The following is a 57,671-nucleotide window of genomic DNA, read 5'->3' as shown; positions in this document are numbered from 1 at the left end:
TTTTCCACCACCACGACACGAGGCGTCGCATAGTTCTGGCTCCAACGGCATTTGGAGGCATGGAGTCGCTCCAGGTCCGCTACATCGAACAAGCCATCGTCATGCTGGGTCAGGGAAAAGTTCACCCCGGAGAAGGCCGAAGTCGAAGCGGATTCATAGAAGTTGATGTGGTAGGACGCATCCAGGAAGATCTCGTCGCCCGGCCGCGTCATGGCCTTGATCGCCAATTGATTGCTCAACGTGCCACCGGTGGTAAACAGCGCGGCTTCCTTCTGGAAGTAGTCCGCACAATATCTTTCCAGCGCGCTGACACTGGGGTCTTCACCAAAGCAATCATCACCGACCTCGGCCTCGTAGATTGCCTTGCGCATACCCTCTGTGGGCTTTGTTACAGTATCGCTTCTGAGGTCAATGAACATGTCTACTCCCTGATATTGTCATGTAAAAGGCATGCCTTTTAGTTCACACGGAGCACCGTGTGAAACTTTCACATTTATTGTCAAAACATTGCCGCGCAAGCGCGAAGCAACGAAGGGGAACCAACGTTAGCTGAAACTTAGGCAGGTCAACGGATATATAAACCGCTGGGCAGTTTAGTAATCGGCGCCAAATACAACGCGGGAAGGGTCGCTAAAATCGGCCAGCGCCCCCAGGATCTCGATTGGCGACTCCGCCAGGCGGTGCAAGAAGTGCAGGTACCAACTACCGCCGTACACCGCATAGATACGGCAAGGCACTCCGGTCTCCCTGGCCCGGCGTAGCACTGCCGGTTGCACACCATGCAGCATCTCCAGTTCCAGGTTCGCGGCATGCCGTGGCTCAGCCAGAATCCGCGGAATCAGCGCCGGATCCTGAGTGGCGCAACTGACGGGCACGCCCGCGTCCAGCACCCTGCGCAGCAGGTGCAGGTAGCGTTCATCCAGCGCGTCGCCACGTGGCAGTGCCACTTCCAATGGTTCGTTGTAAACGCCCTTGACCAACCTGATCTTGCGCCCGTAACCAAGGACCTTCGGCAGGTCGTCGAGGGTGCGGTGCAAGTAGGCCTGCAGGGTCACGCCAACGTTTGCGTGGGCAGGCGCCAATTCGCCATACACCTCAAGGATGCTGTCCACCGCCGAGGCGTGTTCCATGCTGATCATGACCGGCAGATCATGTTCCGCCGCAGCGGCAATGATGGTGGAGGCATTCTTGTAGGCCATCTCCTGGGAGACCGCCAGGCCAACGGCACTGAGGTCGAAGCTCAGTTGGGGCTTGAGCCCCGCTTCGGCAAATGGCTGGATCGATGCAAGGTATTCATCGACGAAACGCTGTACCACCGCCGGGTCGGCATTCTCCTCGCCCACGTACTCGACGCTCAGCGCATAGCCCTTGCCGTTGAGCAGTTGCAATTTGGGCAGCAGGGCTTCCCGGTTCGCCGCAAGAAAATAGCGTTGCGCGGCAGGCTCGAACAACTTGAAGAACAAGGCGTCCTCACTGAACGCCTCCCTGCACGCTTTGTTCATGGCCAGTTTCTTCAGGGCGGCGGCAGCCAGGGTAGACGTTTCCTGGGAAACCATCAGTCTCTCTCCTTGAGCAGGGCAACGGCGTACGTCTCTTGTACGGCCACTCGACAATAGGCAACAACAGCTGAATCGATCAGCTGCAAAATCCTAAGCAGGCACTGTTTACATTGTCCAGCATCGACGCCGGGTGCAGTCGCCAGGTAGACCGTACAAACAGATGTTTACCGTTTTGCTACGGCGCACTGACCGACTATCAAATAACGACGTCACCCTGTGGCCAACTGAATGTGGATAAGCGCGAGCGTTCTGGAAAAGGCCATCACATCGCCATCTACTAAAAATAAATAAAAAACTCAACAGATCAGTTAGTTGAACAAAAACTTGCGTGCGGTAGCAGCGCTACTACTTCGTTCGGCAGGGGGCACCACAACGATAAATTTATCGAATGGAGGGTCGTTTTATAAGGGGTATTGATAACACCCAGTTGATGAGGGTGATGGATAACCATTCAAATGAGGGGTAGTTAACTGCTGGGTTTTGTCCAGAACGCCTTGTATTTTATCGCGAGTGGCGATAAGACATCAAAGCAAAAAAGACCACTTAGAAAAACTGAATCCAGTGTTATCAGGTTAATCGAGCTGTTTGGTCCAATTGTAAAGGCCATGACGCAGCGCTTTTTGCTTCAGGTCACAAGGATTCTATTCAATAAAAAGCCCCTGCACATTAACGTCGCAGGGGCTGAGCAGCGTTGAACAGAGCATTTAACCTGTCGCACAAGGGTTCAGCGTTTCGCGCTATGCAGTCTCTCCCAGGGTAAACGGGGCGTCAGAACGCCCAATCCAGGGTCAGGCCGACCCCGTGGCTCTTGTCGCGACTACCCAGCAGTCCGTTGTAGTCCAGGTTGACCCGGGCCTCGCGGCTCAGGGCAATCCCCACCCGTGCACCGACCACCGCCGCCTCACGGTCCAGTGACAGCGCCTGAACCTTGTAGGTATCGCCCTGGCCCGCGAACGCCAGGTGCTGGTCGGCCCCGGTGGAGCTCAGGTTGTGCTGCCAGCCCAGAGTGGCAGCAAGCTCAACCGCCTGGCCGCTGGACAACTGCAATTGCTTGCCGGCCCGCATGCCCAAGGTCGAGAGCCAGGCATCGCGGTTATCCTGCCCACCCTTCAGCGCGGCAGCGCCGCCATGCTCCCTGAAGCTGTCGCTGGCGATATGCACGTAGGCCAGATTGGCGAACGGCTCCAGCGCCACGCTCGGCAGTTCGACCTTCCAGGCCGCCTCGCCGAACACCTGGGTGCTCTGGGCATCACGCTTGCTCTTCTGGCGATCGCTGACCTCGTTGTACTGCAGTTCGCGCTTGGTCTCGATACGGTGCCAGCTGTGGCTGGCGCCCACGCTCAGGTGCAGTTGCTCCAGTTCCTTGCCGGCATAGGCACCCAGGTGATAGCTGTCAACGCTGGCCGAGGAATGACGGCCATCACCCATGCTCAGCGAGCTGTCGCTGTAGCCGGTGAAGACGCCGACACGGGTGTCCTCGCTCATCTGCCCGTCGATCCCCAGCAGCATGCCGCCAATCGAACTGCTATAGCGCGCATGTCCGGAATCACCGTCGGCCTTGCCCCAGGCGCCCAGGGCCTTGACCCACAGGCCGTTGTCCTGGCCTTCCACACCCTGTAGCCGGGTACGCTCGCCCACGGCGTCGCGCAACTGGCGGCTGTCGTTGAGCAACAGGTTACCCACCGCCGGGTGGATTTCCCCGGACAGTTGATCGAAAGCCTGCTGGGCACTGCCGGCATCGCCCGACAACAGCAGGCTCTCGTAGACCGGGTTGCCCGCGCCGAGCCGATCGGCCGCCGCGGCCACCGAACGCTGGTTGGCGGTCAGGCCGACACTGGCGAACGACGTGGCATTACGCTCTACCGCCAGCCGCACCCCAGTGCCGGTATACGCCAAGCCCCCACCGAGGAACAACGCGTTGGACTGCACCTGGGCGAAACTGCCTTGCACGCCGCCTGCGGCATCGAGGATGTCGAACTGCCGCCCCACCAGGCTGGTGGCCTGCTGGGACTGCAGCGAAACGCCTGGGTTCTGCAGGTCCAGGGCCAGGTTCGCGCCACCCACAGCTATCTGGCCATCGCTGGCCAGGCGGTCGCTGCCGGTGCTGTCCACCTCCACCGCATAGGTCGAGCCCGGCTGGAAGGTCACGTCGGAAGCCACGCGCAAGGTGCCGATGGAGTTACCGGGCGCCACCACGCCGCCGCGGTTGACCACCAGCGCACCGATCCTGCCATTGCCGCCCAGCACGCCGCCGTCGTTGACCGTCACGGTCGACTGCAGCGAACCATTGACCGCCAGCCGTCCCTGGTTGACCAGCGTCGGCCCGGCGTAGGTGTTGTTACCGCTGAGCACCAGGGTGCCGATGCCCTGCTTGGTCAGGCCGCCATGCCCGGAGATGTCGTTGCTCCACAGGTCCAGCACGCAACTCAGGTCGGTGCAGCGCCTTTCAGTAGGCCTGCCGGCATCCACCAGGGCGCCGACACCCGGCAAGTCAGCGACGAACTGGGTTGGGCCGTAGCCGCCAGCGATACGCAACTCCTCGGGAATGTCCTGCTCGGTAACCAGCATGCCGGGGCCGCGGATCCCCTTGTCCAGGTTGATCATGCCCCAGCCATACAAGGAATCGATACCGGGCGCGCCCATGTCGGTTGCGGTGGTGCGCAGCACGCTGGCGATCTGCGCGCCGCTCATATAGGGGAAACGCTCCATCAGTACCGCCGCTGCGCCAGCGGCATGAGGCGCGGCCATGGAGGTACCGTTCTTGTTGGCGTAACCCTGGGTCAGGTCGTCCAGGCTGGTACCGCCAATCACCGCGCTGTAGATCCGGGTGCCGGGGGCCGATACGCAGAAGCTTGCGGTATAGCCGCAGCGCGAAGAGAACGTGCTGATCACGTATGGGTTGGCGCTGCTGGTGTCGGGGTTCTGCTGCAACGCCGCCACGGTCATCCAGTTGGGGGCGATCTCCGGTACGAAATAGCCCAGCCCGGCAATCGCATCGGGGTTGTTCAGGTTGTAGTCGTTGCCGGCGGCAAAGATCGTCAGGACCCCGCTACGGGCGGCGGCGATGGCGCCATCATAGGCGCCGCCAGGCAAGGTGCCCAGAAGCGGCTGGATCTGCGCGAACTGCGCCCGGGCATCATCCACCGTGAAATGCGGGAAGTCCGGATTACGCCCGCCCTTGGCGAAGCGATCGGTGATGCCGATGCCCCAGCTGTTGTTGATGATCCGCGCGCCGCTGGCCACCAGGCTGTCCCAGCCGGCCTTGTACACCGCGCCATCGTTGCCCAGGACAATGCCATCCTCGGGGCCGGGGTCGCCGTTGTCGGCGCTGATGATCTGCGCATTGAAGGCCACGCCATGCATCTCCACGCCATCACGGTTGCCGGCGGCGATCCCGCCGACGTGGGTGCCATGGGAGCCGAGCTTGCCATCCGAACCTACCGACGGGCTGCCGTCGTAGCGGAAGGCATCACCGGCCTTTACCGGGATGTAGGGGTCGGTGTACTGGCGGATGCCGCTGGTGACCAGGGTCACGATCTTGTCCTTGCCGGCGAACTCGGGGTGCGGGGCATACACCGGCTGGTCGAAGATTCCCAGCTTCACCCCCTTGCCGCTGTAGCCGGCGGCATAGGCGCTGTCGGCATGGATCGCCCCCAGCCCCCAGTCGGCCTTGAATTCGCTGCTGCGCCAGCTGCTGGCGTCGCCCAGCCGGCCACTCTCCACATAGGGCGCGGCCTGGGCCGTGCCCATCAATGCCGCCCAGCCCACCAATACCCGCCCCAGTGGTGCCAGGGCCCAGCCCTGCCCAAGTGCGCTGTCATCCTGTCTGACTCGCTTCACTACGACCTTCCTTAGTTGTATGGATTGAATACCGCGTTGGTCGAACTCCGTATTGCAACAACTGGCGCCACGACGCCTCAGAAACGCCATTGCAGGTTGAGCCCCGCGCCATGCTGTTGTTCACGACTGGCCAGGCGCCCCTGGTAGTCCAGGCTCAGGTCCAAGTCGCGGGTCAGTCCCACCCGTGCCTGGAGCCCGATCAGCGCGGCATCGCGCAAGGCCGGCGACGTCTCCACCCGGAACGGCAGGTCACTGCCGGCAAAGGCCAGGTGCTCGCGGTCCTGGGTTCCACTCAGCCGGTGCTGCCAGCCCAGGCTCGCCGCCAGCTGCAGGTCCTGCTGCGGGCCCACTTGCCATTGCTGGCGCCCACGCAGGCCCAAGGTGCTTAACCAGGCATCACGCTGCTCGTCGCCCGCCTGCAACGCTGCGGCATCGCCTTTCTCATGGAAGCCATCACGGTCCAGGTGCTGGTAGGTCAGGTTGGCGAACGGCTCCAGCTGCACCGCCGGCATCGCCAGGCGATAGGCCGCCTCGGCAAACAGCTGCTGGCTGCGGGCATCGATCCGCGCGCGCTGGCGGCCGGACACCTCGGCATAGGCCAGGTCGCGGCGAACCTCGGCACGGTGCCAGCTGTAGCTACCGCCCAGGCTCAAGCGCAGCTGGTCGACGTCGTGGCGGACATAGGCGCCCAAGTGGTAGCTGTCGACCGTGGCCCGGGAGTGGCTGCCGCCCATGCCCAGGGAGCTGTCGCTGTAGCCGGCGGCCAGCCCGGCGCGGGTCTGCTCGTCGAAGTCCCGGTCCAGGCCCAGCAGCATGCCGCCCAGGGAGCTGGTATAGGACTCGCTGCCCTGCACGCCCTCGATGCGCCCCCAACTGCCCAGGCCTTTGAGCCAGAGCTGGGTCGAGCCTGTCTCGCGCGCCGTCGTGCCAGGCGCATTGGCAGGCGGTGCGGCGCCTTGCACACGCTCGCCCAAGGCGTCACGCAACACCGAGCCCTGGCTGAGCAGCATCGAGTCCAGCGCCGGGTAGATCTCTCCGGCGAGCTGGCGCAGGCCGTCCCGGGCCTGGTCCGCCGAGGTCGAGAACAGCAGGCTTTCATACACCGGATGGCCCGGCCCCAGGCGCTCCACGGCGGCGCCGCTGGCGAGCTGGTTGGGCGTGGCAGCGACGCTGTCGAACGTCGCGGCGCTGCGCGTCACGTCCAACTGCACGCCGTTGGCGGAATAGTCGAGCACGGTCCCAAGGAACAGGTAGCCGGGCTGGACCTGGGCAAAGCGCCCATCGACGCCGCCTGCTGCCTGCAGGATGTCGAACTGGCGCCCTACCAGGCTGGTGACCGGGCCACCGGCCAGCAGGTTCGGCCGAGCCTGGGGCACCAGACTGAGATTGGCGCCACCGACGCTGGCCTGACCATCCACCACGAGTCGATCACTGGCCGTGGGCGACAGCTCCACCTGATAGGTCGAACCCGGCTGCAAGTCCAGGTTGCCGGCGACATTCAAGGTACCTATGGAGTTACCCGGGGCCACCACGCCCCCAGCGTTGGCAATCAGGGCAGCGACCCGGCCATTGCCGCCCACTGTACCGCCAGCATTGACCGTCACCGCTGACTGCAGGCTGCCGTTAACCGCCAGCAACCCGCCATCGACGCGGGTCGGGCCGCGGTAGCTGCTGTCACCCGTGAGCACCAACCAGCCGGCCCCGGACTTGACCAGGCTGCCTTGGTAAACCCGCTGCGCAGCCGCTGCGTCACGGGCCATGCCCAGGGCATAGTCACTGCGGTCCTGCTGGCTGGCGCCCGCTGCCAGGCCATGCTCCCATCCACGATCCTTGAGGGTCTGCTGCCAGGCCTGGCGTTCCGCGACATCCTCGGCCTGCCGCTGCACCAGCGCCTGGTCGGAGATGCCATTGCTCCAGCTATCGCCCTGCCCACGCTCCAGGTTGACATTGAACTCCCCCAACAACTGCCCTGGGCCGTGCAAGGCCCGGCCCAGGTCCGGGACGCCCCAGCCAACCCGCTCGCTGGGCGCCTGGGTCGGCGAGCCATCGAGCTGGCGCGAAGTGGTCAGCAGCACTTGCAGGGCCTGCTGGTTGTTCAGATAGGGATAACGCTCCATGACCACAGCCAAAGCCCCGGTAGCATGGGGCGCGGCCATCGAAGTACCGTTGTAGGTGGCATAGCCGCCACCGGGCACGGTACTGCTGATTGCCGCCCCCGGAGTCGCCAGGCACCAGTACTTCGCGATGCCGCACTGGTTGTATTTCTGCTGGTTGTTCTTGTCCAGGCCCGATACCGCCAGCCAGTGGCCTTCCAGTTCCGGCTGGAAGTACGGCAGCGCCGAGCGCACGCTGGCATTGGCATAGCCGCTGTTGCCGGCGCTGAACACATTGATCACACCCCGACGCGCCACATCGCCAGCGGCATCGAGCCAGGTGGCCTGCTGGAAATGCTGGGCGTAGGCCGCGCGCAGGTCGCCGAGGGTCTGGTAGCTGACATCCTTGGGCTGGCTGCCCCAGCTGTTGTTGATGGCCCGAGCCCCGGCATCCACCAGGGCGTCGTAGACCGCCTTGAAATACCGCGGATCGGGATCGGTGCCGAACAGGAACTTGTCATTCTTGTTGGTGTTGCCCACGTATACCTGGGCATTGAAGGCCACGCCGTGCATGCCCACGCCATCACGGGCCGCGCCCATGGTGCCGGTGACATGGGTACCATGGCTGTCGTTGGCGCCATTGAGCACCCCGGACACACTGAACGGGGTACCGTCCAGGTACTGGCCGGTGGCGGTGACCGCGTGGAAACGCCCGGGGCTGGCTTCGGGATGGGCGGGATCGAATCCCGAGTCCAGGGCGCCGATGCTGACCCCGGCACCGGTGAACCCGGCGGCATAGGCCTGGCTCGCCTGCATGCGCTCCAGGCCCCAGTCCTGCAGATATTCGACCGAGCGCCAGCTGGCGGGGTCGCCCAAGCGGCCAGTGTCCTGATAGGCCGCCGCAGCCGACAGCGGCAGGCCGGTGGCAAATGCCAGGCACAGCGTGCCCGTCAGCGTCTTGAGCTGATCACATCTCACATCCATGTCGATGACTTCTCTTGTTCTTGTTGTCGGATCGCCCATCCTGGGTCGACCAGTGTGTCGCTGCATCGCTAGGCCGCAAGGCACGGCTTCATCGAGCAGCAGAAGGATATGACGTTTCTCGATTACGCGATGCGCCAGCGCTGCATATCGAATATGCGTTTTTACCTGCTCGAACAGGTTGCGAGGGAGACTTTGAGAGGAAGGAAGACAGCATAAAGGGAGGGCGCCTGTGTGGCGCCCTCCCTTTGCAACAGCAGTAGCGTTACTCCACCGTCACTGACTTGGCCAGGTTGCGCGGCTGGTCTACGTCGGTGCCCTTGAGCACGGCGACGTAGTACGACAACAGTTGCAGCGGGATGGTGTAGAGGATCGGCGCCAGCGCATCGTTGATGTGCGGCACGTTGATCACGTGGGTGCCTTCGCCATTGCTCATGCCAGCATTCTCGTCGGCGAACACCACCAGCTCGCCACCACGGGCGCGGACTTCCTGCAGGTTCGACTTGAGCTTTTCCAGCAGCTCGTTGTTAGGAGCCACGGTCACCACGGGCATATCGTTGTCCACCAACGCCAGAGGACCATGCTTGAGCTCACCAGCCGGATAGGCTTCGGCGTGGATATAGGAGATTTCCTTGAGCTTGAGCGCACCTTCCATGGCCACCGGGTACTGGGCACCGCGGCCAAGGAACAGGGTGTGGTGCTTGTCGGCGAACAGCTCGGCGATCTTCTCGACCACGCCATCCATCGCCAGCGCTTCGCTCAGGCGCGCCGGCAGGCGGCGCAGCTCGTCCACCAACTCGGCTTCGACACCGGCCTCGAGGGTACCGCGCACCTGGCCGAGGGCCAGGGTCAGCAGCATCAGCGAGACCAGCTGGGTGGTGAAGGCCTTGGTCGAGGCAACGCCGATCTCCGGCCCGGCCAGGGTCAGCAGGGTCAGGTCGGATTCACGCACCAGCGAGCTGATGCCCTTGTTGCAGATGGCCAGGCTGCCGAGGAAACCCAGCTCCTTGGCATAGCGCAAGGCAGCCAAAGTGTCGGCGGTCTCGCCGGATTGCGAGATGGAGACAAACAGCGTGTCCGGCTGCACCACCACCTTGCGATAGCGGAACTCACTGGCAACTTCCACCTGGCAAGGGATGCCGGCCAGGCTTTCGAGCCAGTAACGGGCGACCATGCCGGCGTGGTAGCTGGTACCGCAGGCGACGATCTGCACATTGCGCACTTTGCCGAACAGCTCGGCGGCCTGTGGACCGAAGGCCTGCACCATCACATGGTCATTGCCCAGGCGACCTTCCAGCGTGCGCTGCACCACGCCGGGTTGCTCGTGAATCTCCTTGAGCATGAAATGGCGATAGTTGCCCTTCTCGGCGGCTTCCGCGCCTTCGTGGTACTGCACCGTCTCACGCTGGACCGGCTGACCGGCCAGATCCCAGATCTGCACCTGATTGCGGCGAATCTCGGCGATATCGCCCTCTTCCAGGTACATGAAGCGGTCGGTGACCTGGCGCAGGGCCAGTTGATCCGAGGCCAGGAAGTTTTCACCGAGGCCCAGGCCGATCACCAGGGGGCTGCCGCTGCGGGCAGCCACCAGACGGTCTGGCTGGCTGGCGCTGATCACAGCCAGGCCATAGGCGCCATGCAGACGCTTGACCGCTGCCTTGAGCGCCTCGGTGAGGTCGGGGATGGTCTTGAGCAGGTGGTGGATGAGGTGCACGATCACCTCGGTGTCGGTCTGCGAAACAAAGGCGTAGCCCAGGCCCTTGAGCTCTTCACGCAGTTCCTCGTGATTTTCGATGATGCCGTTGTGCACCACCGCCACTTCATGGCCAGAGAAGTGCGGGTGGGCATTGTGCTCGGTCGGCGCGCCATGTGTGGCCCAACGGGTATGGGCGATGCCCAGCTGGCCGGCCAGCGGGTCGGCGGCAACCGCGCCTTCCAGTTCGCTGACCTTGCCGATGCGGCGGCGACGCTCGAGCGCGCCTTGCTGGGTCAGGACGGCCAGGCCGGCGCTGTCGTAACCACGGTACTCAAGACGCTTGAGGCCTTCGATGAGGATGGCTGTGATATTGCGCTCAGCAACGGCACCGACGATTCCACACATAAGATGTTGCTCCTAGCTGATAGCGGCGCAGATAAGGGTGATGCCGCGGGCTTGAATCCGGTCGCGTGCCTCGGTGGGCAGGCGATCATCAGTAATCAGGGTGTTCACGCTGCCCCAGGGCAGCTCGAGGTTGGGGATCTTGCGACCGACCTTATCCGACTCGACCATGACGATGACCTCGCGGGCCACTTCGGCCATGACCCGGCTCAATCCCAGCAGTTCGTTGAAGGTGGTTGTGCCACGTTCCAGGTCGATGCCGTCGGCACCGATGAACAGCTGGTCGAAGTCGTATGAGCGTAGTACCTGCTCGGCCACCTGGCCCTGGAAGGACTCCGAGTGCGGGTCCCAGGTACCACCAGTCATCAGCAGCACAGGTTCATGCTCTTGTTCGCTGATAGCCCGGGCCACATTGAGCGAGTTGGTCATCACCACCAGGCCTGGCTGGCGCCCGAGCTGCGGGATCATCGCCGCCGTGGTACTGCCGCTGTCGATGATGATGCGCGCATGTTCACGGATGCGTTCCACCGCCGCACGAGCGATGGCCTGCTTGTAGAGGGACACCGGCTGAACCGTGTCGCCCAGCAGCTCCTGAGGCATCGTCACCGCGCCGCCATAGCGGCGCAGCAGCAGGCCGTTGGCCTCCAAGGCGTGCAGATCCTTGCGGATGGTCACTTCGGAGGTTTCGAAACGCTTGGCCAAAGCGTCGACACTGACCTCGCCCTGCTCGTTGAGCAAGGCCAGGATGTTGTGGCGACGTTGGGGAGTATTTCGTTTCGACATTTCGGTTAAGTTTCGATTCGAAAGATAAGTGTTGCAATCAAAACCTAAGTCAAACGATTCGTCAAGTCAGCAGGAACCGGAAAATAAAAAGGCCGACTTATTCACATAAGTCGGCCTGTGCAAAACGCGCTGTGGATAACTCAGCTCTTCTTGATTTTCTCCGGCCGCTTCCAGCCTTCGATATTGCGCTGGCGTGCACGTGCCACGCCCAACTGTCCGGCTTCAACCGTCTGGGTGATGGTCGAGCCCGCTGCGGTAGTGGCCCCGGCCTGGATTTCCACAGGGGCCACCAGCGAGTTGTTGGAGCCGATGAACACGTCCTCACCCATCACCGTGCGGAACTTGTTGGCACCGTCATAGTTGCAGGTGATGGTGCCAGCGCCGATGTTGGTGCGGGCGCCGATCTCGGCGTCGCCAAGGTAGGTCAGGTGGCCGGCCTTGGCGCCCTCGCCCAGGTGCGCATTCTTCAGCTCGACGAAGTTACCCACATGTGCCTTGGCCTCCAGCACGCTGCCTGGGCGCAAGCGGGCGAACGGGCCGGCATCGCTGCCCTCGCCCATCACCGCGCCTTCGATATGACTGTTGGCCTTGATGATCACGCCTTTGCGCAGTGTGCTGTCCTTGATCACGCAGTTCGGGCCGATCTGCACGTCGTCCTCGATGACTACCTTGCCTTCGAGAATGACGTTGATATCGATAAGTACATCCCGGCCGACGGTCACCTCACCGCGCACATCGAAGCGCGCCGGATCGCGCAGGGTGACGCCCTGGGCCATCAGGCGACGGCCTTCGCGCAGCTGGTAGTGACGCTCGAGTTCCGAAAGCTGGCGGCGGTCGTTGGCGCCTTGCACTTCCATCGGGTCGTGGGGCTGCTCGGTGGCGACCACCAAGCCATCGTCCACGGCCATGGCAATCACGTCGGTGAGGTAGTACTCGCCCTGGGCATTGTTGTTGGACAGGCGTCCCATCCAGTCGGCCAAGCGTGCGGCCGGCATGGCGAGGATACCGGTGTTGCCTTCCTTGATCGCCTTCTGCGCTTCGCTGGCGTCCTTGTGCTCGACGATCGCCGCCACCTTGCCCGCGGCGTCACGCACAATGCGGCCATAGCCGGTCGGGTCCTGCAGGGTTACCGTGAGCAGCCCGAGCTGTTGCTCGCTGACTGTGGCCAGCAGGCGCTGCAAGGTTTCCACCTCGATCAGCGGCACATCGCCGTAGAGCACCAGCACGGTGTCGGCAGTGATCGCCGGCAGCGCCTGGGCCACCGCATGGCCGGTGCCCAATTGCTTGTCCTGCAGGACGAAATTCAGATCGTCCGCTGCAAGGCGTTCGCGCACCAACTCCGCGCCATGGCCGATAACCACGTGAATACCCTTGGGCTGCAACTGGCGTGCGCTGTGGATAACGTGGCCGAGCATGGAGTTGCCGGCGACCGGGTGCAGTACCTTGGGCAGCGCGGAGCGCATGCGGGTGCCTTGGCCTGCGGCGAGAATGACGATATCGAGGGACATTGACTGGCTACCAATCCTGGGCGGTCAGGGACGTGACCAAAGGGGAAATTCAGAAAAGAAAAAGGGTAGCCGAGGCTACCCTTTAACTCAATCGCATTGGAAGTGACCGGCCAAGGCCAGGTTACTTGCCCTTGCGCAATTGCTGGACAGTACGCAGCTGAGCTGCAGCTTCGGCCAGACGTGCGGCAGCAGCACCGTAGTCGAAGTCCGAGCTTTTCGCGTTCAGCGCGTTCTCAGCAGCCTTGAGGGCTTCCTGAGCCTGAGCTTCGTCCAGGTCGGCAGCGCGCTGCACGGTGTCGGCAAGAACCTTGACCATGTTCGGCTGCACTTCGAGGAAGCCACCGGAGATGTAGAACACCTCACGATCGCCACCTTGCTTGGTCAGCGTGATCGGACCAGGCTTGAGATTGGTGATCAGCGGCGCGTGGCCTGGAGCGATACCCAGATCGCCCAGGTTGCCGTGCGCTACTACCATCTCGACCAGGCCGGAGAAGATCTCTCCTTCCGCGCTGACGATATCGCAATGGACTGTCATAGCCATCTGCTTGCCTCAACCTAATTAGCGCCCCTTGCGGGGCGCCGGGATTACAGTTTCTTGGCTTTCTCGATCGCTTCGTCGATGCTGCCGACCATGTAGAACGCTTGTTCTGGCAGGTGGTCGTAGTCACCTTTGAGGATGCCGCTGAAGCCAGCGATGGTGTCCTTGAGCGAAACGTACTTGCCTGGCGAGCCGGTGAAGACTTCAGCCACGAAGAACGGCTGCGACAGGAAGCGCTGGATCTTACGAGCGCGGGCAACCAGTTGCTTGTCGGCTTCGGACAGTTCGTCCATACCCAGGATCGCGATGATGTCCTTCAGCTCTTTGTAGCGCTGCAGAACATACTGAACGCCACGAGCGGTGTCGTAGTGCTCGGTGCCGATCACGTTCGGGTCCAGCTGGCGCGAAGTCGAGTCCAGTGGGTCGACCGCTGGGTAGATACCCAGGGAAGCGATGTCACGGGACAGAACGACGGTGGCGTCCAAGTGGGCGAAGGTGGTCGCTGGCGACGGGTCGGTCAGGTCGTCCGCAGGTACGTATACGGCCTGGACGGAGGTGATCGAACCTTCCTTGGTCGAAGTGATACGCTCTTGCAGAACGCCCATCTCTTCGGCCAGGGTCGGCTGGTAACCTACTGCCGAAGGCATACGGCCCAGCAGTGCGGATACTTCGGTACCGGCCAGGGTGTAACGATAGATGTTGTCGACGAACAGCAGAACGTCGTTACCTTCGTCACGGAACTTCTCAGCCATGGTCAGGCCGGTCAGCGCTACGCGCAGACGGTTTCCTGGTGGCTCGTTCATCTGACCGTAGACCAGCGCTACCTTGTCGAGAACGTTGGAGTCCTTCATCTCGTGGTAGAAGTCGTTACCCTCACGAGTACGCTCACCCACACCAGCGAACACGGAGTAACCGCTGTGTTCCATGGCGATGTTACGGATCAGTTCCATCATGTTCACGGTCTTGCCGACGCCGGCACCACCGAACAGACCAACCTTACCACCCTTGGCGAACGGGCAGACCAGGTCGATAACCTTGATGCCGGTTTCCAGCAGGTCGTTGCCGCCTGCCTGGTCAGCGAACGAAGGCGCTGGCTGGTGGATACCGCGACGCTCTTCTTCGCCGATCGGGCCGGCTTCGTCGATCGGGTTGCCCAGGACGTCCATGATACGGCCCAGGGTTGCCTTGCCGACGGGTACCGAGATGGCAGCCTTGGTGTCGACGACATCCAGACCGCGCTTCAGACCTTCGGTCGAGCCCATCGCAATGGTACGAACCACGCCGTCGCCCAGCTGCTGCTGAACTTCCAGGGTGGTTTCCGCGCCTTGTACTTTCAGCGCGTTGTAAACACTCGGCACGGCATCACGTGGGAATTCCACGTCGATGACGGCGCCGATGATTTGCACGATACGTCCGCTACTCATAGCTGGATCCTCTGAATTTTTGAACCGTTAAACCGCGGCAGCGCCGCCGACGATTTCCGAGATCTCCTGGGTGATCGCAGCCTGACGCGCCTTGTTGTAGATCAACTGAAGCTCTTTGATCAAATCACCGGCGTTATCTGTGGCGTTCTTCATGGCGATCATCCGGGCCGCTTGTTCAGCAGCGTTGTTCTCGACCACCGCCTGGTACACCTGCGACTCCACGTAACGCACCATCAAGCCGTCCAGCAGCTCTTTTGCGTCGGGTTCGTACAGGTAGTCCCAGTGGTGCTTGAGTTCCTGATCCGGGGTTGCCACCAACGGTACCAACTGCTCGACCGTCGGTTTTTGGGTCATGGTGTTGATGAACTTGTTCGAAACCACCGAGAGGCGATCGATACGGCCGTCGAGGTAGGCGTCCAGCATCACTTTGACGGAGCCGATCAGATCGTTGATCGATGGCTCTTCGCCCAGGTGGCTGATCGCGGCTACGACGTTGCCGCCAAAGATGCGGAAGAAAGTCGCACCCTTGCTGCCGATCACGCACAGGTCGATTTCAACGCCCTGTTCGCGGTTTTCGCTCATGTCCTTGACCAGGGCCTTGAACAGGTTGGTGTTCAAGCCACCGCACAGACCACGGTCACTGCTCACCACGATATAACCAGCGCGCTTTACAGGGCGCTCGATCATGAACGGGTGGCGGTATTCCGGGTTGGCGTTGGCCAGATGACCGATCACCTGGCGGATACGCTCCGCGTAAGGACGGCTAGCAGCCATGCGCATTTGTGCCTTGCGCATCTTGCTGACCGCCACTTTCTCCATGGCGCTGGTAATTTTTTGCGTGCTTTTGATGCTCGCAATCTTACTGCGAATCTCTTTTGCGCCTGCCATGTATCACCTATCAGGTTAGCAAGCGGGGGCCGGAGCCCCCGCTGCGGCTTACCAGGTCTGGGTGGCCTTGAACTTCTCGATACCGGCTTTCATGCCAGCGTCGATTTCGTCGTTGAAGTCACCCTTCACGTTGATCTTGGCCATCAGTTCGGCGTGATCACGGTTGAAGTAGGCAATCAGAGCTTGCTCGAAGCTGCCAACCTTGGAGACTTCTACGTCGGTCAGGAAACCACGCTCAGCGGCGTACAGCGACAGGGCCATGTCGGCGATCGACATTGGCGCGTACTGCTTCTGCTTCATCAGCTCGGTAACGCGCTGACCATGCTCCAGCTGCTTGCGGGTAGCCTCGTCCAGGTCCGAAGCGAACTGGGCGAAGGCCGCCAGTTCACGGTACTGGGCCAGGGCGGTACGGATACCACCGGACAGCTTCTTGATGATCTTGGTCTGGGCGGCACCACCAACACGGGATACCGACACACCGGCGTTAACGGCAGGACGGATGCCTGCGTTGAACATGGCCGATTCCAGGAAGATCTGACCGTCGGTGATCGAGATCACGTTGGTCGGAACGAACGCGGAAACGTCGCCAGCCTGTGTTTCGATGATCGGCAGAGCGGTCAGCGAGCCAGTCTTGCCAGTGACGGCACCGTTGGTGAACTTCTCGACGTACTCTTCGGAAACGCGCGATGCACGCTCCAGCAGACGGGAGTGGAGATAGAACACGTCGCCTGGGTACGCTTCACGTCCTGGTGGACGGCGCAGCAGCAGGGAGATCTGACGGTAGGCAACGGCCTGCTTGGACAGGTCATCGTAAACGATCAGGGCGTCTTCACCGCGGTCACGGAAGAACTCGCCCATGGTGCAGCCGGCATAAGGCGCCAGGAACTGCAGTGCGGCGGATTCCGAAGCACTGGCAACGACCACGATGGTGTTGGCCAGGGCGCCGGCTTCTTCCAGCTTGCGAACGATGTTGGCAACGGTGGAACGCTTCTGGCCGACTGCAACATAAACGCAGAAAATACCGGAGTCTTTCTGGTTGATGATGGCGTCGATGGCCATGGCGGTCTTGCCGATCTGACGGTCACCGATGATCAGCTCACGCTGGCCACGGCCAACAGGGATCATGGCGTCGACGGACTTATAGCCAGTCTGTACAGGCTGGTCTACCGACTTACGCCAGATCACGCCTGGAGCTACTTTCTCGACCGCGTCGGTCTGGGTGTTGCCCAGAGGACCTTTGCCGTCGATCGGGTTACCCAGTGCGTCGACGACGCGACCCAGCAGTTCCTTACCAACCGGAACTTCCAGGATGCGGCCGGTGCACTTGGCGCTCATGCCTTCGGCGAGGGTGTCATAGGCACCCAGGATCACTGCACCTACGGAGTCTTGCTCCAGGTTCAGGGCCATGCCGAATACGCTGCCAGGGAACTCGATCATTTCGCCGTACATGACGTCGGCCAGACCGTGGATCCGCACGATGCCGTCGGAAACCGAAACGACGGTACCTTCGTTACGGGCTTGGGAGCCGACATCGAGGTTGTCGATGCGGCCCTTGATGATTTCACTAATTTCGGAAGGATTGAGTTGCTGCATTGCTCTGCTGCCCCTTCAAACTCAAGATTTCAAGGCTTCGGCCAGTTTCGCGATTTTCCCGCGAACCGAACCGTCGATTACCAGGTCGCCAGCGCGGATGACGACGCCGCCGATCAGGCTGGCATCCTCCGACGCGTGCAGGCGCACTTCCTGGCCTAACCGTGCACTGAGAACCTTGGCGAGTTTGTCTTGCTGTTCTTGGTTCAACGCAAAAGCACTGGTGACTTCCACGTCCACGGATTTCTCTTGCTCGGCCTTGTACAGGTCGAACAGAGTCGAAATCTCCGGCAGAAGCAGGAGACGTTCGTTTTCCGCGGCAACATGAATGAAATTCTGTGCCTTGGCGTCAAACTTGTCACCGCACACTTCAATGAATGCGGCGGCCTTTTCTGCGCTAGTCAGTTGCGGGGCCTTGAGCAGGCGCTGCATGGTGTCGTCTTGCGACACCGCAGCAGCCAGGCCGAGCATGGCTGACCAATTGGCCAGTTGCTGATGGGCCTGGGCATGCTCGAAGGCAGCCTTAGCGTAAGGTCGGGCCAACGTGGTCAGTTCTGCCATGATCGCCCTCGCTTAAATTTCAGCGGCCAGTTTGTTAACCAGCTCCGCATGCGCGTTTTGATCGATTGTGGCGCCAAGGATCTTTTCAGCACCGCCAACAGCCAGGGCACCCACTTGGGCACGCAGGGCGTCTTTGACGCTGTTCAGTTCCTGTTCGATCTCGGCTTGAGCCTGAGCCTTCACACGGTCAGCTTCGACGCGGGCCTGTTCACGGGCTTCCTCGACAAGCTGAGCAGCGCGTTTCTTGCTTTGCTCAATGATTTCGGCTGCCTGTGCCTTCGCTTCACGCAGTTGCTGACCCACTTTCTCTTGGGCCAGCTCCAGGTCGCGAGCAGCGCGATTGGCAGCGTCCAGGCCGTCAGCAATCTTCTTCTGGCGCTCTTGCAGAGCAGTGATGACCGGAGGCCATACGTACTTCATGCAGAAGAGCACAAAAATCAGGAAAGCAACGGATTGGCCAATCAGGGTTGCATTAATGTTCACGCCAACACCTCGCTCGGTCTTTGTTCATCACAGCCTTTCACTCGTTGGAAACGAGTGATTAGCCGGCGATCTGACCAACGAAGGGGTTTGCGAAGGTGAAGAACAGAGCGATACCAACACCGATCATGGTGACGGCGTCGAGCAGACCGGCAACGATGAACATCTTGACCTGCAGCATTGGAACCATTTCTGGCTGGCGAGCAGCGCCTTCCAGGAACTTGCCGCCCAGCAGGCCGAAACCAATGGCGGTACCCAGAGCACCCAGGCCGATCAGCAGAGCAACAGCGATAGCGGTCAGACCAACTACAGTTTCCATCTTTCCTCCCGACTTTTACGTCGTATTGGTTAGGTTTTTAGTTTGAAGCGGTAAAACAAATCGTTTGATACAGCATGCCCTTGCGGACTTTTTAAGCCCTCCCCCCAGACGGGCGGGGAAGGCTATCAGACACGCCAGGCGGTCTTAATGGTTATCTTCGTGAGCCATCGACAGGTAGACGATCGTCAGCATCATGAAGATGAAAGCTTGCAGGGTGATGATCAGGATGTGGAACACAGCCCACGCCCACTGCAGCACCACACCCAGGCCGCTGAGCCAGAGGATGCCGGCGCCGAACATCACCGCGATCAGGATGAACACCAGCTCGCCGGCGTACATGTTGCCGAACAGACGCAGTGCCAACGAAATCGGCTTGGCGATCAGGGTGACGAACTCGAGCAGGAAGTTCACCGGGATCAGCAGGATCTGCACGAAGATGTTCTTGCTACCGAACGGGTGCAGGGTGAGCTCGCCGATGAAGCCGCCGATGCCCTTGACCTTGATGCTGTAGAAGATGATCAGCGCGAACACGCTCAGGGCCATGCCCAGGGTGGCGTTCGGGTCGGTGGTCGACACCGCGCGGAACGGAATGTGCGGATCACCGGAGATCAGGATGGCCAGCTGAGGAATCCAGTCGACCGGTACCAGGTCGATGGCGTTCATCAGGAATACCCAGACGAAGATGGTCAGCGCCAGCGGGGCGATCACCGGGCTGCGGCCGTGGAAGGAATCCTTCACGCTGCCGTGGACGAAGTCCACCAGCACTTCGACGAAGTTCTGCAGGGCGCCGGGCTGGCCGGAAGTGGCCTTTTTAGCCGCCATGCGGAAGATGAACAGGAAGATCAGACCCAGCGCAACGGACCAACCCAGGGTGTCCAGGTGGAACGCCCAGAAGCCCATTGCCTTGGCTTCTGCAGCCGAATGGGCCAAGCCCCAGCTGCCGTCTGGTAGTTGACCGTAGGTCAGGTTCTGCAAGTGGTGCTGGATATAGCCCGAAGCGGTTTCTGCTGCCATGGTTGCCTCAAACGCCCTAAGGTCTCGAAAGTCTTTTATTCATCAGCAGGGGCGCGAACCAGCTGACCAAAAGGGTCAGCACGAAGACGCCGAATACTGCCAACGGCGCCAATGGCTTCACTCCTGCAAAGGTCAGTGCAAACAGCACTGCCGTCAAAATCATCTTGCCTGCCTCGCCCGCGTAAAACGACTTGACGATGGCCTGCGCCGCCCGGGCTCCGCTGAAGCGAAAAGCCTTCCAGGCGAAATACACATTGGGCAACCAGGCAATCAAACCTCCGCAAAGGCCTGAATATCCACTGACTCCCCCTTTCCACTGCCACAACACCAGCGTTGCCAGCAGCAGTACGACAAATTGAGCCAGCAGTACCGGAAAAACCGCCCAGCGATGGAAAGGCAGGCGGTTTGGCGTGCGGATTTCCATCACAACTGCTCCTCGAATGTCGACCGCCTCGTCAACAATGACTTGGCATAATTTGTGCCGACAAAATGCGCGCAGAGTATAGGGGTGGATTAACCCCTATTCAACTCTTGGGTAGTGATTTCCGACTGCGCGCTACAACAGGAATTGTTTCAGCGGATGTGAGCAAGCACGCCTTGCAACTCGTCAAGGGAGTTGTAGCGAATAACCAACTGGCCTTTGCCCTTGTTGCCATGGCGAATTTGTACCGCCGAGCCCAGGCGCTCTGCCAGACGCTGTTCAAGACGCGTGATATCCGGATCAGGTTTGCTCGCCTCGACCGGCTCAGGTTTGCCACTGAGCCACTGACGCACCAGTGCCTCGGTCTGGCGCACGGTGAGGCCGCGTGCGACAACATGACGCGCCCCTTCTTCCTGCCGATTTTCCTCGAGGCCGAGCAAGGCGCGGGCGTGGCCCATCTCCAGGTCACCATGGGCGAGCATGGTCTTGATCGCCTCGGGCAGCGAGATCAGGCGCAACAGGTTGGCCACGGTGACCCGCGACTTGCCGACGGCATCGGCCACCTGCTGCTGGGTCAGTTCGAACTCCTGCTGCAGACGCTGCAGGGCGAGCGCCTCTTCCAGCGGGTTGAGGTCCTCGCGCTGGATGTTCTCGATCAGCGCCATGGCAATGGCGGCTTCGTCGGGTACCTCGCGGACCATGGCCGGAACGGTATCCAGGCCAGCCTGCTGGGTGGCGCGCCAGCGGCGCTCACCAGCGATGATCTCGTAGCGGTTGTCACCGATCGGGCGAACCACGATCGGTTGCATGACGCCATGGGTGCGGATCGAGTGCGCCAGTTCTTCCAGCGCCTCGGGATCCATGTCGCGACGCGGCTGGTACTTGCCGCGCTGGATCAGCTCGACCGGCAGGTGTTGCAGTTCCTTCTGGTCGATCTTGACAGCCTGCGCTTCGAGCGCGCTGACGGAAGGACCACTGAGCAGTGCATCCAACCCACGTCCGAGACCGCGTTTCTTGATGGCCATGCGGATTCCTTAAGTTGTTTGTGCAATGCGTGAGGGACGACGCTGCCGACGGACCAGTTCCCCGGCCAGCGCCAGATAGGCGAGCGCGCCGCGGGATTGCTTGTCGTAGGCCAGTGCCGGCATGCCGAAGCTCGGCGCCTCCGCCAGGCGGATGTTGCGCGGGATCACCGTATCGTACAGCTGCTCGCCAAAATGCTCCTTGAGCTGCGCCGAAACATCGTTGTTCAGGCTCAGACGCGGGTCGTACATGGTCCGCAGCAGGCCTTCGATCTTCAGCTCCGGGTTCAACCGGGCGGCGATGCGCTTGATGTTATCCACAAGGTCGCTCAACCCTTCCAGCGCGTAGTACTCGCACTGCATGGGGATGATCACGCCATCGGAGGCGACCAGCGCATTGAGCGTCAGCATCGACAGCGACGGCGGGCAGTCGATGAGGATGTAGTCGTAGTTCTCGCGGATCGGCGCCAACGCGTTGCGCAGACGGCTCTCCTTCATCTGCATTTCCAGCAGCACCACTTCGGCGGCGGTCAGGTCGCGGTTGGCCGGCAACAGCTGGTAACCACCGTGTTCGGAGTAGTGCATGGCCTGGGCCAGGTCGCATTCCCCGATCAGCAGGTCGTACACCGAATGCTCGAGCTCGTGCTTATCCACACCGCTGCCCATGGTGGCGTTGCCCTGTGGATCGAGGTCGATCAGCAGCACGCGACGCTTGGTCGCGGCCAGCGATGCGGCGAGATTGATGCAGGTGGTGGTCTTGCCCACACCACCCTTCTGGTTCGCGATTGCGAATACCTTAGCCATTGTTGCTCGTGTTCCCAGTCATGCCTTGCGGCGCAGTATCAGCAGATGGCGCTGGCCCTGGCAACCTGGAACGGTCAGGGCCTGCTCGCTTTCCACTGTGAAGTCTGCGGGCAATGCTACCAGTTCATCGGCAGGATGCAGCCCCTTCATTGCAAGCCATTGCGTGCGGCTGTCACCCAGGTGGCGGGTCCAGTTGGTGAAATTCTCCATGCTGCTGAAGGCCCGGGAGACGATCCCGCAGAACGGCTGCTCGGGCTGGACCTCTTCCACCCGGCTGTGGATAACCGTGAGGTTGTCCAGTTTCAGCTCCATCTTCACCTGGGTGAGGAAGCGCGTCTTCTTGCCGTTGCTGTCGAGCACCGTCACCTGCTTGTGCGGATGCAGGATGGCCAGCGGTATGCCCGGCATGCCGCCGCCGCTGCCGACATCCAGCCAACGCTGGGTGTCGTTGTGGATAAACGGCATGACGCTGAGGCTGTCGAGCAAGTGACGCGAGACCATCTCGTCGGGGTCGCGCACGGCCGTCAGGTTGTAGGCCTTGTTCCATTTGATCAACAGGGCCAGGTAGCCCAGCAGCAGTTCGTGCTGCTGCGCGGTCAGCTCGACACCAAGCTGACGCGCACCTGTGGACAACTCTTCGGCATGTTGCGGGGTGACCGGGGAACTCAAGCGCTTTGCTCCAATTCGCGGCCTGCGCCGCGTTTTTTCAAGTGAATCAACAACAGGGAAATCGCCGCCGGGGTGACGCCGGGAATACGCGAAGCCTGGCCCAGGGTCTCTGGCCGGGTGTCGCCGAGCTTGCCCTGGATCTCCTTGGACAGCCCGGAGATGGTCGTGTAGTCGATATCCAAAGGCAGACGCGTGTCCTCACTGGCGCGCAGGCGGGCAATCTCTTCCTGCTGACGGTCGATGTAGCCGGCGTACTTGGTCCTGATCTCGACCTGCTCGGCGACCTGTGGATCGATGTTCTCGCCGCCGGTTGCCTCGATCAGGCCAGCGTAGTCGATTTCAGGGCGGGCAAGCAGGTTGAGCAGGCTGTACTCATGCGCCAATGGCGTGCCGAACTTATCCACAATGGCCTGGCCTTGCGGCGTGTTCGGGCGCACCCAGGTACTTTTCAGGCGTTGTTCTTCTCGCTCGATGCCTTCGCGTTTGGCGCTGAAGGCCGCCCAGCGCTCATCGTCGATCAAGCCGAGTTCACGGCCCTTCTCGGTCAGGCGCAGGTCGGCGTTGTCTTCGCGCAGGATCAGCCGGTATTCGGCTCGCGAAGTGAACATGCGGTACGGCTCTTGGGTGCCGAGGGTGATCAGGTCGTCGACCAGCACGCCGATGTACGCCTCGTCGCGACGCGGGCACCAGCTTTCACGGCCCTGGGCGCGCAGCGCGGCGTTGGTCCCGGCCAGCAGGCCTTGGGCACCGGCTTCTTCGTAGCCGGTGGTGCCGTTGATCTGGCCTGCGAAGAACAGGCCGCCGATGACCTTGGTCTCGAGGCTGTACTTCAGGTCGCGTGGATCGAAGTAGTCGTACTCGATGGCGTAGCCCGGGCGCACGATGTGGGCGTTCTCCATGCCGCGGATCGAGCGGACGATCTCGAGCTGCACGTCGAACGGCAACGACGTGGAAATACCGTTGGGGTACAGCTCATGGGTGGTCAGGCCTTCCGGCTCGATGAACACCTGGTGGCTTTCCTTGTCGGCGAAGCGATGGATCTTGTCCTCGATCGACGGGCAATAACGCGGGCCGATACCTTCGATCACCCCCGAGTACATCGGCGAACGGTCGAGGTTCGAGGCAATGATCTCGTGGGTGCGGGCGTTGGTGTGGGTAATCCAGCAGCTCACCTGACGCGGATGCATGTCGGCGTTGCCCATGAACGACATTACCGGGATCGGCGTATCGCCCGGTTGCTCGGTCATCACCGAGAAGTCCACCGAACGGCCATCGATGCGCGGCGGGGTTCCGGTTTTCAGCCGGCCAACACGCAGCGGCAATTCACGCATGCGGTTGGCCAGGGCATTGGCGGGCGGATCGCCTGCTCGGCCACCGGAATAGTTCTGCAAACCAATGTGGATAAGTCCACCGAGGAAAGTCCCGCTGGTCAGTACCACGGAGTCGGCGAAGAACCGCAGGCCCATTTGCGTGACCACGCCCTTGACCTGGTCCTGCTCGACGATCAGGTCATCGCACGACTGCTGGAATATCCACAGGTTCGGCTGGTTTTCCAGGATTTCACGTACCACGGCCTTGTAGATGGCGCGGTCCGCCTGTGCGCGGGTGGCGCGTACCGCCGGGCCCTTGCGGTTGTTCAGAACGCGGAACTGGATGCCGCTCTTGTCGGTGGCCAGCGCCATCGCGCCGCCGAGCGCATCGATTTCCTTGACCAGGTGGCTCTTGCCAATGCCACCGATGGCCGGGTTGCAGCTCATGTGACCGAGGGTTTCCACGTTATGGGTCAGCAGCAGGGTTTTCACACCCATGCGTGCGGACGCAAGCGCAGCCTCGGTACCGGCATGGCCGCCGCCGATGACGATCACTTCAAAACGGGAAGGGAAATCCACCACGCACCTCGTGCCTGTTTTTGCGAATAGAGAAGGTAAGCCGACAAGTATAGGGACTTCCCGCCCTTCAAAGAAACCTTCTGAGCAAAATTTGACCAGGCTGTGGATGAGTGGCAGGTAAAAGAAAACAAAGAGGAAAAATTTAAAAAAGCTTTGTTTTTATGTTTATGTTTAGGCACCAACCTATCTGTGCATAAGTCTCTGCAGCCCATACATATCAATGTGTACAGAGAATCAAAACCCTGTGTCGAAGTGGCCCTGGGGGCTCTGGATACCGCTGTTTAACCTGTGGATGAATCATGCTGTTACCCACAGGCAGGTTTGTCCTCAGAAAAAAAGCCTGGTTATCAACGGAGCTGAGGTCGAGTTTTCCACAGAGCTTATCCAGGTGTGCGGGGCGCTGTTGATGAAATTTTTTCCGCGGCGCGTGTCGTCCTTGGTTGCTGGTCTGCTTGCAATGACCGGTACCAACACGAATCGCGGGCAAAAAAAAGCCGCTCCAGAGAGCGGCTTTGTTGCGAATCGAACCCTATGGGATCACTTGCCAATGCAGAAGCTGGAGAAAATCCGGCCCAGCAGGTCATCCGAGCTGAATGCTCCGGTAATTTCACCCAGCACTTGCTGTGCCTGGCGCAGATCCTCTGCCAGCAGCTCACCGGCACCGGCGAGGGTCAGCTGCGCACGGCCATGCTCGAGGTGGGCACTGGCCTGGCGTAGCGCCTCCAGATGCCGGCGACGAGCGCTGAAGCTGCTTTCGGCGGTTTGTTCATAGCCCATGCAAGCCTTGAGATGCTCACGCAGCAGATCCAGGCCCATGTCGCTGTCCCGGGCGCTGAGGGTGATGGTGACGTGCCCATCGTCGCTTTGCTCCAGGCCCACGACCTCACCACTGAGATCCGCCTTGTTGCGAATGAGGGTGACCTTGGCCACGTCGGGGCGCTGATCGAGAAACTCTGGCCACAAGGCAAACGGATCACTGGCTTCCGGTGCCGTCGAATCGACCACCAGGAGCACACGGTCGGCCTCGGCGATGGCCTTGAGCGCCCGTTCCACACCGATCTTTTCCACATGGTCATCGGTGTCGCGCAAGCCTGCGGTGTCGACCACATGCAGCGGCATGCCGTCGATGTGGATATGTTCGCGAAGAATATCCCGAGTGGTGCCAGCGATATCGGTGACAATTGCCGCTTCACGCCCGGCCAACTGGTTGAGCAGGCTCGACTTGCCGGCGTTCGGCCGGCCTGCGATCACTACGGTCATGCCGTCGCGAAGCAATGCGCCTTGCCCCGCTTCGCGCTGAACTGTGGATAACGTGTCACGTACCTCATCGAGCATGCGCAGCACATGGCCATCGGCAAGAAAGTCGATCTCTTCCTCTGGGAAGTCGATGGCGGCTTCGACATAGATGCGCAGGGCGATCAGAGCTTCGGTGAGGCCATGCACACGCTTGGAGAATGCCCCCTGCAGGGAACGCAAGGCATTGCGCGCAGCCTGCGTGGAGCTGGCTTCGATCAGGTCGGCGATTGCCTCGGCCTGGGCCAGGTCGAGCTTGTCGTTGAGGAACGCTCGCTCGCTGAATTCGCCTGGACGTGCCAGTCGGCAACCGAGCTGCAGGCAACGTTGCAGCAGCATGTCCATGACTACCGGGCCGCCGTGGCCCTGCAGCTCCAGCACATCTTCGCCGGTGAACGAGTTCGGCCCTGGGAAGAACAGTGCGATCCCTTCATCCAGCACCAGGCCATCGTCATCGCGGAACGGGCCGTAATGGGCATGCCGCGGGGTCAGCGTATTGCGCCCGGTGATGATTTGCCCGGCCTGGCGGGCCAGCGGGCCGGACAATCTGACGATGCCTACCCCGCCACGGCCCTGGGCGGTGGCGATGGCGGCAATGGTTTCACGCACTGTGTTCATGCTCGAACCTCTACAACGAATACGACAGATAGCAAAAACGCCCCAGGGGGGCGTTTTTGTTCACAGGCTAGCGTAGCAGCCCGTCAAGCGGCTGCGTTCTTGGTCGCAGCCTCGATACGACGAGTGATGTACCACTGCTGTCCGATCGACAGGCAGTTGTTCACAACCCAGTACAGCACCAGACCAGCCGGGAACCACAGGAAGAAGAAGGTGAAGATGATCGGCATCATTTTCATTACCTTCGCCTGCATAGGATCGGGCGGGGTCGGGTTCAGGCGCTGCTGGATGAACATGGTGGCACCCATGATGATCGGCAGGATGAAGAACGGATCCTTGATCGACAGGTCGGTGATCCACAGCATCCACGGGGCTTGGCGCATCTCGACGCTTTCCAGCAGCACCCAGTACAGGGCCAGGAACACCGGCATCTGCACCAGGATCGGCAGGCAGCCGCCCAGCGGGTTGATCTTCTCTTTCTTGTACAGCTCCATCATCGCCTGGGACATCTTCTGGCGATCATCACCGAAGCGTTCCTTGAGCTGGGCCAGTTTTGGCGCCACGGCACGCATGCGCGCCATCGAGCGGTAGCTGGCGGCCGACAGCGGGAAGAACAGGCCCTTGATCAACATGGTCAGGACGATGATCGACCAGCCCCAGTTGCCCAGCAGGCTGTGGATATGTTGCAGCAGCCAGAAGATCGGCTGTGCGATGAACCACAGGAAGCCGTAGTCGACGGTCAGTTCCAGGCCTGGGGACAACTCCTTGAGCTTGGACTGGATCTTCGGGCCGGCATACAGCATGGCGCTGGTTTCGACCTTTCCGCCGGCAGGGACGTTAAGCGCCGGGCCGGTATAGCCGATGATGTAGTTGCCCTGGCTGTCCTTGCGGGTCTGGACGGCGTTGTTGTCCGAGTGGGTCGGGATCCAGGCTGTCACGAAGTAGTGCTGCAGCCAGGCTACCCAGCCGCCAGTCACATTTTCTTTCAAACTACCCTTGTCGATGTCTTTCATCGACACTTTCTTGTACGGCTCGGAAGCTGTCCACAGGGCCGCGCCGAGGTAGGTGGCGGTACCGGTGGCGGTGCTCGACGACGGATCGGAGCTGGCGTCACGCTTGAGCTGGGCAAACATGTTGCCGGTCCAGGCCTGAGCACTCTGGTTGTCGATCAGGTAGCTGACGGTCAGGTCATACTCACCGCGCTTGAAGCTGAAGCGCTTGATGTAGTTGACGCCGTTCTCGCTGAACTTCAGGTCGACCGACAGTTGGTCCTGGCCGTCGGCCAGCTGGAAGCTCTTCTGCTCTGCGGCGTACAGCGGGCGACCAGTGGCGCGGGCGTCCGGACCGTTGGCGCCGGTCAGGCCACTCTGGGCCAGATACACACGTTCGCCACCGTTGTCGAACAGCTGGAACGGAATATCCGGATGATCCTGGCGACGTGGGTACTTAGGCAGGGTCAGTTGGACGATGTCACCACCGACCGGGTCGATAGCCAGGTCCAGGACGTCGGTCTTGATCCGGATCAGGTCCTTGCTGAGCGCCACTGGCGCCAGTTCGGCTGGGCTGGATTCAGCATTGGCGCTCGGCACATCGGCGCTTGCACCGGAGTTGCCGGCCGGCACGGTGTCCGGCAGGGCCGGGGCAGCATTGCTGGCAGCAGCATTCTGAGTCGGCAGGGCAGCCTGGCCGTAGTCCTGGTTCCACTTGAGGACCATGACATAGGACACGATTGCCAGGGCGACGATCAGGATCGTGCGTTTAATATCCATGATTACTCGGCTATCGAAGAAGTTCGGGAGGAAGGAGCTGGTGGAACGGGATCGAAACCGCCGTCGTTCCACGGATGACAACGCCCCAGGCGACGAACGGCCAGCCACCCACCACGCAAGAGGCCATGGTTTTCAATGGCTTCATAGGCGTAACAGGAACAGCTGGGATAGAAACGACAGTGACTGGCCATCAGTGGACTGATGGCGTAACGGTAAAACTGGATCGGAACGAGGGCCAGTTTACGCATCGTGACTGTCTACCCCTGCGGAATTGGCGACCGCTGGAGAGGGCCGACTGCGGACCAGTCGCTTCCAGAGCTTGCCAAAGTGTTGGTGCAATTCTGGGTTTTCCACTTCGCCCAACCCCTTGCGCGCGACGATCACGATGTCCAGGCCAGCCAACAGCTGCTGGTTCAGGCGAAACGAATCGCGCATCAGGCGTTTCAGGCGATTGCGTTGAACGGCGAGCTTGACGCTCTTCTTGCCGATCACCAGGCCTAGGCGCGGATGATCGAGGCCGTTCTCGCGGGCAAGGATAAGCAGGTTTTTCCCTGGAACCTTGCCGGTTGGGGAGTCGAAGACCGCTTTGAAATGCCGGGGTGTAAGCAGTCGCTTTTCCCGACTGAAGTCCTGACTCACCACCTGTGCCGAAAAATCAAATTGCCAGACGCTTACGGCCTTTGGCACGGCGACGCGACAGAACGGCACGGCCGTTCTTGGTAGCCATACGGGCACGGAAACCGTGGGTGCGGGCGCGCTTGATGGTGCTTGGTTGGAAAGTACGTTTCATGGCGTGTTACCTGGGTTGGTCGACAACGGGCCGGAAGGGCCCCCTTTTTAAGAGATCGGCGATTCTAGAGAAAGCAAGGCAATAGGTCAATTTCCAACCAGCCATTCCTTATGGAAGGTCGAATCAGGGTAGATCGAATCTCCCTCGAACGATGGCCGTTTGCCCGCGTGGACAAAACGCAGGCAAACAGAAAAAACAAAGAGGCATATAAAAAGCTTTCTTGAAGAACTTATAGATCTTAGCTGGGCAACCTTCTGTGGATAAGTGCCTCAAGGTCACGTTTTACGAGCTGTACAGAGATCCACAACCTTGTCGGTAAAGGGTGCTCTGGCTGTGCGGGCCATGAGGACAACCTGTGGAGTGAATGGCTGTTTATCCACAGAGGTTTTATCCACAGACCTCAACCCTGGGTTGTGCATAGCCCACAGGTGCGCTTATCCACAGGGCTTATCAACACTGCTTGCGTGATGTAAGCGTCAGTTTTTGGCGGTTTTACCGTTATCGCGATCGCCACCACGTGTGGATAACTGGTCGCCTGCCCGGTACAATGGCGGTTTGTTTTGCCTCATCCGGCTTTCAACTCAGGGGATATCCGTGTCAGTGGAACTTTGGCAGCAGTGCGTGGAGCTTCTGCGCGATGAACTGCCTGCCCAGCAATTCAACACCTGGATCCGTCCGCTACAGGTCGAAGCCGAAGGCGACGAGTTGCGCGTCTATGCGCCCAACCGCTTCGTGCTTGATTGGGTCAACGAGAAGTACCTTGGCCGCCTGCTCGAACTGCTGGGTGAACAGGGCAGCGGCATTGCTCCCGCGCTTTCCTTGTTGATAGGCAGCCGTCGCAGTTCCGCAGCGCGTGCTGCCCCCAACGCACCTGTCAGCGCCGCCGTAGCCGCAACCCTTGCGCAGCAGACGCAGGTGCAGCCTTCGGTGGCTGCGGTTCAGCATGCGAACACTCCAGCGGTCGAGCCAACTCAGGCCGCCGAGGTCGAAGAGCCCTTGAGCCGCGACAGCTTCGACAGCATGAGCGACACCAGCACGGCCCCGAAGGCCAACGGGCGTACCGAGCAGCGCACGGTGCAGGTCGAAGGTGCCTTGAAGCACACCAGCTACCTGAACCGTACCTTCACCTTCGAGACCTTCGTCGAGGGTAAATCCAACCAGCTGGCCCGCGCCGCGGCCTGGCAGGTCGCCGACAACCCCAAGCATGGTTACAACCCGCTCTTCCTTTATGGGGGCGTGGGCCTGGGTAAGACCCACTTGATGCACGCTGTGGGTAACCACCTGCTCAAAAAGAATCCGAATGCCAAGGTGGTCTACCTGCATTCCGAGCGCTTCGTGGCCGACATGGTCAAGGCGCTGCAACTGAACGCGATCAATGAGTTCAAGCGTTTCTACCGCTCGGTCGATGCGCTGTTGATCGATGACATTCAGTTCTTCGCCCGCAAGGAGCGCTCGCAGGAAGAGTTTTTCCACACCTTCAACGCCCTGCTCGAAGGTGGCCAGCAGGTGATCCTCACCAGTGACCGCTACCCGAAGGAAATCGAAGGCCTGGAAGAGCGCCTGAAGTCGCGTTTCGGCTGGGGGCTGACGGTCGCCGTCGAGCCACCGGAGCTGGAAACCCGTGTGGCCATCCTTATGAAGAAGGCCGACCAAGCCAAGGTCGAGTTGCCGCACGATGCCGCCTTCTTCATCGCCCAGCGTATCCGCTCCAATGTGCGTGAACTGGAAGGCGCCCTGAAACGGGTGATTGCCCACTCGCACTTCATGGGCCGCGACATCACCATCGAGCTGATCCGCGAGTCGCTCAAGGACTTGTTGGCGCTGCAGGACAAGCTGGTCAGTGTGGATAACATCCAGCGCACGGTGGCCGAGTACTACAAGATCAAGATCTCCGATCTGTTGTCCAAGCGTCGCTCGCGCTCGGTGGCGCGGCCACGGCAGGTAGCGATGGCGTTGTCGAAAGAGTTGACCAACCACAGTCTGCCGGAGATCGGCGACATGTTCGGCGGTCGTGACCACACCACCGTGTTGCACGCTTGCCGCAAGATCAATGAATTGAAGGAATCCGACGCGGACATCCGCGAGGACTACAAGAACCTGCTGCGTACGCTGACGACCTGATGACCGTCTGCGCAGCTATTTGAAGGCAAGGGACTAGACCATGCATTTCACCATTCAACGCGAAGCCCTGTTGAAACCCCTGCAACTGGTCGCAGGCGTCGTCGAGCGCCGCCAGACCTTGCCGGTTCTGTCCAACGTCCTGCTGGTCGTGCAAGGCCAGCAGCTGTCGTTGACCGGTACCGACCTGGAAGTCGAACTGGTTGGCCGCGTACAGCTGGAAGAACCGGCTGAACCGGGCGAGATCACCGTCCCGGCGCGCAAGCTGATGGACATCTGCAAGAGCCTGCCCAGTGATGTGCTGATCGACATCAAGGTCGACGAGCAGAAGTTGCTGGTCAAGGCCGGTCGCAGCCGTTTCACCCTTTCCACTTTGCCGGCCAATGACTTCCCGACCGTGGAAGAAGGTCCAGGCTCGCTGACCTGCCAGCTTGAGCAGAGCAAACTGCGCCGCCTGATCGAACGCACCAGCTTCGCCATGGCCCAGCAGGACGTGCGCTACTACCTCAACGGCATGCTGCTGGAAGTATCCCCCGGCACCTTGCGTGCCGTGGCCACCGATGGCCATCGCCTGGCGCTGTGCGCCATGCAGGCACCGATCGATCAAGCTGATCGTCATCAGGTCATCGTGCCGCGCAAAGGTATCCTGGAGCTGGCGCGCCTGCTGACAGACCCGGAAGGCATGGTCAGCATCGTTCTGGGCCAGCATCACATTCGTGCCACCACCGGTGAATTCACTTTCACCTCCAAGCTGGTGGACGGCAAGTTCCCGGACTACGAGCGCGTTCTGCCTAAAGGTGGCGACAAGCTGGTGATCGGCGACCGTCAGGCACTGCGCGAAGCGTTCAGCCGCACCGCGATCCTGTCCAACGAGAAGTACCGCGGCATTCGCCTGCAACTGGCCGCTGGCCAACTGAAAATCCAGGCCAACAACCCGGAACAGGAAGAAGCGGAAGAAGAGATCAGCGTCGACTACAACGGCAGCTCGTTGGAGATCGGTTTCAACGTCAGCTACCTGCTGGACGTGCTGGGTGTGATGACTACAGAGCAGGTGCGCCTGATTCTGTCGGACTCCAACAGCAGCGCCTTGTTGCAGGAAGCCGGCAATGACGACTCGTCCTACGTTGTCATGCCGATGCGTCTGTAACCCGTAGCAGGCGACATGTCCCTTCGACGTCTCTCGGTCACCGCGGTGCGCAACCTGCACCCGGTGACCCTCTCACCCTCCCCTCGCATCAACATCCTTTACGGCGCCAACGGCAGCGGCAAGACCAGCGTGCTCGAAGCTGTGCACCTGCTCGGTCTTGCGCGCTCGTTCCGCAGCACCCGGTTAAACCCGGTGATCCAGTACGATCAGCCGACCTGCACGGTGTTCGGCCAGGTCGAATTGGCTGAGGGCGGTATGAGCAACCTTGGTGTGTCGCGGGAGCGCCAGGGGGATTTCACCATTCGCATCGATGGACAGAACGCGCGCAGCGCCGCGCAACTGGCAGAGATGCTGCCATTACAGTTGATCAACCCGGACAGTTTCCGGCTGCTCGAAGGTGCGCCCAAAGTGCGCCGGCAGTTCCTCGATTGGGGCGTGTTCCACGTGGAACCCCGCTTCATGGCTACCTGGCAGCGCCTGCAGAAGGCCCTGCGGCAGCGGAACTCATGGCTCCGGCATGGTACACTGGACGCCGTTTCGCAAGCCGCCTGGGATCGAGAGTTATGTCTCGCCAGTGCGGAGATAGATGAATACCGTCGCAACTATATCAAGGCCTTGAAGCCTGTCTTCGAGCAGACCCTGAGCGAACTGGTCGAACTGGACGGGCTGACCCTGAGCTACTACCGAGGCTGGGACAAGGACCGGGAACTCAATGAAGTTCTCGCGGCCTCCCTGCTTCGCGATCAGCAGATGGGCCACACCCAGGCCGGGCCACAGCGTGCTGATCTGCGCCTTCGATTGGGCGCGAACAATGCGGCCGACATTCTTTCGCGTGGGCAGCAGAAGTTGGTGGTCTGCGCCCTGCGCATTGCACAGGGGCACCTGGTCAGCCAGGTTCGTCGCGGTCAGTGTATTTATCTGGTGGATGACTTGCCGTCCGAGCTGGACGAGCAGCACCGCCGCGCCCTGTGCCGCTTGCTTGAAGAATTGAACTGCCAGGTGTTCATCACCTGTGTAGACCACGAATTTCTGAGGGAAGGCTGGCAGACGGAAACGCCAGTTGCCTTGTTCCACGTGGAACAAGGCCGTATCACCCAGACCCACGACCATCGGGAGTGAAGGCATGAGCGAAAATCAAACGTACGACTCCTCCAGCATTAAAGTGCTGAAAGGGCTGGATGCCGTACGCAAACGTCCCGGCATGTACATTGGCGACACCGATGACGGCAGCGGCCTGCACCACATGGTGTTCGAGGTGGTCGACAACTCGATCGACGAAGCCCTGGCCGGGCATTGCGATGACATTACCGTCATCATTCATCCGGACGAATCCATCAGCGTTCGTGACAACGGCCGTGGTATTCCGGTCGATGTGCATAAAGAAGAAGGCGTTTCGGCAGCAGAGGTCATCATGACCGTGCTGCACGCCGGCGGTAAGTTCGATGATAACTCCTACAAGGTGTCCGGCGGTCTGCACGGTGTAGGTGTCTCGGTAGTGAATGCTTTGTCGGAGCAGCTGGTGCTCACCGTTCGTCGTAGCGGTAAGATCTGGGAACAGACCTACGTCCATGGCGTGCCCCAAGCGCCTATGGCGGTGGTGGGTGACAGCGAAACCACCGGTACCCACATTCACTTCAAACCTTCGGCTGAAACTTTCAAGAACATCCACTTCAGCTGGGACATCCTCGCCAAGCGTATCCGCGAGCTGTCGTTCCTGAACTCCGGCGTCGGTATCCTGTTGAAGGATGAGCGCAGCGGCAAGGAAGAGTTCTTCAAGTACGAGGGTGGGCTGCGTGCTTTCGTTGAGTACCTGAATACCAACAAGACTCCGGTCAACTCCCAGGTCTTCCACTTCAACGTCCAGCGTGAAGATGGCGTGGGTGTTGAAATTGCCCTGCAGTGGAACGACAGCTTCAACGAAAACCTGCTGTGCTTCACCAACAACATTCCCCAGCGCGATGGTGGTACCCACCTGGTCGGCTTCCGCTCCTCGCTTACCCGTAGCCTGAACAGCTATATCGAGCAAGAAGGCCTGGCGAAAAAGAACAAGGTTGCCACCACCGGTGACGACGCTCGCGAAGGCTTGACCGCGATCATTTCGGTCAAGGTGCCGGATCCGAAGTTCAGCTCGCAGACCAAGGACAAGCTGGTTTCCTCGGAGGTGAAGACCGCCGTGGAACAGGAGATGAACAAGTACTTCGCCGACTTCCTGTTGGAAAACCCCAACGAGGCCAAGGCCGTGGTCGGCAAGATGATCGATGCCGCACGTGCCCGTGAAGCGGCGCGTAAAGCACGCGAGATGACTCGTCGTAAAGGTGCCTTGGATATCGCTGGTCTGCCGGGCAAACTGGCCGACTGCCAGGAGAAAGACCCTGCCCTTTCCGAACTGTACCTGGTGGAGGGTGACTCCGCGGGTGGTTCGGCCAAGCAAGGCCGCAACCGTCGCACCCAAGCGATCCTGCCGCTGAAGGGTAAGATCCTCAACGTCGAGAAGGCACGCTTCGACAAGATGATCTCCTCGCAGGAGGTTGGCACGCTGATCACCGCACTGGGCTGTGGTATCGGCCGCGAAGAGTACAACATCGACAAGCTGCGCTATCACAACATCATCATCATGACCGATGCTGACGTTGACGGTTCGCACATCCGTACCCTGCTGCTGACCTTCTTCTTCCGTCAACTGCCGGAGCTGGTCGAGCGTGGCTACATCTACATCGCTCAGCCACCGCTGTACAAGGTGAAGAAAGGCAAGCAGGAGCAGTACATCAAGGACGATGAGGCCATGGAAGAATACATGACCCAATCGGCCCTGGAAGATGCCAGCCTGCACCTGGATGAAGCAGCGCCAGCGGTCTCTGGTGTTCAGCTACAAGCACTGGTCAACGAGTTCCGCGGTGTGATGAAAACGCTGAAGCGCCTGTCGCGCCTGTATCCGGAAGAGCTGACCGAGAACTTCATCTACCTGCCAAAAGTTACCGTCGAGCAATTGGCTGACAAGGCGCAGATGGATGATTGGCTCAAGGCGTTCCAGCAGCGCCTGGACAACAGCCAGCGTTCTGGTTTGGCCTACAAGGCTGACTTGCACGAGGACAAGGAACGTAATATCTGGCTGCCGGTAGTTGAAACCACCTCTCACGGCTTGGCCAGCTACGTCACTTTCAACCGTGATTTCTTCGGCAGCAATGACTACCGCAGCGTCGTCGCCCTCGGCGAAAAACTCGGTACGTTGTTGGGTGAAGGTGCATACGTTCAGCGCGGTGAGCGCCGCAAGGCGGTCACCGAGTTCAAGGAAGCCCTCGACTGGCTGATGAACGAGAGCACCAAGCGCCACACCATCCAGCGATACAAAGGGCTGGGTGAGATGAACCCGGACCAGCTGTGGGAAACCACCATGGACCCGACTGTGCGCCGCATGCTCAAGGTAACTATCGAGGACGCCATCGCCGCCGACCAACTGTTCAACACCTTGATGGGTGATGCAGTCGAGCCGCGTCGCGACTTCATCGAAAGTAACGCGCTGTCGGTGTCGAACCTGGACTTCTGATAAGCGGGCAGTAACAGAAAGCCAATCCCCAGGGATTGGCTTTTTTTTGCCTTCACGAATGTTCCACGTGGAACTACGAAATCCCCAAGGCCTTTAGTCGACGGTACAACGTACGCTCACTCATCCCAAGATGTTCAGCCAACTCACTTCGAGAACCGTTAAAGGTTTCCAAGGCATGGGCCAGATCCGCCATCTTGTTCCTTCCGCATCTCCGGTTAACAGACTGCGTTGTAGTCGAATGGATCTCCTCCGGGAGATGCTCCGGGCGAATAAGTCCATCATCAGCAAACAATCGCGCCCGCTCTAGTATGTTTCTGAGCTCGCGAATGTTGCCTGGGAAGGTATGAAGAACGAGGCGTTCGAGTGCCTCGGGGCTAACCTTGGGCGCGTGCTTGCCGGCCATACGTTGCAATAGGCTCTCACAGAGCAACGGCAAATCCTCGACTCTTTCGCGTAGCGATGGCAGGCGAATCGGGAAACCGCTGATGCGGTAGTAGAGGTCTTCGCGGAAGGTCCCTTCAACGGCCATCTCTTTCAATGGCTTGTGGGTGGCTGAGACCAGACGGAAGTCTGAATGGACCGTGCGCGTGCTGCCGACCGGACGGAAGCTTCCGGATTCGATCAGACGTAGCAACTTCACTTGCATGGTCAGCGGCACCTCACCGATTTCATCGAGGAACAGTGTTCCACCGTGAGCCGCTTCGGCCAGGCCGATCTTGCGCTGGGTCGCGCCGGTGAAAGCCCCCTTCTCATAGCCGAACAACTCACTCTCGAACAGTGATTCGGTCAGCCCGGTGCAGTCCACCACCACCAAGGGGCCATTGGCCCGGGGACTGCCCAGGTGCAATGCCCGTGCGAAAAGCTCCTTCCCCGTCCCGGATTCACCCTGGAGCAGGACCGGGATCTGCGCGGGGGCGGCACGTTGCAGACTGGAAACGGCGCTCTTGAAGGACGGAGCCCGGCCGACCAAACCCTGTTGTTGAGGTTGTGCCGATGCCAGGGTGACGCTGGTCAGCCGCTCGACGAACGCTACCACCCTGCCCTCGCCGTCGAGGATCGGACGCAGTTCCACATCTACATGTTCCGGCCCGCGTGGTGTGTGATGGATGTGCAGGACGCGCTCGGGCACCTTGCTGTCCAGCGATTTGCGCAGCGGGCAGTGCTCACCCGCCTGGTCGCAGGGAACGGCGTAGTGATGGGAAACCCGATGACACTTATCGCCGATTGGCGCGTGTTCCTCGTTGCCGAACTGGCGACGGTAGGCGGCGTTGGCGGCGAGGATGTTGTAGTCGGTGTCCAGCACGATGCTGGGCAGCACATCGTGTTCAAGGTAGGACACCAGCGCGATGATCGCGGGATGGGAAGCGGCTAGCATGACAGCACCAGATGGAGGACCTGGCGAGCGTAGCAAGGACTGCCAATCACTGCCATCGGCTGACAGTCGACTGCCAGGAACTGTCACCTGTGGGTTGCTGGAATGAGGGCTACTGCTCGCCCTTCACCGCACGAGACCGCTCCTACAGGGGGAAGGCGTCTATCTGAAAGGCTGGCATGCATCTTGATAAAGCACCTTCAACTGCCTATGCCTTCAAGGAGGCTTGGGATAACTGGAGAGTGCAATGATCATCGGCAACAACCTTCACGTTGAAGAGTTCTTCGACAAGGCGACCTGGACCATCAGCTACTTGGTCATGGATGGCGAGACGCGGCAATGCGCGCTGATCGACAGCGTGCTGGATTACGACCCCAAGTCCGGGCGTACCTGCACAAGCTCGGCGGACAAGCTGATCGCCCGCGTCGAGGCGCTGGATGCCAAGGTTCAATGGATTCTGGATACCCATGTGCACGCCGACCATCTGTCCGCGGCAGCCTACCTCAAGGCGGGGCTGGGCGGCAGCATCGCGATCGGTGCGCAGATCACCCAGGTTCAGAAAGTCTTTGGCACCCTGTTCAACGCCGAGCCGGGTTTTGCTCGTGACGGCAGCCAGTTCGACGTCCTGTTCGAAGATGAAGAAGGATTTCGCATCGGTAACCTGCATGCCCGCGCCCTGCACACCCCTGGACATACCCCGGCATGCATGAGCTACATGGTCGAGGATGCGGGCGAGACTGCCGTGTTCGTCGGCGACACCTTGTTCACCCCCGACTATGGCACCGCCCGTTGCGACTTCCCGGGCGCCAGCGCAAGAACCCTGTACAAGTCGATCCGTCGGCTGCTCGCCTTCCCGGACCAGACCCGGCTGTTCATGTGCCACGACTACCTGCCTGGTGGCCGTGAGCTGCGCTTCGTCACCACCGTGGCCGAGCAACGCGCCGACAACATCCATATTCATCAAGGGGTCAGCGAAGACAGCTTCGTGCAGATGCGCGAAGCCCGTGACAAGACCCTCGACATGCCCGTGCTGATCTTGCCGTCGGTGCAGATCAACATGCGCAGTGGGCAATTCCCCGAACCTGAAGAAAACGGTGTGAGCTACCTGAAGATCCCGCTGAACAAGCTGTAAGCCACGCCGTACCCATAACGAGATTTCCAAGGAACACCGCCATGCCTGCCCTGTCCCCTGCCGATTCCTCCCGTGCCGACCACCACAAGGTGGTGATCGTTGGCGCAGGTGCCGCCGGTATCGCCACCGCCTCCAGCCTGATCGCCCGTGATCCGTCGCTGGATATTGCCCTGATCGACCCCGCCGATGTGCACTACTACCAGCCAGGCTGGACCATGGTCGGTGCCGGTGTGTTCAAGGCGTCGAGTACCGCCCACACCATGGCCGCCACCCTGCCCCGCGATGTGCGCTGGATCAAGGCGCGGGTGGACGGCTTCGATCCCCAGGGCCAACTGGTGCTGCTCGAGGGTGGTCGCGCTGTCAGCTATGAACAGCTGGTGGTCTGCCCGGGTTTGAAGCTCGATTGGAATGCCATCGAAGGCTTGAGTGAGACCCTTGGGCGCAACGGTGTCACCTCCAACTACCGCTATGACCTGGCACCCTATACCTGGCAACTGGTGCAGGACCTCAAGCAGGGGCGCGCCCTTTTCACCCAGCCGCCGATGCCGATCAAGTGCGCCGGGGCGCCGCAGAAGGCGCTGTACCTGTCGTGTGACCACTGGCTGCGCAGCGGCCACCTGGGCAACGTGAGGGCCAGCTTCTTCAATGCTGGCGCGGTGCTGTTCGGTGTGCCGGACTATGTGCCGGCGCTGATGAGCTATATCGACAAGTACGGCGTCGACCTGAACTATCAGCATCGCCTGACGGCGGTGGATGGCGCGAACAAGCGTGCCACGTTCGTGCGCACCCTCCCCGACGGCAGTACCGAGACCCGCGTCGAAGCCTTCGACATGCTGCATGTGGTTCCACCTCAGGTGGCGCCTGATTTCATCCGCCAGAGCCCACTGGCTGACGCGGCGGGTTGGGTGGATGTCGATCCGCATACCTTGCGCCATCGCCAGTTTGGCAATATCCATGCTCTGGGCGACGTGGCCAACACCACCAATGCCAAGACCGCCGCTGCCGCCCGCAAGCAGGCGCCGGTGGTGGCCAACAATGTGCTGGTGGCGCTTGGCCGGCTCGCGACCCTCGCGCAATACGATGGCTACGGCTCCTGCCCGCTGACAGTGGAGCGTGGCAAGATCGTCCTGGCCGAGTTCACCTACGGCGGCAAGCTGGCACCGAGCTTCCCGCGTTGGCTGCTCGATGGCCGCAGGCCAACCCGCCTGGCTTGGCTGCTCAAGGCGCAGATCCTGCCGCCGCTGTACTGGAAAGCCATGCTCAAGGGCCGCGAGTGGCTGGCCCGGCCGCAACCCTTGGTGGTCGAGGCGCAACAGTGATCGAGCAACAACTGCTGGGCGCCGGGCTTGGCGCGATCATTGGCGCGGTGTTGGCGTTGACCGGCGCCGGTGGCGGTATCCTCGCGGTACCGCTGCTGGTGTTTGGCCTGGGGCTGAGCATGGTCGAGGCGGCCCCGATCGGCCTGCTGGCCGTGGGGTTGGCGGCGGCAGTCGGTGCAGTGCTTGGCCTGCGCCAGGGGCTGGTGCGCTACCGGGCGGCCCTGTTCATCGCGCTGATCGGGATTGCCTGCGCGCCGTTGGGCCTGATGCTCGCTCACCGTGTGCCCAACCTACCTTTGGCCTTGGTTTTCGCCGGGGTGTTGGTGTACGCCTGTTTGCGAATCTGGCGCAAGGCAGCACGGGAGCTGCGCGGCGAGTCACCTTGTGGCGAACGGGAGATCATGCCTTGCGTGCTCAACCCGTTGCAGGGGCGCTTGCGCTGGACTCTCCCCTGCGCCCGCGCGCTGGCGTTTACCGGAATGTTGTCGGGGTTGCTGTCTGGCCTGCTGGGCGTCGGTGGCGGCTTCGTGATCATTCCGGCCTTGAACCGCTACACCAACCTGAACATGAAAAGCATCGTCGCCACTTCGCTGGCGGTGATCGCCCTGGTGTCCACTGGCAGTGTGGTCAGCGCCAGCGTGGCGGGCGTGATGCATTGGAGGGTCGGTGCACCGTTCGCCGCAGGGGCGGTGCTGGGTTTGCTGCTGGCGCGGCCATTGGCGAGCAAGCTGGCCGGTCCGCGCCTGCAGCAGCTGTTCGCCATGGTGGGCTGCGGCGCCGCCGTGCTGCTCGCCGGCAAGGCACTACTCGGCTAGCAATTCTTCCTGCTGGGCGGCGCACAGCGCCAGCAGGTAATCCCACACCACCCGCAGGCGCACCGACTTGTGCAGCTCGCGGCGGGTACAGATCCAGTAGCTGCGCTGGATGGTCTCGCTGGGCAGTACGCGTACCAGCTTCGGATCGTGTCGGGCCATGTAGTTGGGCAGCACGGCGATACCCAGCCCGGCCTGGGCGGCGTGCTGCTGGGCGATCACGCTGGTGCTTCTGAACACCACGTTGGGCGCGCGGCAGAAGCTGTTGAGGAACAGCAGTTCCTGACTGAACAGCAGGTCGTCGACGTAGCCGATCCAGTTGTGCCGGGCCAGATCTTCGCGGGTGTTGAGCGACGGCGCCTGATTCAGGTAGTCCTGGCTGGCGTACAGGGCCAGACGGTAGTCGGTGAGCTTGCGGGTGATCAGCAGGTCGGCGTTGGGCCGTTCCAGGTGAATGCTGATCTCGGCTTCGCGGTTGAGGATACTGACGAACCGCGGCACCGCCACCAGTTCCACCTCCAGCCCTGGGTAACGCTGGAACAGTGCCTTCATGCGCGGAGTGAAGAACATGATGCCTATGCCTTCGGTCACGCCAAGGCGGATCTTGCCCAGCGGCGTGATGGCCTGGGTGATTTCTTCCTGCGCAAGCAGGGCAACGTTCTCCATGGCTTCGGCGTGCTTGAGCAGGGCCTGGCCGGAGGGTGTGAGTTCATAGCCCTGGGCGTGCTGCACGAATAGCGCGGTGCCCAGGTGCTTCTCGATGCTCTCGATATGCCGGGCGACGGTGCTGTGGGTAGTGTTGAGGCGCTTGGCGGCGCTGAGCAGGCGGCCGCTACGCTGCAACTCGAGGAAAAACCGCAGATCGTTCCAGTCGAACATGCTGATCCCTTGGCTGTTCATTGGCGTCGATTCACTGTAGGAGCGGCTTTAGCCGCGATCATCCGCGCAGCGGATGCCAAGCACCGCGGAGGCTGCATCGCGGCTGAAGCCGCTCCTACAGGATTTGCGCCGATCATTACTCCGGCGCTGTGCTAAAACGCACAACGGCTGCGCGAAATCTCGTGTTTCCTCCGCGAAATTAATCAATAAGATGGATCGGGACAAGAATAATAATCAGGCGCGAGGTTGCACATGCCATCAGCCGATTCTGTCTACGACTATGTGATCGTGGGGGCCGGTCCCGCCGGTTGCCTGCTGGCCAATCGTTTGTCCGCCGACCCATCCTGCCGGGTGTTGCTGCTCGAGGCGGGCGGGCGTGACAACTATCCCTGGATTCATATCCCCGTCGGTTACCTTTACTGCATCGGCAATCCACGCACCGACTGGTGCATGAAGACCGAGGCCCAGCCTGGGCTGAACGGGCGTTCCCTGGGCTATCCGCGGGGCAAGGTGCTGGGTGGCTGTTCGTCCATCAACGGCATGATCTACATGCGCGGCCAGGCTGCCGACTACGACCTTTGGGCCGAGCAAGGCAACGAGGGCTGGGCATGGAAGGATGTGCTGCCGCTGTTCAAGGCCAGCGAGAGTCACTATGCCGGTGCCAGCGACAGCCATGGTGCCGACGGTGAATGGCGGGTCGAGCAGCAGCGCTACAGCTGGCCGATCCTCGATGCCTTTCGCGACGCGGCCGAACAAAGCGGCATCGCCAGGATCGACGACTTCAATACGGGCGACAACGCCGGCTGTGGATACTTTCAGGTCAACCAGCGCAATGGTGTGCGCTGGAACTCGGCCAAGGCGTTTCTCAGGCCCATCCTCAAGCGAGCAAACCTGACTGTGCTGACCGGCGTGCAGGTCGACCAGGTTGTGCTCGGCAACACACGCGCCCGGGCTGTAAGGGCACTGTGGCAAGGTGCATGGCATGAGTTCGCGGCACGCCGCGAGATTATTCTCTGCGCAGGTTCGGTCGGTTCGCCCGGCATCCTGCAGCGCTCGGGGATCGGGCCACGCAAACTGCTCGAAGGGTTGGGCATCGCCGTGCGCCACGACATGCCTGGCGTCGGCGGCAACCTGCAGGACCACCTGCAATTGCGCCTGATCTACCAGATCCAGAACACACGCACCCTTAACCAGATGGCCAACAGCTTGTGGGGTAAGCTGGGCATGGGCCTGCGCTATGCCTACGACCGCAGTGGCCCGCTGGCCATGGCGCCAAGCCAGCTGGGAGCCTTTGCCCGCTCGAGCCCCGAGCAGGCGACCGCCAATCTTCAGTACCACGTCCAGCCGCTGTCACTGGAGCGCTTCGGCGAGCCGCTGCATCGGTTCCCGGCCTTTACCGCGTCGGTATGCAACCTGCGCCCGGCCAGCCGGGGGCGGATCGATATACGCTCGGCGGACATGAATGCCGCGCCGTTGATCGACCCCAACTACCTCAGCGCCCCCGAGGACCTGCGCGTGGCCGCCGATGCCATCCGCCTTACCCGGAGCATCGTCCAGGCCCCTGCCCTGGCTGCCTTCGAACCCCGCGAGTACCTGCCAGGCCCTGCCCTGCAGAGCGAAGAAGACCTGCACCAGGCCGCCGGCCAGATCGGCACCACCATCTTCCACCCGGTGGGTACCTGCCGCATGGGCAGTGGTGCGCTCGATGTTGTGGATAACCAGCTGCGCGTGCACGGTATTCCGGGCCTGCGTGTGGCGGATGCCTCGATCATGCCGCAGATAGTCTCCGGCAATACCTGTTCACCCACGTTGATGATTGCCGAAAAGGCGGCACAACTGATTCTCAAGGGAGCCAACACCCAGGCCAACCTCAGCGACAGCAACGCGATACCGACGCCCTGACCCGGGTGTGTGCAACAGCGGCAGCGCGCGGTCAGCAGCTGCCGGCAGTGGAACAACAAGAATAATCACTGTGGCCCCAGGGCCGAGGACAGCAACGATGTCGGATTACATCCAGGAACAGGGCGCGGCGGCGAGCAGCCCCAGCCGCCGTGAGGAACGCAAGATCATTTTCGCGTCATCCCTCGGGACAGTGTTCGAGTGGTATGACTTCTTTCTTTATGGCGCCCTGGCGGCGGTGATCAGCAAGCAGTTCTTTGCAGGGGTCAACGACACCACGGCGTTCATCTTCGCCTTGATGGCCTTTGCTGCAGGCTTCCTGGTGCGCCCGTTCGGTGCCCTGGTGTTCGGGCGGCTCGGCGACATGATTGGGCGCAAATACACTTTCCTGGTCACCATCGTGCTGATGGGCCTGTCGACCTTCGCGGTGGGCCTGCTGCCCACGTACGCCAGCATTGGCATTGCCGCACCGATCATCCTGGTGGTGCTGCGCATGCTCCAGGGCTTGGCGCTGGGCGGCGAGTACGGCGGCGCGGCCACTTACGTGGCCGAACACGCGCCGCCCGGCAAGCGCGGTTTCCACACCGGCTTCATCCAGTCCACCGCCACACTCGGCCTGCTGTTGTCGCTGATCGTGGTCCTGGCCAGCCGCTACATCAGTGGTGATCAGTTCGAGACCTGGGGCTGGCGCCTGCCGTTCCTGCTGTCGATCGTGTTGCTGGCGATCTCCACCTGGATCCGCATGAGCATGCACGAGTCGCCAGCATTCGTGAAAATGAAAGCCCAGGGCAAGATAAGCAAGTCGCCGATCCGCGAATCGTTCACCTCCTGGCCGAACCTCAAGGTGGTCCTGACCGCGCTGTTCAGCATCAACGCCGGGCAAGCGGTGACCTTCTACACCGCACAGTTCTATGTGCTGTTCTTCATGACCCAGATGCTCAAGATGGACCCGGCCCAGGCCAACACCCTGTTGATCATCAGCGTGGTGATCGGCGCGCCGTTCTTCGTGTTCTTCGGCTGGCTGTCGGACCGCATCGGGCGCAAGCCAATCCTCATGGTCGGGCTGTTGCTGGCCACCGTGTGCTACTTCCCGATGTTCAAGGCGCTGAGCCATTACGCCAACCCGCAGATCGACGCCGCCAGCCGGGAAGCGCCCATCGTCGTCAGCGCCAACCCGCAGGGCTGCACCTTCCAGTTCGACCCGGTGGGCAAGGCCCGCTTCGACAGCCCCTGCGACAAGGTAAAGACCTTCCTGGTCAAACAGGGCCTGCCCTACAGCTCGGTCGAGGCTGCCGGCAGCGAAGTGCAGGTGAGTATCGGCGACAAGACCATAAACGGCTTCGACGAGGCGGCCATGCGCAGCGCCATCGAAGCGGCTGGCTATCCGGCCAAGGCGGACCCGGCGCATGTGAATCAGGTGATGGTGGTGGTGTTGATCGTTGCCATGATCCTGATCGCCACCATGACCTACGGGCCACTGGCGGCGGTAATGGTCGAACTGTTCCCGACGCGAATCCGCTATACCTCGATGTCCCTGCCCTACCACATCGGCAACGGCTGGTTCGGTGGGTTCCTGCCAACGGTATCGTTCGCGTTGGTGGTGTATACCGGGGATATCTTCTATGGGCTTTGGTACCCGGTGCTGATTACTGGGGTGAGCCTGGTGGTGGGGATCTTCTGCCTGAAAGAGACCAAGGACGTGGATATCGATAAGGTCTGAGGTGGCCGGGGCTGCTTTGCAGCCCTTTCGCCGGCAAGCCGGCTCCCACCCCACCGCGCAGTTTTCGAGATTACGCGTACCTGTGGGAGCTGGCTTGTCGTGGCGACGAACCGCAGCGAAAGGGCCGCCAAGCGGCCCCAGCCTGCGGCTTCACGGGCACAAAAAAACCGGCGTAAAAGCCGGTTTTTTTATAGCGCGAAAAAACTTATGCACGATTTTCGCAAAAACGTCATACATGGAAATAAACAAATAATTCAATCACTTAGCATATCCTGACGATCATCCATGCAAAACTTGCTAACAAGTTATCCACAGATCGTCAGGCTGGCTGCTGCTCCGGGTTTTCCGCCAGCGGCGGCAGCGAACCCATGGCACGCTGGGTCGCTTCGTTCCAGGCCTGGGCGCGGTCGTTCAGCTCGGCGATGGCACGTGGGCCAGTGCCCACTGCATACATCGGTTCACCGATTACCACCTCGATGGTGCCCGGGCGCTTGCCCCAGCCTTCACGCGGCCAGAACTTGCCGGCGTTGTGGGCAATCGGCAGTACCGGCAGCCCGGCGTTGACCGCCAGGGCTGTACCGCCGCGGGAAAACTTGCCGATCTGGCCATGGGGCACGCGGGTGCCTTCGGGGAAGATCAGTACCCAGGTGCCCTGCTTGAGCAGCTCGTCGCCCTGGCTGGCCACCTGGCGCAGTGCCTCTTTGGGGTTCTTGCGATCGATGGCGATCGGCCGCAGCATGGCCATGGCCCAGCCGAAGAAGGGCACATACAGCAGTTCGCGCTTGAGCACCTGGCTCAGCGGCGAGAAATATGCGGAGAGCAGGAAGGTTTCCCAGGTGCTCTGGTGGTTCGACAGGATCACGCAAGGTACTTTCGGCACGTTCTCGGCACCGGTGATCTTGTAGTCGATGCCCAGGACCGTGCGCACCAAAAACAATGCGCAGCGGCACCAGTACACGTTGATGAACTTGTAGCGCTTGGGGAACGGCAGGAAGGGCGCGACGAAGAAGCTCAGCGAACACCACAGTAGCGAACTGGTGCCCAACAGCAGGTAAAAAAGAAAGATTCTGATCGCCTGCAGGATCGACATAGTGGCATGTACCGTTGCGGGGCGTGCCCGCCTAATGAAAAGTGCGCCACTCCAGGCGCACTCATTTAAATAATTTCTCTGGCGATAGCCGCCAGATCGTCGAAAATCAGTGTAGTTTGCGGGACGCCTTTTTCCAGGGTCCTCTCGCCCTTGCCGGTTTTAACCAGCACGGGTTGTGCATCGACGGCCAGGGCCGCCTCCAGGTCACCTTTACTGTCACCGACGAACCATACGCCAGCCAGTGGCACCTGGTAGTGCTCGGCAATCGCCAGCAGCATGCCGGGCTTGGGCTTGCGGCATTCGCAGCCCTCGTCCGGGCCGTGCGGGCAATGCACGATCAGGCCGACCTCGCCACCCTGCTCGGCCACCAGCGCGCGCAGGCGCGCATGCATGGCCTCGAGGGTTTCCGGCGAATAGTAGCCGCGGGCAATACCGGACTGGTTAGTGGCCACGGCCACTGTCCAGCCCGCCTTGCTCAACTGCGCGATAGCCTCGATCGAGCCGGGAATGGGGACCCACTCCTCCAGCGACTTGATATAGGCGTCGGAGTCGTGGTTGATCACTCCGTCTCGATCAAGAATCAGCAGTTTCAACGACTTACCCCAGCAGCGAGATATCGGCCACGCCCAGGAACAGGCCGCGCAGGCGGCTGAGCAGGGCATAACGGTTGGCGCGTACCTTGGCGTCCTCGGCGTTGACCATCACCGCCTCGAAGAAGGCGTCGACCGGGTCACGCAGGGCGGCCAGGCGGGCCAGGGCTTCGCTGTACTGGCGCGCGGCTGCCATCGGTTGCACGGCCTGGTCGGCCTGCTGGATGGCCGAGTACAGGGAGAACTCGTTGGCGTTGTCGAAGTACTTCGGCTCGACCTGGTCGGCGATGGCACCTTCGGCTTTACCCAGCAGGTTCGACACGCGCTTGTTCGCTGCCGCCAGGGCTTCGGCTTCCGGCAGTTTGCGGAAGGCCTGCACGGCCTGCACGCGCTGGTCGAAGTCCAGCGCCGAGCCCGGCTTCAGGGCACGCACCGACAGGTAGGTGGAGACGTCGATGCCTTCGTCCTCGTAGCGTGCGCGCAGGCGGTCGAAGATGAACTCCAGTACCTGCTCGGACAGGCCGGCGGCCTTGACCTTGGCACCGAACTGCTTGACCGCGAACTCGACCGCGACATTCAGGTCCAGGTCGAGCTGCTTCTCGATCAGGATACGCAGCACGCCCAGGGCGGCACGGCGCAGGGCGTATGGGTCCTTGCTGCCGGTGGGCAGCATGCCGATGCCGAAGATGCCGACCAGGGTGTCGAGCTTGTCGGCGATGGCCACGGCGGCACCGGTGAGGGTCTGCGGCAGCTCGGCGCCAGCGCCGCGCGGCATGTACTGCTCGTTCAGCGCCAGGGCGACGTCTTCCGGCTCGCCATCGTTGAGGGCGTAGTAGTAGCCGGCGATGCCTTGCATCTCCGGGAACTCACCGACCATTTCCGAGGCCAGGTCGCACTTGGACAGCAGGCCGGCACGACCAGCGTTGGCGGCGCTGCCACCGATGTACGGAGCAATGAAGGCGGCCAGCTTGGAGACGCGCTCGGCTTTTTCGAACACGGTACCCAGCTGAGCCTGGAACACTACGTTCTTCAGGCGCTCGTTGAAGCTTTCCAGGGGCTGCTTCTTGTCTTGCTTGAAGAAGAACTCGGCGTCGGTCAGGCGCGGGCGCACGACCTTCTCGTTGCCCTGCACGATCTGCTTGGGGTCGCGGCTCTCGACGTTGGCCACGGTGATGAAGCGCGGCAGCAGCTTGCCTTCGCTGTCCAGCAGGCAGAAGTACTTCTGGTTGTCCTGCATGGTGGTGATCAGCGCTTCCTGCGGCACCTCGAGGAAACGCTCCTCGAACGAGCACACCAGCGGCACCGGCCACTCGACCAGGGCGGTAACTTCGTCCAGCAGCGCCGGCGGCACGATGGCCGTGCCTTCCTGCTGCATGGCCAGCTCTGCGGTGCGCTTGCTGATCAGCTCCCGACGCTCGGCAAAGTCAGCCAGCACGTGGGCCTTGCGCAGGTCCTCGACGTAGTTGGCCGGGGTGGTGATGAGTACGTTTTCCGGGTGGTGGAAGCGGTGGCCACGGGATTCACGGCCGGCTTTCTGGGCCAGGATGGTGCAGTCGACGACCTGATCGCCCAGCAGCATCACCAGCCACTGGGTCGGGCGCACGAACTCTTCACGGCTGGCGCCCCAGTGCATGCGCTTGGGGATCGGCAGGTCGTTGAGTGAATCCTCGACGATGGTTGGCAGCAGGCTGGCAGTGGCCTTGCCCGGAATGTGCTGGGAGAAGCGCAGCTTCGGGCCGCTCTGGTCGATGTCCGACAGTTCGACGCCACACTTCTTGGCAAAGCCCAGGGCGGCCTGGGTTGGCTGGCCTTCGGCATTGAACGCGGCCTGCAGGGGCGGGCCGTCGATGTTGATGCTGCGGTCCGGCTGCTGCACGTCCAGCTGGCGGATCAGCACGGCCAGGCGGCGCGGTGCAGCGTAGACATGCTTGCCGGTGTAGTTCAGGCCGGCGGCCTGCAGGCCTTTCTCGATACCGGCGAGGAAGGCGTCGCCCAGCGACGCCAGGGCCTTGGGTGGCAGCTCTTCGGTGCCCAGTTCAACCAGGAAATCTTGAGCACTCATTGAGCAGCCTCCAGCTTAGCCAACACTTCGTCACGCAGTTCAGGGGTGGCCATCGGGAAGCCCAGGCGTGCGCGAGCTTGCAGATAGCTTTGCGCCACGTCCCGGGCCAGGGTACGTACGCGCAGGATGTAGCGCTGACGCTCGGTCACCGAGATGGCGCGGCGGGCGTCCAGCAGGTTGAAGGTGTGCGAGGCCTTCAGGACCATTTCGTAGGTCGGCAGCGGCAGGTCCAGCTTGATCAGGCGGTTCGCTTCGCTTTCGTAGAAATCGAACAGTTCGAACAGCTTCTCGACGTTGGCGTGCTCGAAGTTGTAGGTCGACTGCTCAACTTCGTTCTGGTGGAACACGTCGCCATAGGTGACCTTGCCGAACGGGCCGTCGGCCCACACCAGGTCGTAGACCGAGTCCACGCCCTGGATGTACATGGCCAGGCGCTCCAGGCCGTAGGTGATTTCACCCGTGACCGGGTAGCACTCGATACCGCCGACTTGCTGGAAGTAAGTGAACTGAGTCACCTCCATGCCGTTCAGCCAGATTTCCCAGCCCAGGCCCCAGGCGCCGAGGGTTGGCGATTCCCAGTTGTCTTCGACGAAGCGAATGTCGTGAACCAGCGGGTCGATGCCGATGGCCTTCAGCGAGCCGAGGTACAGCTCCTGGAAGTTCGCCGGGTTTGGCTTGAGCACCACCTGGAACTGGTAGTAGTGCTGCAGGCGGTTGGGGTTTTCGCCATACCGCCCGTCGGCGGGGCGACGGCTGGGCTGCACGTAGGCGGCGTTCCAGGTCTCCGGGCCCACGGCGCGCAGGAAGGTAGCGGTGTGGAAAGTGCCGGCGCCTACTTCCATATCGTAGGGCTGAAGCACCACACAACCTTGAGCTGCCCAGTAGTTCTGCAGGGCGAGGATCAGGTCTTGGAAGGTACGCACGGCTGGCGTAGGCTGGCTCACGAAATTCACCTGTATCTGGGGATGCGGATGTAAAGAGCGGGAGTATACCCGATTCGCCTCGCCCTCTACGTTATTGGAGCCTTATGCCACGCTGCTTTTGGTGTTCCGACGATCCGTTGTACCAGGCCTATCACGACCACGAGTGGGGAACGCCGCAGCGCGACCCGGCGTTGCTCTTCGAGATGCTTTTGCTCGAAGGGTTCCAGGCGGGCTTGTCGTGGATCACGGTATTGAAGAAGCGCGAGCGCTATCGCCAGGTGCTGGAAGGTTTCGACCCGGTGAAACTGGCGCGTATGAGCGACGAACGCATCGAAGAGCTGATGCAGGATGTTGGCATCATCCGCAACCGCCTCAAGCTCAAGGCCGTGCGCCGCAACGCCCAGGCATGGCTGGCTGTGGATAACCCCGCCGAGTGGCTATGGTCGTTCGTCGGCGGCGCGCCGAAGATCAACCATTTCCAAGGCCGTGGCGACGTGCCGGCGGTCACCGACGAGGCCAAGGCGATGAGCAAGGCCTTGCAGAAGGCTGGCTTCACTTTCGTCGGGCCGACCATCTGCTACGCCTTCATGCAGGCTACCGGCATGGTCATGGACCACACCACCGACTGCGATCGCTACGCCGCGCTGGTGCGCTGACGGGGTACAATGCGCGCCTTGCTGAAATAAGGAATTCGCCTGTGGAAAAGTTCAAGGGCGCCCTGATGGTCGGGGTGCTGCGCCTGTTTGCCAAGCTGCCCTGGGGCGCCGTGCAGCGCGTCGGCGCCGGTATCGGATGGCTGATGTGGAAAATCCCCAACGGCTCGCGCAATGTCGTGCGCATCAACCTGGCCAAATGCTTCCCGGAGATGGACCCGGCCGAGCGTGAGCAACTGGTCGGTCGCGCGCTCAAGGACATCGGCAAGTCGTTCGTCGAGAGCGCCTGCGCCTGGATCTGGCCGCCGCAGCGCTCGCTCGACCTGGTAAAGGAAGTGCACGGCCTGGAAGTGCTGGAGCAGGCCCTGGCCTCGGGCAAGGGCGTGGTCGGCATCACCAGCCACCTGGGCAACTGGGAAGTGCTCAACCACTTCTATTGCAACCAGTGCAAACCGATCATCTTCTACCGGCCGCCCAAGCTCAAAGCGGTGGATGACCTGCTGCGTGAACAGCGCGTGCAGATGGGCAACCGCGTGGCGCCTTCGACCAAGGAAGGCATCCTCAGCGTGATCAAGGAAGTGCGCCGAGGTGGCCAGGTGGGCATTCCCGCCGACCCGGAGCCGGCCGAGTCCGCCGGGGTGTTCGTGCCGTTCCTGGGGACCCAGGCGCTGACCAGCAAGTTCGTGCCGAACATGCTGGCGGGTGGCAAGGCGGTGGGGGTATTCCTGCACGCCCTGCGCCTGCCCGATGGTTCGGGCTTCAAGGTGTTCCTGGAAGCGGCGCCAGAGGCCATGTACAGCACCGATGTGAATGAATCGGCGGCAGCCATGAGCAAGGTGGTCGAGCGTTATGTGCGTGAGTACCCGAGCCAGTACATGTGGAGCATGAAGCGCTTCAAGAAGCGCCCGGCGGGTGAGGCGCGCTGGTATTGAGATTTTTGGGGGCTGCAAAGCAGCCCCGGCAATCTCAGACCTTGTTCAGCTTCTTCAAGAACACCGTCATCTCTTTTTCGGCCTGCTTGTCCCCATGGGCCTGCGCTGCCTCGATCCCTTCCTCCCAGGCCTTGCGAGCGCCAGCCAGATCTCCGCTGAGCTGATACGCCTTGCCCAGCAGCTTCCACGCCGCCGAATACTTGGGGTCCTGCTTCACGCAGCTGGCCAGGTGCACCGCCGCCTCAGCGCCATTGCCCTCGTCCAGCCAGGCCTTGCCCAAGCCAAAGCGCAGCAGCGGGTTATCCACACCCTTGGCCAGCATCTTCTCCAGCGATTCACGCATGCCCTTCCCTCCTAGAAGAAACTCAAGCCCACGTGGAACAGCTTCTCCACGTCCCGAATATGCTTTTTATCCACAACGAACAGGATCACATGGTCGCCCGACTCGATCACCGTGTCGTCGTGGGCGATCATCACTTCGTCCTCGCGGATGATTGCGCCGATGGTGGTACCCGGCGGCAGGTTGATGTCCTCGATGGCCTTGCCCACTACCTTGCTCGACTTCGAATCGCCATGGGCCACGGCTTCGATGGCCTCGGCCGCGCCGCGGCGCAGCGAGTGCACGCTGACGATATCGCCACGGCGCACGTGGGCCAGCAGAGTACCGATGGTGGCCAGCTGCGGGCTGATGGCGATGTCGATGTCGCCGCCCTGCACCAGGTCGACATAGGCTGGGTTGTTGATGATGGTCATTACCTTGCGTGCACCCAGGCGCTTGGCCAGCAGCGACGCCATGATGTTGGCCTCGTCGTCGTTGGTCAGGGCCAGGAAGATGTCGGCGTCGGCGATGTTCTCTTCGAGCATCAGGTCCTTGTCCGAGGCGCTGCCTTGCAGCACCACGGTGCTCTCCAGGGTGTCGGAGAGCTGGCGACAGCGGGCCGGGTTCATCTCGATGATCTTCACCTGGTAGCGGCTCTCGATGGCCTCGGCCAGGCGTTCGCCGATCTGCCCGCCACCGGCGATGACCACGCGCTTGTTGCTCTCGTCGATGCGCCGCAACTCACCCATCACCGCGCGAATGTCCTTTTTCGCGGCGATGAAGAACACTTCGTCGTCGGCTTCGATCACCGTGTCGCCCTGTGGGGTGATCGGCCGGTCGCGGCGGAAGATCGCCGCCACGCGGGTGTCGACGTTGGGCATGTGGGCGCGGATCTGGCGCAGTTGCTGACCCACCAGCGGCCCGCCGTAGTAAGCCCGGACTGCCACTAGCTGGGCCTTGCCCTCGGCGAAGTCGATCACCTGCAGGGAGCCGGGGTGTTCGATCAGGCGCTTGATGTAGTTGGTCACCACCTGCTCGGGGCTGATCAGCACATCCACCGGAATATGGTCGTTGTCGAACAGTTCTTCGCGGGTCAGGTAGGCCGACTCCCGCACCCGGGCGATCTTGGTCGGGGTGTGGAAGAGCGAGTACGCCACCTGGCAGGCGACCATGTTGGTCTCGTCGCTGTTGGTCACCGCCACCAGCATGTCGGCGTCGTCGGCGCCGGCCTGGCGCAGCACCGTCGGCAGAGAGGCGCGGCCTTGCACGGTGCGGATGTCGAGGCGGTCGCCGAGGTCGCGCAGGCGCTCGCCATCGGTATCGACCACGGTGATGTCATTGGCTTCGCTGGCCAGGTGTTCCGCCAGCGTGCCGCCCACCTGCCCTGCGCCGAGGATGATGATCTTCATCCACTACTCCCTACATTCTTGTGCTTACCGCGAGGCGGCGATCTTGATCAGCTTGGCATAGTAGAAGCCGTCGTGGCCGCCTTCCTGGGCCAGCAGCTGGCGCCCGTGGGGCTGGCGCAGACCGGCCTCGGTCGCCAGGTCCAGCTCGCGGGCACCGGGGGTGCGGGCGAGGAAGGCGTCGACCACTTCGGTGTTCTCGGTCGGCAGGCTCGAGCAGGTGGCGTACAGCAGCATGCCGCCCACTTCCAGGGTCGGCCACAGGGCGTCGAGCAGCTCGCCTTGCAGCGCGGCCAGGGCCGGGATGTCGTCGGCCTGGCGGGTCAGCTTGATATCCGGGTGGCGGCGGATCACGCCAGTGGCCGAGCAGGGGGCGTCGAGCAGGATGCGCTGGAAGGGTTTGCCGTCCCACCAGCTGGCGGTGTCGCGGGCGTCGCAGGCGATCAACTCGGCGTCGAGCTTTAGGCGGTCGAGGTTCTCGCGCACGCGGGTCAGGCGCTTGGCCTCGAGGTCGATGGCGACCATGTGCGCCAAGCCCGGTTCGGCTTCAAGCAGGTGGCAGGTCTTGCCGCCAGGGGCGCAACACGCGTCGAGCACACGCTGGCCGGGGGCCAATTCCAGCAGGTCGGCGGACAGCTGCGCGGCTTCGTCCTGCACGCTGACCCAACCCTCGGCGAAGCCCGGCAGGCCGCGCACGTCGCAGGCTTCGGCCAGCACGATGCCGTCACGGCTGTACTGGCAGGCGCTGGCGCTGATGCCGGCCTCGTCCAGCAGCGCGAGGTAAGCGTCGCGGCTGTGATGGCGGCGGTTGATGCGCAGGATCATCGGCGGGTGGGCGTTGTTGGCGGCGCAGATGGCTTCCCACTGCTCAGGCCAGAAGGCCTTGAGCGACTTCTGCAGCCAGCGCGGGTGGGCAGTGCGCACCACCGGGTCGCGCTCCATGTCGGCCAACAGCGCCTCCCCTTCACGCTGGGCGCGGCGCAGCACGGCGTTGAGCAGGCCCTTTGCCCAAGGCTTCTTCAGCTTGTCGGCACACCCGACGGTTTCGCCGATGGCGGCGTGGGCCGGGATGCGGGTGTAGAACAGCTGGTACAGGCCGACCAGCAGCAGCGCCTGCACATCGGCGTCGGCGGCCTTGAAGGGTTTCTGCAACAGCTGCGCGGCCAGCAGGTCCAGGCGCGGCTGCCAGCGGGCGGTGCCGAAGGCCAGGTCCTGGGTCAGGCCACGGTCGCGTTCTTCGACCTTGTCCAGTTGCGCCGGCAGCGAGCTGTTCAGCGAAGCCTTGCCGCTGAGCACGGCGGCAAGGGCACGGGCGGCAGCCAGGCGTGGGTTCATTGGCCGAGCACCTTGCCGCTGGCGAACTTCTCGCGGCGGCTGTTGAACAGGTCGGCGAAGTTGAGTGCCTTGCCACCCGGCAGTTGCAGGCGGGTCAGGCTCAGGGCCTGGTCACCGCAGGCGACCACCAGGCCATCTTTGCTAGATGACAGGATTTCGCCGGGGGCGCCCTGGGCTGTGGACAAGTTGGCGGCCAGTACCTTCACGCTTTCGCCATCCAGAGTGCTGTGGCACACCGGCCAGGGGTTGAAGGCACGGATCAGGCGCTCAAGCTCAACGGCCGGACGGTTCCAGTCGATGCGCGCCTCGTCCTTGTTCAGCTTGTGGGCGTAAGTGGCCAGGGCGTCGTCCTGTACTTCACCTTGCAGGCTGCCATCGGCCAGGCCGGCGATGGCCTGCACCACGGCGCCCGGGCCCATGGTGGCGAGGCGGTCGTGCAGGGTACCGCCGGTGTCCTCGGCACTGATCGGGGTGACCACCTTGAGCAGCATCGGGCCGGTATCCAGGCCCGCTTCCATGCGCATCACGGTCACGCCGCTCTCGGCGTCACCGGCTTCAACGGCGCGCTGGATCGGCGCGGCGCCGCGCCAGCGCGGCAGCAGCGAGGCGTGGCTGTTGATGCAGCCCAGGCGTGGGATATCCAGCACAGCTTGCGGCAGGATCAGGCCGTAGGCGACCACCACCATCAGGTCCGGCTTGAGCGCGGCGAGTTCGGCCTGGGCGTCGGCGTTGCGCAGGGTCTGCGGTTGGTACACCGGGATATCGTGGGCCACGGCCAGCGCCTTGACCGCGCTCGGCATCAGCTTCTGGCCACGCCCGGCCGGGCGGTCGGGCTGGGTGTAGACGGCCACGATCTCGTACGGGCTGTCGAGCAAAGCCTTGAGGTGTTCGGCGGCAAACTCTGGAGTGCCTGCGAAGACGATGCGCATGGAGTTCTCGCTTCTTGAAAAAGAAAAAGGCTTGCCGGAGCAAGCCTTCTGGAAGGTGGGGATCAGGCTTGCTGGCGGTGCTGCTTTTCCAGCTTCTTCTTGATCCGGTCACGTTTGAGCTGCGACAGGTAGTCGACGAACAGCTTGCCGTTGAGGTGATCGAACTCGTGCTGCACGCACACCGCCAACAGGCCCTCGCATTCCAGCTCGTACGGCTTGCCGTCGCGGTCCTGGGCCTTGACCCGGACGCGCAGCGGGCGGTCGACGTTCTCGTAGAAGCCCGGCACCGACAGGCAGCCTTCCTGGTACTGGCCCATGTCGTGGGTCAGCTCTTCGACGCTGGGGTTGATGAAGACCCGCGGTTCGCTGCGGTCTTCGCTCAGGTCCATCACCACCACTTGCTGGTGCACGTTGACCTGGGTCGCCGCCAGGCCGATGCCCGGGGCTTCGTACATGGTTTCGAACATGTCGTCGATCAGCTGGCGCAAGGCGTCGTCAAACACCGTTACCGGTTTGGCAATGGTACGCAGGCGCGGATCGGGGAATTCGAGAATGTTCAAAATGGCCATGGCGGTCAGGCAGTCACTGTGCGGTCGGTTGAAAACTGAGCACACATAATAAAGGGAAAAGGTGGACAAGGCACCTGTGAAAGCTCGGCTAGGGTCTTTATGGGCTTTATAGCTGCCATTTAATGGACAGCTTTTCAAAGTATTACCCACAAAGTTATCCACAGGCTGTGCCACGCCGATGGCCCCCTGTCGATCAAGGAGGATCACCTATGAACACTCTCCGTTCGTCGCCTTGCTCGCCTGCCGAACTGGAGGCGCGGCTGCGTCTGCATCGCCTCCCCGACATCGGCCTGCGCCGCTTTCTTGCCCTGATCGAAGCCTTTGGCAATGCCTCATCGGCACTCAGTGCGCCGGCTAGTGCCTGGCGTGCGCTGGGGTTGCCAGCCGCCAGTATCGACGCCCGTCGCAGCCCTGAGGTGCGCGACGGCGCGTTGGCTGCGATGGCCTGGTTAGAGCGTCCGGGCCAGCATTTGCTGATGTGGGACGGGTCTGGCTACCCCGCATTGCTGAGTGAAATCGACGACCCGCCACCCCTGCTGTTCGTCGCCGGTGACCCCGCTTTGCTGGAGCACCCGCAGCTGGCGATTGTGGGTAGCAGGCGTGCTTCACCACCGGCGCTGGATACCGCGGCTGCGTTCTCGCGTTGCCTGGCGCAAGCCGGATTCACCATCACCAGCGGGCTGGCGCTGGGCGTTGACGGTGCCGCTCATCGGGCCGCGCTGAAAGCCGGGGGGCAGACCATTGGGGTGCTCGGCACGGGGTTGCAAAAACTTTATCCACAGCGCCACCGTGACCTTGCCCGGGCGATGCTCGACAGCGGCAGCGCGCTGGTTTCCGAGTATCCGCTGGATGCCGGGCCGCTGGCCGGTAACTTCCCCAGGCGCAACCGCATCATCAGCGGGCTGTCGCTCGGCGTGCTGGTGGTCGAGGCGAGTATCGCCAGCGGCTCATTGATCACCGCGCGCCTTGCCGCAGAGCAAGGGCGCGAGGTGTATGCCATTCCGGGTTCGATCCACCACCCCGGCGCCAAGGGCTGCCACCAGCTGATTCGCGACGGCGCGCTGTTGGTGGAAAGCGTGGAGCAGATCCTCGACAGCCTGCGCGGTTGGCAGAACTTGCCGGGCGCGCCTGTGGGCAAAGCCGACCATCCCCTGCTCGCCTTGCTCCACGCCGCACCCCACACCAGCGAGGGCCTGGCGCACAGCAGCGGACAGCCGTTGGCCCAGGTGCTGGCCAGCCTGACCGAGTTGGAGCTCGAGGGCCGGGTCAGCAATGAAGCCGGGCGTTGGTTTGCCCGTTCCGGCTAAGTACACTGCGCACACGGCGTTTATGCGGAGAGACGGAAATGGTGAGCAGTTGGCGTGTGCAACAAGCCGCGCGTGAGGTGAAGGCGGGTGCGGTGATCGCCTATCCGACGGAAGCGGTCTGGGGCCTGGGCTGCGACCCGTGGAACGAGGACGCGGTGTATCGCCTGCTGGCGCTCAAGTCGCGGCCTGTGGATAAAGGCCTGATCCTGGTCGCCGACAGCATCCACCAGTTCGACTTCCTGTTCGAAGACTTCCCCCAAGACTGGATCGACCGCATGGCCGCCACCTGGCCGGGGCCGAACACTTGGCTGGTGCCGCACCAGGACCTGCTGCCCGAGTGGGTGACCGGGCAGCATGACAGCGTGGCATTGCGGGTCAGCGATCACCCACAGGTGCGTGAGCTGTGCGCGTTGGTCGGGCCGTTGATTTCCACGTCCTGCAACCCGGCCGGGCGTCCGGCGGCCAAGAGCCGGTTGCGGGTGGAGCAGTATTTCCACAAGCAGCTGGACATGGTGCTGGGTGGGGCGTTGGGGGGGCGGAAGAATCCGAGTGTGATTCGGGATTTGGCGACCGGTGAGGTTGTGCGTCCGGGGTGAAGACTCAAGCCCTATGAGTAACCTTTGTGGGAGCTGGGTTTTCCACAATGAGGAACAAAAGGGAAAAACC

The 57,671-nt window shown here is 61.8% G+C and carries 49 protein-coding genes (1 of these 49 running past the window's edge); 13 read left to right on the top strand and 36 right to left on the bottom strand.

Annotated elements, in window-relative coordinates:
• The 25 genes from ACQ4OD_RS09070 to rpmH form a co-directional block, all read right to left on the bottom strand.
• Positions 1-419 carry the 5' portion of a threonine aldolase family protein gene (locus tag ACQ4OD_RS09070; protein ID WP_102683395.1) on the bottom strand. It extends 643 nt beyond the left edge of the window, so 419 of the gene's 1,062 nt are visible here — the first part of the coding sequence; the start codon lies at positions 417-419; its stop codon lies off the left edge, out of view.
• Positions 420-593: 174 nt separating this feature from the next.
• Positions 594-1,556 (bottom strand): proline dehydrogenase family protein, encoded by a 963-nt coding sequence (locus ACQ4OD_RS09065; RefSeq protein WP_198754106.1) that lies wholly within the window; start codon positions 1,554-1,556, stop codon positions 594-596.
• A 771-nt stretch (positions 1,557-2,327) separates the two neighbouring features.
• On the bottom strand, positions 2,328-5,309 hold the full coding sequence (locus ACQ4OD_RS09060; RefSeq protein WP_430944195.1) for an autotransporter domain-containing protein: 2,982 nt from the start codon (positions 5,307-5,309) through the stop codon (positions 2,328-2,330).
• 167 nt (positions 5,310-5,476) lie between these two features.
• Positions 5,477-8,476, bottom strand: coding sequence for an autotransporter domain-containing protein (locus tag ACQ4OD_RS09055; RefSeq protein ID WP_430944189.1), 3,000 nt, complete (start codon positions 8,474-8,476; stop codon positions 5,477-5,479).
• A 262-nt stretch (positions 8,477-8,738) separates the two neighbouring features.
• Complete coding sequence (glmS, locus tag ACQ4OD_RS09050; RefSeq protein ID WP_198754103.1) at positions 8,739-10,574, bottom strand: glutamine--fructose-6-phosphate transaminase (isomerizing); 1,836 nt, start codon at positions 10,572-10,574, stop codon at positions 8,739-8,741.
• Between the two features lie 12 nt (positions 10,575-10,586).
• A complete protein-coding gene (locus ACQ4OD_RS09045; protein WP_111531919.1) occupies positions 10,587-11,354 on the bottom strand; it encodes a DeoR/GlpR family DNA-binding transcription regulator in 768 nt (255 codons plus the stop codon).
• Positions 11,355-11,494: 140 nt separating this feature from the next.
• Positions 11,495-12,862, bottom strand: coding sequence for a bifunctional UDP-N-acetylglucosamine diphosphorylase/glucosamine-1-phosphate N-acetyltransferase GlmU (glmU, locus tag ACQ4OD_RS09040; protein ID WP_258599656.1), 1,368 nt, complete (start codon positions 12,860-12,862; stop codon positions 11,495-11,497).
• 121 nt (positions 12,863-12,983) lie between these two features.
• The gene (locus ACQ4OD_RS09035; RefSeq protein ID WP_011536500.1) at positions 12,984-13,403 is read right to left on the bottom strand and encodes a F0F1 ATP synthase subunit epsilon; all 420 of its coding nucleotides are present in this window, start codon (positions 13,401-13,403) and stop codon (positions 12,984-12,986) included.
• A 44-nt stretch (positions 13,404-13,447) separates the two neighbouring features.
• Complete coding sequence (gene atpD / locus ACQ4OD_RS09030) at positions 13,448-14,824, bottom strand: F0F1 ATP synthase subunit beta (protein WP_023628563.1); 1,377 nt, start codon at positions 14,822-14,824, stop codon at positions 13,448-13,450.
• A gap of 27 nt (positions 14,825-14,851) precedes the next feature.
• On the bottom strand, positions 14,852-15,712 hold the full coding sequence (atpG, locus tag ACQ4OD_RS09025; protein WP_102683389.1) for a F0F1 ATP synthase subunit gamma: 861 nt from the start codon (positions 15,710-15,712) through the stop codon (positions 14,852-14,854).
• Between the two features lie 48 nt (positions 15,713-15,760).
• Positions 15,761-17,305, bottom strand: a complete 1,545-nt coding sequence (atpA, locus tag ACQ4OD_RS09020; RefSeq protein ID WP_038707082.1) for a F0F1 ATP synthase subunit alpha — start codon at positions 17,303-17,305, stop codon at positions 15,761-15,763.
• 21 nt (positions 17,306-17,326) lie between these two features.
• Positions 17,327-17,863, bottom strand: a complete 537-nt coding sequence (locus tag ACQ4OD_RS09015) for a F0F1 ATP synthase subunit delta (RefSeq protein WP_023628561.1) — start codon at positions 17,861-17,863, stop codon at positions 17,327-17,329.
• Between the two features lie 12 nt (positions 17,864-17,875).
• Positions 17,876-18,346, bottom strand: coding sequence for a F0F1 ATP synthase subunit B (locus ACQ4OD_RS09010; protein ID WP_102683388.1), 471 nt, complete (start codon positions 18,344-18,346; stop codon positions 17,876-17,878).
• A 58-nt stretch (positions 18,347-18,404) separates the two neighbouring features.
• Positions 18,405-18,662, bottom strand: a complete 258-nt coding sequence (gene atpE / locus ACQ4OD_RS09005) for a F0F1 ATP synthase subunit C (protein WP_003097235.1) — start codon at positions 18,660-18,662, stop codon at positions 18,405-18,407.
• A gap of 144 nt (positions 18,663-18,806) precedes the next feature.
• Positions 18,807-19,676 carry a F0F1 ATP synthase subunit A gene (atpB, locus tag ACQ4OD_RS09000; RefSeq protein ID WP_023628560.1) on the bottom strand — a complete coding sequence of 290 codons (870 nt, stop codon included), beginning with the start codon at positions 19,674-19,676 and terminating at the stop codon, positions 18,807-18,809.
• Positions 19,677-19,692: 16 nt separating this feature from the next.
• A complete protein-coding gene (locus ACQ4OD_RS08995) occupies positions 19,693-20,100 on the bottom strand; it encodes a F0F1 ATP synthase subunit I (protein WP_232889082.1) in 408 nt (135 codons plus the stop codon).
• Positions 20,101-20,249: 149 nt separating this feature from the next.
• A complete protein-coding gene (locus tag ACQ4OD_RS08990; RefSeq protein WP_110696877.1) occupies positions 20,250-21,122 on the bottom strand; it encodes a ParB/RepB/Spo0J family partition protein in 873 nt (290 codons plus the stop codon).
• 9 nt (positions 21,123-21,131) lie between these two features.
• Entirely contained in the window at positions 21,132-21,923 is a 792-nt protein-coding gene (locus ACQ4OD_RS08985) for a ParA family protein (protein ID WP_023628558.1), read from the bottom strand.
• Between the two features lie 18 nt (positions 21,924-21,941).
• A complete protein-coding gene (gene rsmG / locus ACQ4OD_RS08980) occupies positions 21,942-22,592 on the bottom strand; it encodes a 16S rRNA (guanine(527)-N(7))-methyltransferase RsmG (RefSeq protein WP_102683387.1) in 651 nt (216 codons plus the stop codon).
• Positions 22,589-24,481 (bottom strand): tRNA uridine-5-carboxymethylaminomethyl(34) synthesis enzyme MnmG, encoded by a 1,893-nt coding sequence (mnmG, locus tag ACQ4OD_RS08975; protein ID WP_430944188.1) that lies wholly within the window; start codon positions 24,479-24,481, stop codon positions 22,589-22,591. The genes rsmG and mnmG overlap by 4 nt, the downstream gene beginning before the upstream one ends.
• A 537-nt stretch (positions 24,482-25,018) precedes the next feature.
• Positions 25,019-26,392: a tRNA uridine-5-carboxymethylaminomethyl(34) synthesis GTPase MnmE gene (mnmE, locus tag ACQ4OD_RS08970; protein WP_139674725.1), complete on the bottom strand. Its 1,374-nt coding sequence runs from the start codon at positions 26,390-26,392 to the stop codon at positions 25,019-25,021.
• Positions 26,393-26,475: 83 nt separating this feature from the next.
• Positions 26,476-28,158 carry a membrane protein insertase YidC gene (gene yidC / locus ACQ4OD_RS08965; protein WP_277502400.1) on the bottom strand — a complete coding sequence of 561 codons (1,683 nt, stop codon included), beginning with the start codon at positions 28,156-28,158 and terminating at the stop codon, positions 26,476-26,478.
• 2 nt (positions 28,159-28,160) lie between these two features.
• Positions 28,161-28,406: a membrane protein insertion efficiency factor YidD gene (gene yidD, locus ACQ4OD_RS08960; RefSeq protein ID WP_011536514.1), complete on the bottom strand. Its 246-nt coding sequence runs from the start codon at positions 28,404-28,406 to the stop codon at positions 28,161-28,163.
• The gene (gene rnpA / locus ACQ4OD_RS08955; RefSeq protein ID WP_102683383.1) at positions 28,399-28,800 is read right to left on the bottom strand and encodes a ribonuclease P protein component; all 402 of its coding nucleotides are present in this window, start codon (positions 28,798-28,800) and stop codon (positions 28,399-28,401) included. Before rnpA ends, yidD begins: the two co-directional genes overlap by 8 nt.
• 13 nt (positions 28,801-28,813) lie before the next feature.
• A complete protein-coding gene (gene rpmH, locus ACQ4OD_RS08950; protein WP_003253163.1) occupies positions 28,814-28,948 on the bottom strand; it encodes a 50S ribosomal protein L34 in 135 nt (44 codons plus the stop codon).
• A gap of 594 nt (positions 28,949-29,542) precedes the next feature.
• On the opposite strand from rpmH, the gene dnaA reads away from it, so the two are divergent.
• The 4 genes from dnaA to gyrB are packed head-to-tail and all read left to right on the top strand — an operon-like array spanning position 29,543 to position 35,757.
• Positions 29,543-31,069, top strand: a complete 1,527-nt coding sequence (gene dnaA, locus ACQ4OD_RS08945) for a chromosomal replication initiator protein DnaA (protein WP_277502399.1) — start codon at positions 29,543-29,545, stop codon at positions 31,067-31,069.
• Between the two features lie 40 nt (positions 31,070-31,109).
• A complete protein-coding gene (dnaN, locus tag ACQ4OD_RS08940; RefSeq protein ID WP_102683381.1) occupies positions 31,110-32,213 on the top strand; it encodes a DNA polymerase III subunit beta in 1,104 nt (367 codons plus the stop codon).
• Between the two features lie 15 nt (positions 32,214-32,228).
• Positions 32,229-33,332, top strand: coding sequence for a DNA replication/repair protein RecF (recF, locus tag ACQ4OD_RS08935; RefSeq protein ID WP_094010826.1), 1,104 nt, complete (start codon positions 32,229-32,231; stop codon positions 33,330-33,332).
• Positions 33,333-33,336: 4 nt separating this feature from the next.
• On the top strand, positions 33,337-35,757 hold the full coding sequence (gene gyrB, locus ACQ4OD_RS08930) for a DNA topoisomerase (ATP-hydrolyzing) subunit B (protein ID WP_110696882.1): 2,421 nt from the start codon (positions 33,337-33,339) through the stop codon (positions 35,755-35,757).
• Positions 35,758-35,830: 73 nt separating this feature from the next.
• On the opposite strand, the gene ACQ4OD_RS08925 is transcribed toward gyrB, so the two are convergent.
• Positions 35,831-37,132: a sigma-54 interaction domain-containing protein gene (locus tag ACQ4OD_RS08925; RefSeq protein ID WP_430944187.1), complete on the bottom strand. Its 1,302-nt coding sequence runs from the start codon at positions 37,130-37,132 to the stop codon at positions 35,831-35,833.
• 244 nt (positions 37,133-37,376) lie between these two features.
• On the opposite strand from ACQ4OD_RS08925, the gene ACQ4OD_RS08920 reads away from it, so the two are divergent.
• Genes ACQ4OD_RS08920 through ACQ4OD_RS08910 form a run of 3 tightly spaced genes read left to right on the top strand, consistent with a single transcriptional unit; the run spans position 37,377 to position 40,395 of the window.
• Positions 37,377-38,261 carry an MBL fold metallo-hydrolase gene (locus tag ACQ4OD_RS08920; RefSeq protein WP_430944186.1) on the top strand — a complete coding sequence of 295 codons (885 nt, stop codon included), beginning with the start codon at positions 37,377-37,379 and terminating at the stop codon, positions 38,259-38,261.
• 41 nt (positions 38,262-38,302) lie between these two features.
• Positions 38,303-39,580, top strand: a complete 1,278-nt coding sequence (locus ACQ4OD_RS08915) for an NAD(P)/FAD-dependent oxidoreductase (RefSeq protein ID WP_111531923.1) — start codon at positions 38,303-38,305, stop codon at positions 39,578-39,580.
• On the top strand, positions 39,577-40,395 hold the full coding sequence (locus ACQ4OD_RS08910) for a sulfite exporter TauE/SafE family protein (RefSeq protein WP_430944185.1): 819 nt from the start codon (positions 39,577-39,579) through the stop codon (positions 40,393-40,395). The genes ACQ4OD_RS08915 and ACQ4OD_RS08910 overlap by 4 nt, the downstream gene beginning before the upstream one ends.
• Here the strand turns inward: ACQ4OD_RS08910 and ACQ4OD_RS08905 are convergent.
• Positions 40,384-41,271: a LysR family transcriptional regulator gene (locus ACQ4OD_RS08905; protein WP_102683375.1), complete on the bottom strand. Its 888-nt coding sequence runs from the start codon at positions 41,269-41,271 to the stop codon at positions 40,384-40,386. The two genes, ACQ4OD_RS08910 and ACQ4OD_RS08905, sit on opposite strands and share 12 nt — an antisense overlap.
• A gap of 252 nt (positions 41,272-41,523) precedes the next feature.
• Here ACQ4OD_RS08905 and ACQ4OD_RS08900 point away from each other — a divergent pair, with 252 nt between their 5' ends.
• Together ACQ4OD_RS08900 and ACQ4OD_RS08895 are read left to right on the top strand one after the other, a co-directional pair.
• Positions 41,524-43,173 (top strand): GMC family oxidoreductase, encoded by a 1,650-nt coding sequence (locus ACQ4OD_RS08900; protein WP_430944184.1) that lies wholly within the window; start codon positions 41,524-41,526, stop codon positions 43,171-43,173.
• A gap of 97 nt (positions 43,174-43,270) precedes the next feature.
• Positions 43,271-44,890: an MFS transporter gene (locus tag ACQ4OD_RS08895; RefSeq protein ID WP_139674709.1), complete on the top strand. Its 1,620-nt coding sequence runs from the start codon at positions 43,271-43,273 to the stop codon at positions 44,888-44,890.
• A 319-nt stretch (positions 44,891-45,209) separates the two neighbouring features.
• Here the strand turns inward: ACQ4OD_RS08895 and ACQ4OD_RS08890 are convergent, their stop codons facing one another.
• From ACQ4OD_RS08890 to glyQ, 4 genes are all read right to left on the bottom strand, one after another.
• Positions 45,210-45,980: a lysophospholipid acyltransferase family protein gene (locus ACQ4OD_RS08890; protein ID WP_102683373.1), complete on the bottom strand. Its 771-nt coding sequence runs from the start codon at positions 45,978-45,980 to the stop codon at positions 45,210-45,212.
• A gap of 65 nt (positions 45,981-46,045) precedes the next feature.
• The gene (gene gmhB / locus ACQ4OD_RS08885; protein WP_198754081.1) at positions 46,046-46,573 is read right to left on the bottom strand and encodes a D-glycero-beta-D-manno-heptose 1,7-bisphosphate 7-phosphatase; all 528 of its coding nucleotides are present in this window, start codon (positions 46,571-46,573) and stop codon (positions 46,046-46,048) included.
• A 4-nt stretch (positions 46,574-46,577) separates the two neighbouring features.
• Positions 46,578-48,632, bottom strand: coding sequence for a glycine--tRNA ligase subunit beta (gene glyS / locus ACQ4OD_RS08880; protein WP_198754080.1), 2,055 nt, complete (start codon positions 48,630-48,632; stop codon positions 46,578-46,580).
• Complete coding sequence (gene glyQ / locus ACQ4OD_RS08875) at positions 48,629-49,576, bottom strand: glycine--tRNA ligase subunit alpha (protein WP_023629852.1); 948 nt, start codon at positions 49,574-49,576, stop codon at positions 48,629-48,631. Before glyQ ends, glyS begins: the two co-directional genes overlap by 4 nt.
• 83 nt (positions 49,577-49,659) lie before the next feature.
• Here glyQ and ACQ4OD_RS08870 point away from each other — a divergent pair, with 83 nt between their 5' ends.
• Together ACQ4OD_RS08870 and ACQ4OD_RS08865 are read left to right on the top strand one after the other, a co-directional pair.
• On the top strand, positions 49,660-50,211 hold the full coding sequence (locus ACQ4OD_RS08870; protein ID WP_139674700.1) for a DNA-3-methyladenine glycosylase I: 552 nt from the start codon (positions 49,660-49,662) through the stop codon (positions 50,209-50,211).
• Between the two features lie 41 nt (positions 50,212-50,252).
• Complete coding sequence (locus ACQ4OD_RS08865) at positions 50,253-51,140, top strand: lysophospholipid acyltransferase (RefSeq protein WP_023629851.1); 888 nt, start codon at positions 50,253-50,255, stop codon at positions 51,138-51,140.
• 34 nt (positions 51,141-51,174) lie between these two features.
• On the opposite strand, the gene ACQ4OD_RS08860 is transcribed toward ACQ4OD_RS08865, so the two are convergent.
• The 5 genes from ACQ4OD_RS08860 to def all read right to left on the bottom strand — a co-directional run bounded on the left by ACQ4OD_RS08860 (position 51,175) and on the right by def (position 55,698).
• A complete protein-coding gene (locus ACQ4OD_RS08860; RefSeq protein WP_023629850.1) occupies positions 51,175-51,483 on the bottom strand; it encodes a tetratricopeptide repeat protein in 309 nt (102 codons plus the stop codon).
• Between the two features lie 11 nt (positions 51,484-51,494).
• Positions 51,495-52,868, bottom strand: coding sequence for a Trk system potassium transporter TrkA (gene trkA, locus ACQ4OD_RS08855; protein WP_023629849.1), 1,374 nt, complete (start codon positions 52,866-52,868; stop codon positions 51,495-51,497).
• 24 nt (positions 52,869-52,892) lie between these two features.
• Positions 52,893-54,200, bottom strand: a complete 1,308-nt coding sequence (rsmB, locus tag ACQ4OD_RS08850; RefSeq protein ID WP_139674693.1) for a 16S rRNA (cytosine(967)-C(5))-methyltransferase RsmB — start codon at positions 54,198-54,200, stop codon at positions 52,893-52,895.
• The gene (gene fmt / locus ACQ4OD_RS08845) at positions 54,197-55,129 is read right to left on the bottom strand and encodes a methionyl-tRNA formyltransferase (protein ID WP_139674690.1); all 933 of its coding nucleotides are present in this window, start codon (positions 55,127-55,129) and stop codon (positions 54,197-54,199) included. Before fmt ends, rsmB begins: the two co-directional genes overlap by 4 nt.
• A 62-nt stretch (positions 55,130-55,191) precedes the next feature.
• Positions 55,192-55,698, bottom strand: coding sequence for a peptide deformylase (def, locus tag ACQ4OD_RS08840; RefSeq protein ID WP_038707094.1), 507 nt, complete (start codon positions 55,696-55,698; stop codon positions 55,192-55,194).
• A 209-nt stretch (positions 55,699-55,907) separates the two neighbouring features.
• Between def and dprA the strand changes: the two genes are divergently transcribed.
• Positions 55,908-57,005 carry a DNA-processing protein DprA gene (gene dprA, locus ACQ4OD_RS08835; protein WP_430944183.1) on the top strand — a complete coding sequence of 366 codons (1,098 nt, stop codon included), beginning with the start codon at positions 55,908-55,910 and terminating at the stop codon, positions 57,003-57,005.
• Between the two features lie 38 nt (positions 57,006-57,043).
• Complete coding sequence (locus tag ACQ4OD_RS08830) at positions 57,044-57,601, top strand: L-threonylcarbamoyladenylate synthase (RefSeq protein WP_094010815.1); 558 nt, start codon at positions 57,044-57,046, stop codon at positions 57,599-57,601.
• Positions 57,602-57,671: the final 70 nt, after the last annotated feature.

This window comes from Pseudomonas sp. WC1, from assembly GCF_050586565.1.
GTDB lineage: Bacteria > Pseudomonadota > Gammaproteobacteria > Pseudomonadales > Pseudomonadaceae > Aquipseudomonas.
This window is presented reverse-complemented; position numbering and strand designations above follow the sequence as displayed.

Bases quoted from the DNA above. Each gene is read 5' to 3' on its own strand.
- ACQ4OD_RS09065 (WP_198754106.1), bottom strand. From the start codon at position 1,556: ATGGTTTCCCAGGAAACGTCTACCCTGGCTGCCGCCGCCCTGAAGAAA.
- ACQ4OD_RS09060 (WP_430944195.1), bottom strand. From the start codon at position 5,309: ATGGGCACGGCCCAGGCCGCGCCCTATGTGGAGAGTGGCCGGCTGGGC.
- ACQ4OD_RS09055 (WP_430944189.1), bottom strand. From the start codon at position 8,476: ATGGATGTGAGATGTGATCAGCTCAAGACGCTGACGGGCACGCTGTGC.
- glmS (WP_198754103.1), bottom strand. From the start codon at position 10,574: ATGTGTGGAATCGTCGGTGCCGTTGCTGAGCGCAATATCACAGCCATC.
- ACQ4OD_RS09045 (WP_111531919.1), bottom strand. From the start codon at position 11,354: ATGTCGAAACGAAATACTCCCCAACGTCGCCACAACATCCTGGCCTTG.
- glmU (WP_258599656.1), bottom strand. From the start codon at position 12,862: ATGTCCCTCGATATCGTCATTCTCGCCGCAGGCCAAGGCACCCGCATG.
- ACQ4OD_RS09035 (WP_011536500.1), bottom strand. From the start codon at position 13,403: ATGGCTATGACAGTCCATTGCGATATCGTCAGCGCGGAAGGAGAGATC.
- atpD (WP_023628563.1), bottom strand. From the start codon at position 14,824: ATGAGTAGCGGACGTATCGTGCAAATCATCGGCGCCGTCATCGACGTG.
- atpG (WP_102683389.1), bottom strand. From the start codon at position 15,712: ATGGCAGGCGCAAAAGAGATTCGCAGTAAGATTGCGAGCATCAAAAGC.
- atpA (WP_038707082.1), bottom strand. From the start codon at position 17,305: ATGCAGCAACTCAATCCTTCCGAAATTAGTGAAATCATCAAGGGCCGC.
- ACQ4OD_RS09015 (WP_023628561.1), bottom strand. From the start codon at position 17,863: ATGGCAGAACTGACCACGTTGGCCCGACCTTACGCTAAGGCTGCCTTC.
- atpE (WP_003097235.1), bottom strand. From the start codon at position 18,662: ATGGAAACTGTAGTTGGTCTGACCGCTATCGCTGTTGCTCTGCTGATC.
- atpB (WP_023628560.1), bottom strand. From the start codon at position 19,676: ATGGCAGCAGAAACCGCTTCGGGCTATATCCAGCACCACTTGCAGAAC.
- ACQ4OD_RS08995 (WP_232889082.1), bottom strand. From the start codon at position 20,100: ATGGAAATCCGCACGCCAAACCGCCTGCCTTTCCATCGCTGGGCGGTT.
- ACQ4OD_RS08990 (WP_110696877.1), bottom strand. From the start codon at position 21,122: ATGGCCATCAAGAAACGCGGTCTCGGACGTGGGTTGGATGCACTGCTC.
- ACQ4OD_RS08985 (WP_023628558.1), bottom strand. From the start codon at position 21,923: ATGGCTAAGGTATTCGCAATCGCGAACCAGAAGGGTGGTGTGGGCAAG.
- mnmE (WP_139674725.1), bottom strand. From the start codon at position 26,392: ATGAACACAGTGCGTGAAACCATTGCCGCCATCGCCACCGCCCAGGGC.
- yidC (WP_277502400.1), bottom strand. From the start codon at position 28,158: ATGGATATTAAACGCACGATCCTGATCGTCGCCCTGGCAATCGTGTCC.
- yidD (WP_011536514.1), bottom strand. From the start codon at position 28,406: ATGCGTAAACTGGCCCTCGTTCCGATCCAGTTTTACCGTTACGCCATC.
- rpmH (WP_003253163.1), bottom strand. From the start codon at position 28,948: ATGAAACGTACTTTCCAACCAAGCACCATCAAGCGCGCCCGCACCCAC.
- dnaN (WP_102683381.1), top strand. From the start codon at position 31,110: ATGCATTTCACCATTCAACGCGAAGCCCTGTTGAAACCCCTGCAACTG.
- recF (WP_094010826.1), top strand. From the start codon at position 32,229: ATGTCCCTTCGACGTCTCTCGGTCACCGCGGTGCGCAACCTGCACCCG.
- gyrB (WP_110696882.1), top strand. From the start codon at position 33,337: ATGAGCGAAAATCAAACGTACGACTCCTCCAGCATTAAAGTGCTGAAA.
- ACQ4OD_RS08925 (WP_430944187.1), bottom strand. From the start codon at position 37,132: ATGCTAGCCGCTTCCCATCCCGCGATCATCGCGCTGGTGTCCTACCTT.
- ACQ4OD_RS08920 (WP_430944186.1), top strand. From the start codon at position 37,377: ATGATCATCGGCAACAACCTTCACGTTGAAGAGTTCTTCGACAAGGCG.
- ACQ4OD_RS08915 (WP_111531923.1), top strand. From the start codon at position 38,303: ATGCCTGCCCTGTCCCCTGCCGATTCCTCCCGTGCCGACCACCACAAG.
- ACQ4OD_RS08905 (WP_102683375.1), bottom strand. From the start codon at position 41,271: ATGTTCGACTGGAACGATCTGCGGTTTTTCCTCGAGTTGCAGCGTAGC.
- ACQ4OD_RS08900 (WP_430944184.1), top strand. From the start codon at position 41,524: ATGCCATCAGCCGATTCTGTCTACGACTATGTGATCGTGGGGGCCGGT.
- ACQ4OD_RS08895 (WP_139674709.1), top strand. From the start codon at position 43,271: ATGTCGGATTACATCCAGGAACAGGGCGCGGCGGCGAGCAGCCCCAGC.
- ACQ4OD_RS08890 (WP_102683373.1), bottom strand. From the start codon at position 45,980: ATGTCGATCCTGCAGGCGATCAGAATCTTTCTTTTTTACCTGCTGTTG.
- glyS (WP_198754080.1), bottom strand. From the start codon at position 48,632: ATGAGTGCTCAAGATTTCCTGGTTGAACTGGGCACCGAAGAGCTGCCA.
- ACQ4OD_RS08870 (WP_139674700.1), top strand. From the start codon at position 49,660: ATGCCACGCTGCTTTTGGTGTTCCGACGATCCGTTGTACCAGGCCTAT.
- ACQ4OD_RS08860 (WP_023629850.1), bottom strand. From the start codon at position 51,483: ATGCGTGAATCGCTGGAGAAGATGCTGGCCAAGGGTGTGGATAACCCG.
- trkA (WP_023629849.1), bottom strand. From the start codon at position 52,868: ATGAAGATCATCATCCTCGGCGCAGGGCAGGTGGGCGGCACGCTGGCG.
- rsmB (WP_139674693.1), bottom strand. From the start codon at position 54,200: ATGAACCCACGCCTGGCTGCCGCCCGTGCCCTTGCCGCCGTGCTCAGC.
- fmt (WP_139674690.1), bottom strand. From the start codon at position 55,129: ATGCGCATCGTCTTCGCAGGCACTCCAGAGTTTGCCGCCGAACACCTC.
- def (WP_038707094.1), bottom strand. From the start codon at position 55,698: ATGGCCATTTTGAACATTCTCGAATTCCCCGATCCGCGCCTGCGTACC.
- dprA (WP_430944183.1), top strand. From the start codon at position 55,908: ATGAACACTCTCCGTTCGTCGCCTTGCTCGCCTGCCGAACTGGAGGCG.
- ACQ4OD_RS08830 (WP_094010815.1), top strand. From the start codon at position 57,044: ATGGTGAGCAGTTGGCGTGTGCAACAAGCCGCGCGTGAGGTGAAGGCG.